Raw genomic sequence first — 57,671 nt, forward strand, 5'->3', positions numbered from 1 at the left:
CTGCCGCCCCCGGACCCCCGCTTCGGCCCGAAGGGCCTCGGGGGGGGGGGGGCGCGCGGCGGGGGGGGGGGGGGGGGGGGGGGGCGGGGGGGGGGGGGCGGGGGGGGGGGGGGGGCCCCCCGCGCGCGGCGGCCCCCCCCCCCCCGCGATCCGCGGCAGGCGATCGGCGGGGGCTGGGCAGTACAAGACCCCGGAACCGGCGCAGGGGTCCCGGGGCCCGATCGGAGGGCGGGCGAGATGACCGCCCGCCGCAGGCATCACACGCGCCGCAGTACCGCGACGACCTTGCCCAGGATGGTCGCGTCGTCGCCGGGGATCGGTTCGTAGGCCGCGTTGTGCGGGAGGAGCCACACATGGCCGTCTTCGCGCTTGAAGCGCTTGACCGTGGCCTCGCCGTCGAGCATGGCGGCGACGATGTCGCCGTTCTCTGCGACCGGCTGGCGGCGGACGGTGACCCAGTCGCCGTCGCAGATCGCGGCCTCGATCATGGAGTCACCGACGACCTTCAGCACGAACAGCTCGCCGTCACCCACCAGCTGCCGGGGCAGCGGGAACACGTCCTCGACCGACTCCTCCGCGAGGATCGGACCACCGGCGGCGATCCGGCCGACCAGTGGGACGTACGACGCGGCGGGCTTGCCGGCGGTGTCCGTGGGCTGCACGGTCATGGCCTGGTCGGAGCCGCGCACCTCGTACGCGCGCGGGCGGTGCGGGTCGCGGCGCAGGAAGCCCTTGCGTTCCAGTGCCATCAGCTGGTGCGCCACGGAGGACGTGCTCGACAGGCCGACGGCCTGGCCGATCTCCCGCATCGACGGCGGGTAGCCCCGCCGCTGCACCGAGTCCCGGATCACCTCGATCACCCGGCGCTGCCGGTCGGTCAGGCCCGAGCTGTCGGCCCGGATGCCTGGAGGTCGGCCCGGCAGGGAGCGCTTGTGTCCCTCGGGATTCACGGCTTCGTTCATGGCATGCACCGGGTCGAGTCGGCCCTGGGAGCGGTCCTGGGCGGTGATGGTGGCACTGTCTGCGGTCGTGGTCACGTCGGCCCCTCTCGATGGTCTCCCTGCTGGACAACGGTAGTTGCTTTCGAAAGGTTGCGCCAAACACACGTTCGAGTGAAAAAACGCGATTCGCCGCACGCGATCACATGTCTGGGTGTATGGCTCACGCGGTACCCGGCGGGCAAAAGGGCCCATTGTTGTACTCTTCACCGCCGGGCTGATGGCCTTGTGGGTGTGCCCAGTCTGCCATCCGGACCGCCGCCGACCGGGACCGACGTCCCCATCTGCGCCGGAGTCGCACGCGACCTCCGTGCGGCGCCCACGGTATCTCCGTATCCGCCGTAGCGGTACGTGTGCGACACGCGCAACCTGGCGATGTATCAGCCAATCACCACATCTAGTGGTTGGATTGCTACAGCAGCCCACAAGTTGTGTTCCCCCGGGTCTCTCGTGCTTCTGAGATCGCCTATGCTTGGGGCTGCTTCGAGGGGCTCATGTGGCCCGGCGAGGCCATTGAGTCTGCTGTGAGGAGGGTTGGAGATCATGCACTGCCCCTTCTGCAGGCACCCCGACAGCCGCGTGGTCGACAGTCGTACGACCGACGACGGCACGTCGATCCGCAGGCGCCGCCAGTGTCCGGACTGCTCCCGTCGTTTCACGACCGTGGAGACGTGCTCGCTCATGGTGGTCAAGCGGTCCGGAGTCACCGAGCCATTCAGCCGTACCAAGGTCATCAACGGCGTGCGCAAGGCATGCCAGGGGCGACCTGTCACCGAGGACGCACTCGCCCAGCTCGGCCAGCGGGTCGAGGAGGCGGTGCGGGCCACCGGAAGCGCCGAGCTGACCACCCACGACGTGGGGCTGGCCATACTCGGTCCGTTGCAGGAGCTCGACCTCGTCGCCTACCTGCGATTCGCCTCCGTCTACCGGGCGTTCGACTCGCTCGAGGACTTCGAGGCCGCGATCGCGGAGCTCAGGCAGGCGGCGCAGGACCCCGTCGCGGACGACGAAGACGCGGGAGCGGGGAGCCAGGAGGACGATCACGGGCCGGGCGGAACCACTCGGGCGCCCGCGCCCGTCCATATCGCCGGCTGACAGGCGGACCGGAACCGGGCGGAGGCCCCGGATCCGGTTGTCGGACGGCGATCCAGGACTTGTCGCGGGGGCGGCTCAGCGTGCCCGCGACGCGCAAACAGAACAGCGTGCCACGGGAACATCGTGGCATTTCAGGGCGTTTTTGCCCGTAGAGGGAGGCGGCATGACAGAGACGGCGAGCGGTCCGGCACGGAGTTCCCGCGCGAAGGGAACGAAGGCCACCAAGGGGCTGCGTATCGAGCGCATCCACACCACCCCCGGCGTACACCCGTACGACGAGGTGAGCTGGGAGCGCCGTGACGTCGTCATGACCAACTGGCGCGACGGCTCGATCAACTTCGAGCAGCGTGGCGTCGAGTTCCCCGACTTCTGGTCGGTGAACGCGGTCAACATCGTCACCAGCAAGTACTTCCGCGGTGCCGTCGGCACCCCGCAGCGCGAGACCGGCCTCAAGCAGCTGATCGACCGCATCGTGAAGACGTACCGGAAGGCCGGCGAGGACTACAAGTACTTCGCGACGCCCGCCGACGCCGAGATCTTCGAGCACGAGCTGGCGTACGCCCTCCTGCACCAGATCTTCAGCTTCAACAGCCCCGTGTGGTTCAACGTGGGCACCCCGCAGCCCCAGCAGGTCTCCGCCTGCTTCATCCTGTCCGTCGACGACTCCATGGAGTCGATCCTCGACTGGTACAAGGAAGAGGGCATGATCTTCAAGGGCGGCTCCGGCGCCGGCCTGAACCTCTCCCGGATCCGCTCCTCCAAGGAGCTGCTCTCCTCCGGCGGCAACGCCTCGGGACCGGTCTCCTTCATGCGCGGCGCGGACGCCTCCGCGGGCACCATCAAGTCCGGCGGTGCCACCCGCCGCGCCGCCAAGATGGTCATCCTCGACGTCGACCACCCCGACATCGAGGACTTCATCGAGACCAAGGTCAAGGAGGAGGAGAAGATCCGCGCCCTCCGTGACGCGGGCTTCGACATGGACCTGGGCGGCGACGACATCACGTCCGTCCAGTACCAGAACGCCAACAACTCGGTCCGTGTGAACGACGAGTTCATGAAGGCGGTCGAGCAGGGCGGCCAGTTTGGTCTGCGCGCCCGCATGACCGGTGAGGTCATCGAGGAGGTCGGCGCCAAGTCCCTCTTCCGCAAGATGGCCGAGGCCGCCTGGGCCTGCGCCGACCCGGGCATCCAGTACGACGACACGATCAACCACTGGCACACCTGCCCGGAGTCCGGCCGGATCAACGGCTCGAACCCCTGCAGCGAGTACATGCACCTGGACAACACGTCCTGCAACCTCGCCTCGCTGAACCTCATGAAGTTCCTCAAGGACGACGGCAAGGGCCACCAGTCCTTCGAGGTCGAGCGCTTCGCCCAGGTCGTCGAGCTGGTCATCACCGCGATGGACATCTCGATCTGCTTCGCGGACTTCCCGACCCAGAAGATCGGCGAGAACACCCGCGCCTTCCGCCAGCTCGGCATCGGCTACGCCAACCTCGGCGCCCTGCTGATGGCGACCGGCCACGCCTACGACTCCGACGGCGGCCGCGCCCTCGCCGGTGCCATCACCTCCCTGATGACCGGCACGGCGTACAAGCGCTCCTCGGAGCTCGCCGCGGTCGTCGGCCCGTACGACGGCTACGCCCGCAACGCCGACGCCCACAACCGCGTCATGAAGCAGCACGCCGACGCCAACACCACGGCCGTCCGCACGGACGACCTGGACACCCCGGTCTGGGCCGCCGCCACGGAGGCCTGGCAGGACGTGCTCCGCCTCGGTGAGAAGAACGGTTTCCGTAACTCCCAGGCGTCGGTCCTCGCCCCGACCGGCACCATCGGTCTCGCGATGTCCTGCGACACCACCGGCGTCGAGCCCGACCTCGCCCTGGTCAAGTTCAAGAAGCTGGTCGGCGGCGGCTCGATGCAGATCGTCAACGGCACGGTCCCGCAGGCCCTGCGCCGCCTGGGCTACCAGGAGGAGCAGATCGAGGCGATCGTCGCCCACATCGCCGAGAACGGCAATGTGATCGACGCCCCCGGCCTCAAGCAGGAGCACTACGAGGTCTTCGACTGCGCCATGGGCGAGCGGGCCATCTCCCCGATGGGCCACGTCCGCATGATGGCCGCGATCCAGCCCTGGATCTCCGGTGCCATCTCCAAGACGGTCAACATGCCGGAGACGGCGACCGTCGAGGAGGTCGAGGAGATCTACTACGAGGCCTGGAAGCTCGGCGTCAAGGCGCTCGCGATCTACCGCGACAACTGCAAGGTCGGCCAGCCCCTCTCCGCCAAGACCAAGGAGAAGGAGAAGGAGGAGGTCGCCGAGAAGGCCGAGGCGACCATCCGCGAGACCGTCGAGAAGGTCATCGAGTACCGCCCGGTCCGCAAGCGCCTTCCGAAGGGTCGTCCCGGCATCACCACGTCCTTCACCGTCGGCGGCGCCGAGGGTTACATGACGGCCAACTCCTACCCGGACGACGGCCTGGGCGAGGTCTTCCTGAAGATGTCCAAGCAGGGTTCGACCCTCGCGGGCATGATGGACGCCTTCTCCATCGCGGTCTCCGTCGGCCTCCAGTACGGCGTGCCGCTGGAGACGTACGTCTCGAAGTTCACCAACATGCGCTTCGAGCCGGCCGGTATGACGGACGACCCGGACGTGCGGATGGCGCAGTCGATCGTCGACTACATCTTCCGCCGCCTGGCGCTGGACTTCCTGCCCTTCGAGACGCGCTCCGCGCTCGGCATCCACTCCGCCGAGGAGCGTCAGCGCCACCTGGAGACGGGTTCGTACGAGGTCGCCGAGGACGAGGTCGACGTCGAGGGCCTGGCCCAGTCGGCGCCGCGCGCCCAGGAGCTGAAGGCCGTCACCATCCCGAAGCCCGAGGTGGTCAAGCCCGCCCCGAAGCAGGCCCACACCAGCGCCGAGCTGGTGGAGATGCAGCTGGGCATCCAGGCCGACGCCCCGCTCTGCTTCTCCTGCGGTACGAAGATGCAGCGGGCCGGTTCCTGCTACATCTGCGAGGGCTGCGGCTCGACCAGCGGCTGCAGCTGACGAGTCGGTGAAGTGAAGTAAGGGGCGCCGGTCCATGCCGGCGCCCCTTACCTTTGCGCGTGGTCGTGTTCGCCGTCAGGGGCGGCCGAGGCCGCCCATGGACCGGTGGAAGACGACCGGGTCGTCCTCGAAGCCGTGCAGGCCGGGGCGGAAGCTCCAGTCGCCGGACGCGTCGCGCACGAACTCCGCGATGGCGGCCGCCGTCGCCCCGAGGACCGAGCCGAAGTCGTCCTGGGCCAGCACGCTGTAGCCCTCCCGGACACGCAGCTCGGGGTTCAGGACATTCACGAACGTCCGGTGCGCGGAGCGCTGTTGGATGACGACTCCGACGACCACGCGCGTGTAGCGGCTGTCGAGACGGTCGAGTTCGAGCGTCATCACCTCGTCCCAGCCGAAGCCCTTGCCGTCCTGGCTGTCCCGGTTGAGAAAGATCGTGCCGTCGGGCGAGCGGCTGTCGAAGTGCACCAGATAGGCCGGAGTTCCGTACGGGTCGGCTCCCGTGAACGTCCCGGCGACGATGTCGAGATCGGTGGGCGGCTGTCCGGACGGGCTGGGATCCCACTTCACCGCGACCTCGACCTTCCGGATCGCCTTGCTGAAACCGCTCACCACGCGTCCCCTTCCCCCTAGAGGTCCACTGCCCCAACTGTTGGGTTGTCCACGCTCTTTGTCCATCGTGCCACGCGCGCGGGGGCGCATGCGCGGGTGATCTCGGCCGGAGCGTGACCGGCGCCATGCCCCATGGCCTTACGATGGCGCGGTGCTGGTCAAGTGGATTCGCTGCACCGTGGTGGACCGCCGGGGCTTCGAGCGGGCGCAGCGAAAATGGGCGGGGCTTCTGGGGGAGCCGGGATTTCGGGGACAGGGCGGGGGCTGGAGTCGGCAGCGGCCGGGAGTGGCGCACATCTTCGCCTTCTGGGAGAGCCGTGCCTTCTACGACTCCTTCATGGCGCGTTCGCACGACCGTCTGGCCGCGTCCCAGTCGGGCACCTACAAGGATCAGCAGGTCAAGCTGTTCGAGTACCGTTTCGACGTGAAGACCGGTTTCGAGCCGCGGTTCACGGACAGCGACCTGGTCCGGGTGGCGCTCTGCCGGGTGCACGAGGAGCGCGTCGAGCACTTCACGCTGATGCAGGAGAAGGTCTGGAACCCGGCAATGGCGGGCTCGCCCGGCATGATCCGCGGCATGTTCGCGGAGGCTCCCGAGCACGAGTTCATGATCCTCTCGATGTGGCGGTCGGCCGCCGAACACGGCAAGTACCGCACGGAGCGGGTGGAGCGGCTGGCGCTGCGGGCCCAGACGGAGGCCGACATCGCGGCGCTCACGGGGGACATCGTGGAGCTCGAACCGAGTTGGATCGTTTGAATATCCAACCCTTGGTTTGTGTGATGTGCGCTGTATGGGGCCCATCCGAGTGCTCGATTTTTCGTCACTCGATCTAGGGTTTTGGCATGGCACGACCACGGCGCATCGTCCTTGTCCGGCACGGCGAGTCAACCGGCAATGTCGACGACTCCGTGTATGAGCGGGAACCCGACCACTCGCTGGCCCTCACCGAGCGGGGCTGGCGGCAGGCGGAGGAGACCGGAAAGCGCATCCGGGAGATCTTCGGCCAGGAGCGCGTCAGCGTGTACGTCTCCCCGTACCGCCGTACGCACGAGACCCTCCGCGCCTTCCACCTCGACCCGGATCTCATACGCGTGCGCGAGGAGCCCCGGCTGCGCGAACAGGACTGGGGAAACTGGCAGGACCGCGACGACGTACGCCTGCAGAAGACGTACCGGGACGCCTACGGGCACTTCTTCTTCCGGTTCCCCCAGGGCGAGTCGGGAGCCGACGTCTACGACCGCGTCGGAGGCTTCCTGGAGAGCCTGTTCCGCAGCTTCGAGGCGCCGGACCATCCGCCCAACGTGCTCCTGGTGACCCACGGGCTGGCGATGCGGCTGTTCTGCATGCGCTGGTTCCACTGGACGGTCGCGGACTTCGAGTCGCTCTCCAACCCCGGGAACGCCGAGATGCGGATGCTCGTTCTCGGGGACGACGGCAAGTACACCCTCAACCAGCCCTTCGACCGCTGGCGGGACCCGGAGCCGAACTGGATGAGCGGCTAGGCTGGCCGCGATGACCTTCTCCCTCGACTCCTCGACCCCCGGGCGCCTGGACCGCGCCCTGGCCAGCCTGCGCGGACTCGCCGTCGGCGACGCGCTGGGCTCACAGTTCTTCGTACCGGTGAACTACCCGCTGCTGAAGCGGCGCGAGCTGCCACCGGCGCCCTGGCAGTGGACCGACGACACGGAGATGGCCGGCTCCGTCGTCGCCGTCCTCGCCGCCCACCGCCGCATCGACCAGGACGCGCTGGCCCGCTCCTTCGCCGCGCACCACGACTTCGACCGGGGCTACGGCCCCGCCGTCAACCGGCTGCTCCGCCTCGTCCGGGAGGGCGGCGACTGGCGCGAGCTGGCCGCCGGGCTCTTCAACGGGCAGGGGTCATGGGGCAACGGCGCCGCGATGCGCATCGCCCCCCTGGGCGCCTGGTACGCGGACGATCCGGAGCAGGCCACCCATCAGGCCGAGATCTCGGCCTATCCCACACACCAGCACCGCGAGGCGGTGGTCGGTGCCATGGCCGTCGCCGCGGCAGCGGCCCTGGCCGCCGCTCCCGGCGGGCCCCCGAGCCCCGGAGCGCTCCTCGACGGGGTCGTCTCCCTCGTCCCGAAGAGCGCCGTCGGCCAGGGCCTGCGACGCGCCCGCGACATGCTCGACTACGCCGACGCGGGCACCGTCGCGGCCGTCCTCGGCTGCGGACGGCGTACGACCGCCCATGACACCGTCCCCTTCGCCCTCTGGTCGGCCGCTCGCTCCCTCGGCGACTACGAGACCGCCTTCTGGACGACCGCCCAGGTGGGCGGCGACGTGGACACCACCTGCGCCATCGTGGGCGGCGTACTCGCGGGCGGCAGGGCGGGAGCGCCGCCGGCCGCGTGGCTGGAGCGTACGGAGGCGCTGCCGGAGTGGGTGCCGACGGGGACCGCTGTCGGCGGCTGACCCTCGGCGGGGAGGTCTACTGCGGCGCCGACCCGGCCCACCCGTCCTGAAGCGTGACGCTCCAGACCGCTCTCGAAACTCTCCGTGCCCGATGGGAACTCTCTGTGACCATCGGGCGTTTTCCTGGCATCCGCTCCGCGCTCCGTCGCTCCGTCCGAGTGCGGACGGTTTGGAGACGTGGAGTCGCTGGGGGGTGGGTGTCGGTGGTGCGGTTGGGATCGGCTCTTCTGAAGGTGATCGCGGTGCTGACGGCCGTGCTGTGCGTGGCCGGACCGCTGTCGCTGTCGTTCGCCCCTCGACGATGGCAGCGGCGACAGCGGTCCGGCCGTCACCGGCTCCGCGGGGATCCGGCCGGGTCAGCCCGCCCCGTGGCCGCCCGTGCCGGCGAGCGCTTCGAGGTCGCTCTTGCTGATCTTGATCACCAGCAGGGCGGTGAGCAGGCCGACCCCGGCCATCGCGGCGGCGGGCACGAACGCGGTCGCGATGCCGTGCGCGAGCACCTCGTGCCCCCAGGGCGCGGGCAGTTGGTGGGTCTTGGCGAACTCCGCCTTCTGCTCCGGCGAACCGTCGGCGAGGAACTTCGGCAGCTGCTTCTTCGCCTCGTCCTTGCTGGCCGAGCCGAAGACCGTGGTCAGGATGGACAGACCCAGCGCACCACCCACCTGCTGCATGGCGTTGAGCAGCCCGGACGCCGCGCCCGCCTCCTGTGGCGCGACCCCGGAGACCGCCGTACTGGTCACCGTCACGAAGTTCAGACCCATACCGAAGCCGAAGACCAGCATGGGCCCCAGCACGCCGCCGGCGTACGAGCTGTCGGGCTTGATGAAGGTCAGCCAGACCAGCGCGACGATCACGATCGCCGCTCCGGCGATCATGAACGGCTTGGGGCCCAGGGTGGGCAGGAACCGCTGCGACAGCCCGGCGCCGGCGGCGATCGCCACACTGATGGGCAGAAAGGCCAGCCCGGCCCTGATCGGGCTGTAGCTCAGCACGTTCTGCACGAACAGCACGATGTAGAAGAACATGCCGAACATCGCGGCGGCCAGGCTCAGCATGATCACATAGGTGCCGGAGCGGTTGCGGTCGGCGAACATCTTCAACGGGGTGATCGGTTCCCTGGCCCGGCGTTCGATGAAGACGAAGGCCAGCAGCAGGACCACCGAGGCGCCGAAGGAGCCGAGGGCCGGACCGTCGTGCCAGCCCTGCTCCGAGACGCGGATGAAGCCGTACACGAGGGACGCCATGCCCGCCGTCGAGGCCAGCGCCCCCGCGATGTCGAACCGCCCCGGCTGCCGCTCGGACTCGTTGATGTACAGCGGGGTCAGCACGGCGATCAGCAGGCCGATCGGCACGTTGACGAAGAACACCGACCGCCAGTCGAGCCAGTCGGTGAGCAGGCCGCCGGAGAGCAGGCCGAGGGCGCCACCGCCCGCGGAGACGGCGGCGAACACCCCGAACGCCCGGTTCCGCTCGGGTCCTTCGGGGAAGGTGGTCGTGATCAGTGCCAGCGAGGTCGGCGACGCGATCGCGCCTCCCACGCCCTGGACCGCGCGCGCGGCCAGCAGTTGCCAGGGTTCCTGTGCGAGACCGCCGAGGAACGAGGCCACGGTGAACAGCAGGATGCCGGTCAGGAAGACCCGGCGGCGGCCGAGGATGTCACCGGCCCGGGCGCCCAGGAGCAGCAGACCGCCGAAGGTGAGCGTGTAGGCGCTGACCACCCAGGTGAGGTCCGTGGTGCTGAAGTCGAGCGCCTCCTGGATATGAGGGAGGGCGATGTTCACAATCGTCGCGTCGAGTACGACCATGAGCTGACAGGCCGCGATGACGGTGAGCGCGATGCCGGGATGCCCCTCCCGGCGGGCCGCACCGGGTTTCTGATCCTGAGACAGTTGAGAGGTTGTCACTATGGGTCTCCCACCGAGGATTTAGTGAACGGTCGCGTTCACTGTCGCGTCAACCGTAGTGAGCCCTCAGTAGTGAACGCAAGCGTTCACTTAGCCGCGCATCGGATACCGTGCCCCTTGTCGGCGCAACCTGTGCGCCCCGTTCTGGAACGCCCGCCTCCTCTTGCTCGCTGGAGAGACTCAGATGGTGACCTCGCGCCCGACGGCCGGCCCGGTGCGGACGGCAACCCCCCGTCGTCGCGGCGCGGTTCTCGAACGCGCGATCCTGGACGCCGCCCTGGAGATGCTCAGTACCGTCGGCTGGAGCGGCCTCACCATGGAGGGTGTCGCCGCCGTCGCCCAGACCGGGAAGGCGGCGGTCTACCGCCGCTGGTCCTCCAAGGAGGATCTGGTCGCCGACGCGCTCCAGGCCGGTCTGCCCCGTTTGGAGGAGGCCCCCGACCTCGGGAACGTCCGCGACGACCTGCTCGCCCTGTGCCGGCAGGCCCGCGACGCGATGTTCTCGCGCCCCGGCTTCGCACTGCGCTCGGTGATTCACGAATGCGATCACATGCAGGTTGAACGCTTCCATGGAGTGATCTTCGAGGGGGTCGTCGGCCCGACCACCCGCCTGATGAGCCAGGTCGTCACGCGAGGAATAGAGCGGGGAGACGTGCGCGCCGACGCGGCCAACGGCTATGTCCTGGATGCCGTTCCGGCGATGATGATGTACCGCTCCAAGATTTCTGCAAGCGAATGGAGCGACGGGGACATCGCGGAGATGGTCGACCAGTTGATGCTTCCGCTGCTGTCCCCGCGCGGGGTCTGAGCCGCCGCCCGGGCGGGCCCCTGGTCCGTCGGTGAGACCGGGGTGTCGCCAGGGGATCTGCGCGGCGTACCCTAAGTGCGCCATGCCGTACGAACCACCTACTCACACCGTCGAGCGCTCCCTTCGCGCCACGACCGGAGCGAAGATAATTGCCGGTGTCGACGAGGTGGGGCGCGGCGCCTGGGCCGGGCCCGTCACCGTCTGTGCCGCGGTCACCGGTCTTCGCCGGCCGCCCGAGGGCCTCACCGACTCCAAGCTGCTGACTGTCAAGCGGCGTACGGAACTTGCCGAGGCGCTGCGGACGTGGGTCACGGCCTACGCCCTGGGCCATGCCTCGCCGGAGGAGATCGACGACCTCGGGATGACGGCCGCGCTGCGGCTCGCGGCGAGCCGCGCGCTGGAGGCCCTGCCGGTCCGGCCCGAGGCGGTCATCCTCGACGGGAAGCACGACTATCTCGGTGCCCCCTGGCGGGTGCGCACGGTCATCAAGGGTGACCGTTCGTGTGTGGCCGTCGCGGCGGCCTCGGTGATCGCCAAAGTTCAGCGCGACAAAATGATGGCCGAACTGGGTATCGACCATGCAGACTTCGGATTTGCGGACAACGCCGGGTACCCGTCGCCCGTGCACAAGGCCGCACTGGAGGAGCGGGGACCCACCCCGTACCACCGGTTGTCGTGGGCGTATCTTGATGCGCTGCCCCAGTGGCGGCACCTCAAGAAGGCCCGCAGCTGGGCAGAGGGAAGCACTTCGGAGATCGAGGGACAGCTCGGCTTCGATTTCTGACGTCCTAGTCGCACTGTTGTGCCACCCGGTTCACCTGACCTGCACCAACGTTTGATAAAAATCAGCTCATGCCTCTCATTCCCGAGGAGCCTCAGATTCACGAGAGTGCCCAGGGTCCCCGCGCCACTCCGGCCAGTGGCCGTACCGCGCCGACCCCTCGTCCCGTACCCGGCCCCCGCCCCGTGGCTCCGCCGCGTCCCGGTCGTCCCGGCCCTCTGCGGCCCACGCCGCCGGTGCAGCGCACGCCGCGTGAGGTGGCCAAGCCAGGCCCGTCCGGCCCGGCCGTGTCCGCCGCTGCAGCGGCGGCCCCGCAGATCCAGCTGATCCCGGCCACCGTCGAGAGCGCTCTCGACGCGGCCGAGGAGGCAGTGGACCTGCTTCTCGAGTCGGGCCGCGCCCCGGGTGAGGTGCTGGTGATCACCACCGGCGCGCAGCACCCGTGGGCCGACCACGAACTGTCCTTCGGCGAAGCCGCCTACTGGGCGCAGCACGACGCGGGCGACGACGTCTTCTACACGGACGCCGCCGCCGCCTCCCGTGCCGCGATCCGCCCCGTGGTCGTCGTCGCCGTCAACGGTGGCGCCGACACCGTCGCTGCCACCGCCCTGCCGCTGGCCCTCTCCCGGGCCGGTGCCCTGCTGATCGTCTGCGGCGACCCGCAGGGGATCAACTCGGTGCTGGGCGCGGGCGTCTGAGCCACCTCCGGCACCTCGGGGACTTCCCGGAGGTACCGAAGGAGCCGCGGCGGCGGTACTGGCACGGCGGCGACTTCGCCGTGCCCGCACGCCGGTGGCAGCCGCCGTCCGGCGCGGAGCGGCCGTGGGGCAGACCCTCGGCAGAAGGTCCGCGTACGTTCGGCGGCGGGGGATCCGGAACACGAGTACCGGGCCGGATCCGGCGGGTGACCGCACGACGGGCCGCCCTCCGCCGTGCCGCTTTGTCGTGCCGTGCGGCGGGAGACCCCGCCGGGCACCTCGCACGGCGGTTTCAGGGTGCCGTGCCCGGCGCTGAGCGCCCGGCCGGTGCCCCCCTCGCGGGGGCCGGGGTTCAGCGCGCGGCCGCGCGGCGCAGCACCTCGGAGACGGCGCCCCCGGTGCGCGGTGACAGCGGCGGGGCCTCCGACAGGGCGAAGGGTTCGGGAGGCGAGTCGGCGTTGGGACGTCGTCCGCCGCGCCCCTCGCCGAGCACCTGCCAGCCGTCGTGCGTCAGCGTGATGTACGCCCCGCAGCGCAGTCCGTGCAGTGTGCACGCGTCACGCAGCCCCCACATCCAGGCGCCGTCCTCCTCCGTCCAACGCGCGTCCCCCTCGCGGCAGTAGAGCAGTACGGCGGTCCGCACCGGGGTGCGGCGGCGCAGGTCGTGCGGGATCACCCGGCGCAGCTGGGCCAGCAGCGTGTTGCGGAACATCCAGCCGTCGGCAGGCGCCGAGCGCCGGCCGAAGGACGCGCTGGCGCACAGCCGTTCCTCAGGGTCGAGAACGGCCACCACGGCCGTGCCCGGCCGGGGCCGGTGGCGGGTGTGCAGCCCGCTGACGACCTCACGGGGGTTGCGCAGCAGCGGAATTCCGGCGTCGGCCCACTCCGCGGGCTCGAGCAGACGGCTGGCGGAAGCGGCGGACGCGGACGTCGACAACGATGCCGCCGAGGACGGAGCGAATCCGAAGGTCACGTTCCTCCCTTCGGCTACGCGCCCACACTGCGGGCGAGATCGGATTCGGGGGAGCGCGCACCGCAGTAAGGCCCAACCGGATCACGGCCGAGCCGCGCGGGGAGCGGACCCCAATTCTTCCTGTCGAACTGGAATGCGGCAACGAGCAAATGGGGCCACCGACTGTTATCTGGTGGTGCGTGGCTTATATCCCTACCCAGTGAGGCGATCCGGGACCCCTGGGACGTTCGCGTACGACACGTGCGTACGCCGCGCCCGGCGTACGCAGTCGAGGAGCGCCGGGACGATCAGCCCTGAACGGCCAGGACCAGCGGCAACACCCCCCGCGCCCCGGACCTCCGGAGCAGGCGCGCCGCGACCGCCAGCGTCCAGCCGGTCTCCGTGAAGTCGTCCACCAGCAGCACCGGTCCCTGCGCCTCGGCGAGGGTCGCGGCGAGGGTGGGCGGCACGGTCAGCGCACCGTCGAGGGCCTTCAGACGCTGGGCACTGTTGCTGCGCGACACCCGGGACGCCTCGCCCGTGTACTCCACGGAACCCAGCAGGGGCAGTCGGCCGATCTCCGCGATACGGGCACCCAGGGAGTGGATGAGCAGGGGCCTGGAGCGCGAGGCGACGGTGACGACACCCACCGGGCGTGGCTGCGCGTCGGCCGAGCCCGGGGCCCAGCCGCCGGGGCCCTTCGCCCAGTCGGCCAGTACCTCCACCACGGCACGGGCCACGTCGTCCGGCACGGGTGCGTCCGGGGTCTGGGGTGCGAGCAGCGGTCGTAGCCGATTGCCCCAGCCGATGTCCGACAACCGACCCAAAGCCCGCCCGGCCGATGCCTGTTCACCGGCCGGAATGCGTCCCTTGAGGTCGATGCCGATGGCCGGCAGGCCGGTCGGCCACATCCGGCGGGGCTCCACCTCGACGCCCGCCCGGCCGAGGTCGACCCGCGCGGCGTCCACCGCCGCCGAGGTGGTGTCCGCCGTGAAGCGCGGCCGTGTGCAGTTGTCGCAGCGGCCGCAGGGCTTCGCCCCCTCGTCGTCCAACTGGCGCTGCAGGAACTCCATCCGGCAGTCCGCCGTGGCCGTGTACTGGCGCATCGCCTCCTGCTCGGCCTCGCGCTGCCGCGCCACCCAGGCGTACCGCTCGGCGTCATACGCCCATGGCCGCCCGGTCGCGATCCAACCGCCCTTGACCCGCTGGACCGCGCCGTCCACGTCGAGGACCTTCAGCATGGTCTCCAGCCGGGAGCGGCGCAGCTCCACCAGCGGCTCCAGCGCGGGCAGCGACACGGGACCGCCGGCCCGGGACAGCACATCCAGTGTGCGGCGCACCAGGTCTTCCGACGGGAAGGCGAGCGAGGCGAAGTAGTTCCAGATCGCCTCGTCCTCCTTGCCCGGCAGCAGCAGGACCTCCGCGTGCTCGACACCGCGCCCGGCACGGCCCACCTGCTGGTAGTAGGCGATGGGGGAGGAGGGCGAGCCCAGGTGCACCACGAACCCGAGGTCGGGCTTGTCGAAGCCCATGCCGAGGGCCGACGTGGCGATCAGCGCCTTGACCCGGTTGCCGAGCAGGTCGTCCTCGGCCTGCTGCCGGTCGGCGTTCTCCGTCTTTCCCGTGTACGACGCCACGACGTGCCCGCGCTGCCGCAGGAAGGCCGTGACCTCCTCGGCGGCGGCCACGGTCAGCGTGTAGACGATGCCGGAACCCGGCAGTTCGTCCAGGTGGTCGGCGAGCCACGCCATACGGTGCGCGGCGTCCGGCAGCCGCAGCACGCTCAGGCTGAGACTCTCCCGGTCCAGCGGGCCACGCAGCACCAGCGCGTCCGAGGCGCCACCGGTGCCGAGCTGCTCGGCCACGTCGGCGGTCACGCGCGCGTTGGCCGTCGCAGTGGTCGCCAGCACCGGCACGCCCGGCGGCAGGTCGGCCAGCATGGTGCGCAGCCGCCGGTAGTCGGGCCGGAAGTCGTGGCCCCAGTCGGAGATGCAGTGGGCCTCGTCCACGACGAGCAGCCCGGTCGCCGCGGCGAGCTTGGGCAGGACCTGGTCACGGAAGTCGGGGTTGTTGAGGCGCTCCGGGGACACCAGGAGGACATCGACCTCGCCGGCCGCGATCTCCGCCTGGATCACGTCCCAGTCCTCGGTGTTGGAGGAGTTGATGGTGCGGGCGTGGATGCCGGCCCGGGCCGCGGCCTCCACCTGGTTGCGCATGAGCGCGAGCAGCGGGGAGACGATCACCGTCGGGCCGCTGCCCCCGGCGCGCAGCAGCGAGGTCGCCACGAAATACACCGCGGACTTGCCCCACCCCGTGCGCTGGACGACCAGGGCCCGGCGCCGGTCGGCGACCAGCGCCTCGATCGCCCGCCACTGGTCCTCGCGCAGCCGGGCCGTGCCGGTGTCGTCCCCGACCAGACGGGCGAGGACGGCGTCCGCCCGTGCCCGGAGTTCCGCGTTGCTCGTGTGCTCCATGCACTCCATACAACAGGACGGGACCGACAGCCGGGCGGGCTGTGGACGAGGGAGGACGGCTGAGGGCGGCTTTGGCGTGTCCCTGATTCGACTTATCCACAGGCCCAACCGGAATCACAAGATCCGCGAGATCGTCGGCGCATGACGAATCACAGCGAAACCACCGGACCCTCCGAAAACGGCGACTTCAAGGGAAGCGCGGCGGCCCCCGGCCGGTCCGTCCACGACACCCAGATCACCCTGCGCACCCCGGCCGAGCTGGCCGACGCGCTTCCCTACCTGCTCGGATACCGCCCCGAGGACAGCATGGTGCTGGTCGCCCTGCACGACCGGGGCGGCCGCGGCCGTTTCGGCGGACGGGCCCGGCTCGGCATCCCCGCGAACCCGGACGACTGGGAATCCGCGGCCCGCCAGCTCGCCCAGGGCCTGACCACCGGCGGCGAGCGCCGGGGAGCCCGGCCCGAACAGATGGTCGCCTACGTCTGCCAGGAGCCGGCGCCCGGCGAATCGGGCCGGGACGTCATGCGCCGGCTCGCCTCGCTCGCCCAGCTGCTGCGCACCGAGTGCGGCCGGCTCGACGTGCCCGTGATCGAGGCGCTCTGCGTCTCGGACGGCCGGTTCTGGTCGTACTGCTGCCCGACAGAAGAGTGCTGTCCGCCCGACGGCACCCCCATGGGCCTGCCCGGCACCTCCGTCCTCGCGGCCGCCGCCACCTACGCGGGGATCCAGGTGCGCGGCACCCTGCGCGAACTGCGGGCCAGGCTGCTGCCCTGGGAGACCGGCGCCGCTCCGGACCAGGAGATCGCCCTGGACCGGGCCGGAATGGCACTGGTGCCCCGGATCCTCGACGACACCTTCCGCGCGCACGTGGCCGAGGAGACCCTCGCCCTCGCCGAGCGGATCATCGGCCGGTACGCCGTCGCCCCACCGGAGTCCGGCATCCACCAAGAGGACCGGCGCGACGACGGCCTGCTCACCCATGAGGAGGCCGCAACACTGATCCTCGGCCTGCAGGACCGCACGACCCGCGACCGCGCGGCCGCCTGGATGGAGGGCGACGAGGCCGGACCGGCCCTGCGCCTGTGGCGCGCCCTGGCCCGTCGCTGCGTCGGCCCGTACGGCGAACACGCGGCCGCCCCCCTGACCCTGGCCGGCTGGGTCGCCTGGTCGGCCGGCGACGACCTGGAGGCGCGCGAGGCCCTGGCGATGGCCCTGGGCGCGGACCCCGACTACCTCTTCGCCCGCCTGTTGCACCAGGCCTGCAACGAAGGACTGGACCCCGAGGCGATCCGCCGCTGCCTGCGCACGGAACGCACGGGCCGCGCCGGGGCGAACCGCACATCGGCGAAGAGCGCGACGGCGGACGGCACAACGGCGGAAAGGGCAACGTCGGACCGTGCAACGTCGGACCGTGCGACGGCGGACACCGCGACGGCGGACGGCGCGGCGATGGACAGCCCGACTGCCGTCGGCGACACCGGTGGCCGGACCGATCCGGGCTCCGGGCGCACGCCACCCGCAGTATCCGGCCCCCGTCGCCGGCGCGGTCCACGCACCGGCGGCGGTGCCGACGGCCGACGGCCGCACCTGGAGGGCACCCGCCCGCGAAGGACCGACGGGGAACACACCCGCCCCAGTTCGTCCAGGCCGAGTGGCGGCACGCGGGCGCGTGCCGGGGAGAGCAGGGACGCACGAGATGGCCGAGCCGCGCGGGAGGGGACGCGATCCGGGAACGGCCGGGGCGAGGGGGACGAATGAACGAGGGCTCATCCTCGCGTGGTCGGCTGTGGACGGGCTACGGACGGGCATGGGCCCGCGCCGCGTGCCACTGGGCCCGGAGCCTTGTCGGACGGAAGCGGCGCGGTGCGTGTCCGCCTCCTGGCCCGTGGCTGACCGGCCTGTCGGACTCGGCCGTGCGAAGGCCCGGGCCGGCCCGGCCGCAGGACACCTCCCCGTATGGCCGTTCGGTCGGCTTCGGCGGGTCGGGGCGTGACCAGGAGGAGCCCGTCTCCGTTCACCTGAGTGGCGGAACGCCTGGACGGGCCGTGCCGCCACCCGTCCGCTGTCCCTCCGGGGCTGTCCGTCAGGCGCCCAGCACGACCCAGGCGCACAGAGCGCAAAAGAAGCCTTCCCATGCATCAGCCGAGTCCGCCCTCCACCGCCGACGACAACCGCCGACTCAGGGACGGCCCGCCCTGGCTCCCGCCCGCGGAGGCCGTCTCGGGACAGCCACGCAACCGAGCCCCACGGCCCAAGCCCGTACGACCGGCGCCCGGCACCCCGCCCCCGGGCCACCCCGGCGGGCTGCCGCCCACACACACCGCCCTGATCTGCGTCGCCTTGCCCGGCCTCGCCATCTCCGCCGAACACGGCCAGCTGAACGGCCGTGGTCTGGAGGGCTTCTACCGCGCGGGCCGGCGATTGCTCGCCCGCTGCCAGGTCCGGGTGGCCGGCCGCGAACCGCTCCCCGTGCAGGCCCGGATGACCGGGGCGGACTCCGCCCGCTTCGTCGGCACGCTCCGGGTCTCCCCGGCGGCGGGCCCCGATCCGGACGTGATCGTGGAACGCACCCGGCACGCCGACGGCACCGAGCGCATCACCCTGCGCAGTTCCGCACCCCACCTCTTGCGCCTGCCGCTGGAGGTGGCCCTCGGCACGGACCTCGCGGACCTCGGCGCCATCGCCTCCGGCACCACGGGCCCCGAACTCCCGGCCAGCGTCCACGACTCCGGCCTCCGCTGGGCCACCCCGACCGGCAACGCGGCGATCACCGCGGACCCGCCACCCGCGGACGCGCTGGCCTCCGCGGGCCTGCTGCGCTGGGAGTTCGACCTGCCACCGGGCGGAACGGCGAGCGTGGAGCTACGGGTACGCGCGGACGGCGCGGCTCCCCTGCGAGCCGTGGGACGCGCCGCCACCAGCCCCCTGGCGCCGGCCAGGGCCGCGGGCGACGACCCGAGGGTTCCGGCACTGCTCAGAACGAGCATCGACGACCTCCAGTCGCTGCTGCTCCGCGACCCGGCACACCCCTCCGACACCTATGTCGCGGGCGGGGCACCCTGGCGCTGCGGACTGGCCCCGGCCGAAGCCCTGGCCGCCGCCCGGATGACCCTGCCCCTGGGCACCCGGCTCGCCGCCGGCACCCTGCGCGCCCTGGCCCGCACCCAACTCCGCGGCCCGGGACCGCGGACCGGCATGATCCCCGGACCGCGCCGCGACGCCGGAGCACACCTGCCACCGGGCTGCACCGGTACGGAGGCCACCCTGCTCTTCCCCGCCCTGCTGGCGGAGGCCCGCCGCTGGGGGCTCCCGGAACAGGAGACACGGGAACTGCTCCCGGCCGCCGAGCGCTGCCTCAGCTGGCTGCGCACCACGGTGGGCGAGCACACCTACCTCTGCGATCCGCGGCCCGGCGGCCCCGCGCGCGCCGAGACCCAGGCCCACGCCCACCGGGCCGCGCTGCTCGGCGCGGACCTCCTCGACGCGTACGACCGGCCCGGCGGTGCCGCACTGCGGCAGTGGGCGGGGGAGCTGAGGACGGCGTTCCGGGCGGACTTCTGGGTCGAGGACCGGGGCGGCGGGCGTCCGGCGGCGGCTCTGACCCCGGACGGCCGCCCCCTGACCCACCTCGGCTCCACCGCCGTCCACCTGCTCGACACCGGTCTGCTCGGGGCGGGTGAACTGGCCGTCGGCCTGCTCGACAGGGCGCAGACCGGGCAGCTCTCCCGGCTGCTGGGCGGCCCGGCCATGGACTCCGGTTGGGGGCTGCGCGGGCTGGGGGCGAAGGAAGCGGGGCACAACCCGTTCGGCCACCGGGCCGGAGCCGTCCGGGTGCAGGAGACGGCACTCGCCGTCGCCGGGCTGGCCGCCGCGGGATACGAGAAGGAGGCCGGCGGGCTGCTGCGCGGCCTGCTGGCGGCGTCCGAGCACTTCGGTCACCGGCTCCCCGAGATGTTCGCCGGTGTGCAACGCTCCGACGGGAGCGCTCCCCTTCCGCACCCCGCGGCCTGCCGTCCGGCGGCCACGGCCGCCGCCTCCGGGGTCCTGCTCCTCACCGCGCTCGCGGGCATCCGCCCCGACGTCCCCGCCCGGACCGTCACCCTCCGTCCGGTCCACAGCGCGCCCCTCGGTGAACTGGGCCTCACCGGACTTCGGGTCGCCGGCGCGCCCTTCTCGGTGCGCGTCAGCCGGCTCGGCCTGGCCATGGTCGAGGAGGCGGCGGACGGTCTGCAGTTGGGGGCGTGACCGCGCGGCCCGAGGACAGGGATCCGGCGCGGCGCGGCGACCGGACGAAGGGGCGGCCGACTGTCGGAGGCCCACCGGCACGAGCCGCGGGGTGCATACCGGAGCGAAGTGGATCAGCCCTCGCAGCACGCAGGGATCAGCCCTCGAAGCGCGTGACGAAGGGAGTGTTTATCGTCAGGCAGACGACTATGATCACCGCATGCCCTACGACCCGTCAGCCTTTCCGCCCTTCGCCGTCACCGTGGACCTGGTCGTACTGACCGTGCGCCGCCATGCCCTGTGCGCGCTGGCGGTCCGCAGAGGCGAGGCGCCCTTCCAGGGGCGCTGGGCGCTGCCGGGCGGCTTCGTACGGGCCGACGAGGATCTTTCGCAGGCGGCGGCGCGAGAACTGGCGGAGGAGACCGGGCTGCGCGCCCACGACCCCGACGCCCCCGCCCAGGACGGCGGAGCCCACCTGGAGCAGCTGGCGACCTACGGCGACCCCAAGCGGGACCCCCGGATGCGCGTGGTCAGCGTCGCCCACCTCGCCCTCGCCCCCGACCTCCCCGCGCCGCGGGCGGGTGGCGACGCCAGCAACGCGCGCTGGGCCCCGGTCGAGGAACTGCTCGCGCAGGGCGGCTACGGCCGGGACGGCGAGCCGGTCGCGCCGCTCGCCTTCGACCACGCCCAGATTCTGTCCGACGGTGTGGAGCGGGCCCGCTCCAAGATCGAGTACTCCTCCCTGGCCACGGCGTTCTGCACGCCCGAGTTCACCGTCGGTGAACTGCGCCGGGTCTACGAGGCGGTGTGGGGTGTGGCGCTCGACCCGCGCAACTTCCACCGCAAGGTGACCGGGACCCCCGGCTTCCTCGTCCCGACCGGCGGTACGACCACCCGCCAGGGGGGCCGTCCGGCCCAGCTCTTCCGCGCCGGCGGGGCGACCCTGCTCAACCCGCCGATGCTGCGACCCGAGGTCTGAAGGTCCGACAGCGCGAACCCGGGCAAGGTTAAAACCCTCTATACCCGGAAAAACGGTCATTCCGCGCTATCTTCCCTAAGGTGATCGAGGCCTTCGGACTGACCAGCAATCCCCGCAAGGCGCACCCGCCCGCCGTCGACGATGTGACCTTCGATGCGCACGCGGGCCGCGTCACCGCACTCCTCGGCGAGGCGCGCGCGGGCAAGACCACGGTGCTCAGACTGATGCTCGAGCTCCAACCGGGCCGTGGACTCGCCTACTTCAGGGGCCGCCCCCTGCATCGCATCGCCCACCCCGCGCGTGAGATCGGCGTCCTCCTCGGCGACGTCCCCGGTCACCCGTCCCGCTCGGTCCGCGGCCATCTGCGCATGCTGTGCGCGGCCACCGGGGTCCCGGCCCGGCGCGCCGACGAGGTTCTCGAAGCCGTCGGCCTCGTCAGTCTCCGCGAGGAACGCCTGGGCACGCTGTCGCGCGGCGTGGACCGCAGGCTCGGCCTGGCCTGTGCCCTGCTTCCCGACCCGCACACCCTCATCCTGGACGAACCCGCGAACGACCTCCCCGCCCGTGAGGTCCACTGGCTGCACCGGATGCTCCGGGCGCACGCCGAGCAGGGCGGCACGGTGCTCTTCACCACCGCCGACCCCAAGGAAGCCGCCCGCGCCGCCGACCGGGTCGTCACCCTGCAGGGCGGCCGGCTCCTCGCGGACCAGGAGGCCACCGACTTCGCCCGCACCCGGCTGCGCCCGCGCGTGGCCGTCCGCAGCCCCTACGCCGCCCGGTTCGCCGACCTCCTCACCAAGGAGGCCCGCGCCGACCACCGCTCCGTGGAGGTCGTACGAGAAGGCGGCAACCGCCTCTCCGTGTACGGCAGCACGACCGCCGAGGTCGGCGACGCCGCGTTCCGCCACGGCATCCTCGTCCACCAACTCGCCGACGAGACCGGTGACATGGGGCCGGGAGCCGGGACGGAGCCGTTGCCGGACGAGGAGCCGGGGACGGTACGGCCGCAGCCGGACCACGGCGAGCCCGCCCTGGCGGCCGACGCGCGGCCGACGCGCGTGGAAGGAGAGACCGAGGCGGACGGTGGGCGGCCCACCCCCTCGCAGGGAACCGGGGAAGAGGCGCCTGCCGCCGGTCGGCCCGACGTGCTCCGCGCGGAGCGACGCCAAGGCGTGGCCGTGGCCCCGGTGACCCCTCAGCCGCGGGCGGAGTCGGGGTGGCCTCACTCGGTGGCCGCTCCGACCCCTGCCGACGTGACCGAACCGCTGCCCCTCGCCTCCGCCGCGGGGATCACCGGCAACCCGCCGCCGACGTCTCGGCCTTCGCCCCAGAACGCGGAGCACATCACCCACACGCGTCCCGCCGAGCCGGGCCCGGGCCCGGCGGCGGTCAGGCCGTCGAGCGCCCCTGCCTCCGCCCCCGCTACCTCGTCGGCCGCCGCCGAGTCCTCCGGCCACGCCATGTCCACCAGGACGGCGGCCGCCGTACCTGCTCAGCCACCGGCCGCCGCATCCGTCCAGCCGACGACCGTGGTCGTATCCGCATCGGCATCCGCATCCGCCCAGTCGTCCACGCGGCCCGCGACCGCCCATCCGTCGGCCCCCGCCGCCTCCCCTCAGCCGTCGTCCCGAGCGTCGGCCGCCGAAGCCTCCCACGCGCAGTCGTCACCCCGCGCCGTACCCGCCGAAGCCCCCACAACCCAGCCTCCCGTCAACTCCGTACCCGCCGAAAACCCCGCCGGCGAACGTCTCACCATCGAAGCCCTCACCGCCGAACCCCTCACCACCGAACGTCCCGCCGCTGAACTCCCCGTCCCCGAGCGCCCCACCACCGAGGCCCCCGCCAAGCAGCCTCGGCAGCAGCAGCAGCAGCCGACGCCGCAGTCGCAGCCGAAGTCGCAGCCCCGTAAGCCCACCACCGCAGTCGATGACGGGCCCGCCCCGTCCGCGGCCGGGCGCGGGCACCGCGCCGAAGCCGCCGTCCTGGACACCATGTCCCCCCTGCCGCCTCCCATCTCCGTCCGCTCGGCCCCCAGCCCGCTCCGTCCGCTGCGCTACGAACTGCGTCGGGCCGCCGGGATCGGGGCCGGCTTTCTCACGTGCGGTGCCGTACTGCTGGTGTCGGCGCTCACCGCCGTCCTGCTCGCCCGGCTCGGGCACACCCCGCAGGCGCGGCTGTTCGCGGCCTGGCCGCGGGAGCTGCCGCTGCCCCCGGCGGCGCTCGGCGCGGGGTTGCTCGGGGCGCTGTCCTTCGGGGACGAGTTCCGCCACCCCGCGCTGGCGGCGGACCGCGGCACCGTGCCCCGTCGGCTGGGGCTGCTCACCGCGAAACTGCTGGTCTCCGGAGCCACCGCGGTCCTGCTCTCGTTCCTCACCCTGGGCTGCGACGCCGAAGCGCTCTATCTCGTCTACGGACGGGAGCTCGCACAGGTTCCCGGCGACTGGATTCCGCTGACCGCGAGTTGGTTCGGGCTGATCGTCGGATGCGCCTGGGCCGGTGTGCTGGCGGCGGGAGTCTTCCGGTCCACCACGGCCGGACTGGCCGCGGTGCTCGCCGTGCCCGTGGTCGTCGTACCCGTCGTACACAAGGCGCTGGAGGGATCGAGTGTGCGGATGGCCGCCGGACTGCCGGTGCGGATGCGGGAGATGTTCCTGCTGCGGTGGCCCTTCGGAGGGGAGCGCTATCTGGTCGGAGCGGCCCGTGTGCTCGCCCAACCCGTGGGCGGGGCGCTGGCGTTGTCACTGACCGCGCTGCTCTGCGCGTACGTGTTCACCACCCTGCGAACCAGGCTCCGATGACCACGGACCGGGCGCTTCCGATCCTCAGGTGCCCACAACTCCCTGAAGAACGCCCATTTCTTTCCGATAAGGCGTCAATTGCGACGGGGTGAGCGATCACCCTTTCGTGTGCTTTTCACCAAAGACCTCAAGGGAGTTGGAGGCAACGCCGACAAAGGATCCGTGAGTACCCTTGCGCACACCATGATGACCGCCGCCCGCTCCGCAGACTCTGGTCTGGTCGGCCCGGGCGAACTCGACCGCTACCCCTACGCGGAGACCTCCGCCGTCGATCGTGTCGGCGTGCCCGCCTGGGAGGGCGCGGATCCGGAGCTGGGCCGTGTGGGACGGCGCGCCGCGGGCAGCCGCGGCCGCGGACTGCACGGTCAACTCGTCCAGCAGCTGGGTCAGATGATTGTCTCCGGCGACCTGGGCGCGGACCGCCCGCTGGTCCCCGAGGAGATCGGCCAGCGATTCGAGGTCTCCCGCACCGTCGTCCGTGAGTCCCTCCGGGTCTTGGAGGCCAAGGGCCTGGTCAGCGCCCGCCCGAATGTCGGCACGCGCGTGCGTCCCGTCAGTGACTGGAACCTTCTCGATCCGGACATCATCGAGTGGCGGGCCTTCGGGCCGCAGCGCGACGACCAGCGCCGTGAGCTCAGCGAGCTGCGCTGGACGATCGAGCCGCTCGCCGCCCGCCTCGCCGCCGGGCACGGCCGCGAGGACGTCCAGCAGCGCCTGTGTGACATGGTCGAGATCATGAGCCACGCGATGGCGCAGGGCGACGCGCTGACGTTCTCGCGCGCGGACGCCGAGTTCCACTCGCTGCTCATCCAGATCGCGGGCAACCGCATGCTGGAGCACCTCTCCGGCATCGTCTCGGCCGCCCTCCAGGTCTCCGGCGGCCCGGTCACCGGCTGTGAGCGGCCGAACGAGACCTCCCTGGCCCAGCACGCGCGGATCGTCGACGCGCTGGGCACCGGTGACGGCATGGCGGCCGAGTCGGCGATGCGCCAGCTGCTCACCATCCACCCCGAGGTCGAGCGCGTGGTGCCCGCCCCGCGCGAGCACTGACCGCGCCAGAGCGTGCGCTCGGTCAGTGCCGCGTTCTCGGGGCACCGCGGGCCCGGGACCCGCTTCCGCCGGACCCCGCCGGATCCCTCGGGGCTCCGGCGGGGTCCGGCGGCGCGGCGGTGGTGCGTGGCGGGGTGTCCGGGGCGGTCGTAGGACGTACCGAGGGCGGTGTCGTAGGACGTACCGAGGGCGGTCCGGACGGCCGCGGAGATCGCCGACGACAATCTCTGCCCGCATCTGACCGTTTTTGAGTGCTTACGCGGTGTGACTCGGGCCACGTAGATTGGGCGTAACGCTCTTGCGAACAACGCGATGACCTAAGAGGTGACAGTCGCGGAGGGAATACGGACGCCATTCATGGCGCTGTGCCTCTTCCCGGCCCCCGCCCGCGCCGTCGGCCCATCCCCAAGCCGGCGGTCGGCTCCAGTCCTTCCCGGACGGGGCCGGAAGCCGTTTTCCAACGTTCCGAGAGGTTGTTCGTGTCGGCCAGCACATCCCGTACGCTCCCGCCGGAGATCGCCGAGTCCGTCTCTGTCATGGCTCTCATTGAGCGGGGAAAGGCTGAGGGGCAGATCGCCGGCGACGATGTGCGTCGGGCCTTCGAAGCTGACCAGATTCCGGCCACTCAGTGGAAGAACGTACTGCGCAGCCTCAACCAGATCCTTGAGGAAGAGGGTGTGACGCTGATGGTCAGTGCCGCGGAGCCCAAGCGCACCCGAAAGAGCGTCGCAGCGAAGAGTCCGGCCAAGCGCACCGCCACCAAGACGGTCGCGGCCAAGACGGTGACCACCAGGAAGGCCACCGCGACGGCCGCCCCCGCCGTATCGCCCGCCGTGGCCGACGATCCGGCCGACGAGGCATCCGCCAAGAAGGCCGTCGCCAAGAAGGCCCCCGCCGCGAAGAAGGCGGTCGCGAAGAAGACCGCGACCGCTGCCAAGAAGACAGTGGCCAAGAAGACGGCCGCGAAGAAGGACGACGCCGAGATCATCGAGGAAGAGGTCCTCGAGGAGGCGAAGGCCGGCGGCGAGGAGCCCGAGGGCACCGAGAGCGCGGGCTTCGTCCTGTCCGACGAGGACGAGGACGACGCGCCGGCGCAGCAGGTCGCCGCCGCCGGTGCCACCGCCGACCCGGTCAAGGACTACCTCAAGCAGATCGGCAAGGTCCCGCTGCTCAACGCCGAGCAGGAGGTCGAGCTCGCCAAGCGCATCGAGGCCGGTCTGTTCGCCGAGGACAAGCTGGCCAACGCCGACAAGCTCGCCCCGAAGCTCAAGCGCGAGCTGGAGATCATCGCCGAGGACGGCCGCCGCGCCAAGAACCACCTCCTGGAGGCCAACCTCCGTCTGGTGGTCTCCCTGGCCAAGCGCTACACCGGCCGCGGCATGCTCTTCCTGGACCTCATCCAGGAGGGCAACCTCGGTCTGATCCGCGCGGTCGAGAAGTTCGACTACACCAAGGGCTACAAGTTCTCCACGTACGCCACCTGGTGGATCCGGCAGGCGATCACCCGCGCCATGGCCGACCAGGCCCGCACCATCCGTATCCCGGTGCACATGGTCGAGGTCATCAACAAGCTCGCGCGCGTGCAGCGCCAGATGCTCCAGGACCTGGGCCGCGAGCCCACCCCGGAGGAGCTGGCCAAGGAACTCGACATGACCCCCGAGAAGGTCATCGAGGTCCAGAAGTACGGCCGTGAGCCCATCTCCCTGCACACCCCGCTGGGCGAGGACGGCGACAGCGAGTTCGGTGACCTCATCGAGGACTCCGAGGCCGTCGTCCCGGCCGACGCCGTCAGCTTCACCCTCCTCCAGGAGCAGCTGCACTCCGTCCTGGACACCCTGTCCGAGCGCGAGGCCGGCGTCGTCTCCATGCGGTTCGGTCTCACCGACGGTCAGCCGAAGACCCTCGACGAGATCGGCAAGGTCTACGGGGTGACGCGTGAGCGCATCCGGCAGATCGAGTCCAAGACCATGTCGAAGCTGCGCCACCCCTCGCGCTCCCAGGTGCTGCGCGACTACCTCGACTAGGCCGCGGCGTACGCGTCGCCCGCCTGACATCGAAGGCCCGGTCCCCCCGCGGGGAGACCGGGCCTTCGTGCTGCGGGTCGCGGCCCGCTGGATGACTCTGGGTTTCCCGATACCACCCAGAGTGAGGAGGGTGCATGCGTCGTCCTGTTGCCCCGGCCCTGATCAGGCCGCTGATCCTGGCGGCCGTCGCCACTGCCATACCGCTGACCACCACGTCTTCCGCCGCCGCCGACAGCGTCGTCGTCGGTGGCTTTCCCGTCGATGTCTCGCAGACCCCCTGGACGGTCGCGCTGTCCAGTCGTGACCGGTTCGGGGGTACGCGGGCCGGTCAGTTCTGCGGGGGAGTGGCGATCGGCCGGACCACGGTGCTGACCGCCGCCCACTGCATGGCCGACGAGGTGATCGGGGGGCCGTCCGACCGGGTGCGCGACCTCAAGGTCATCGCGGGCCGCACGGATCTGCTCTCGACGCAGGGCCAGGAGATCCCCGTGACCGCCGTCCGCGTCAATCCGCGCTACGACGCCGCCGCGAACACCGGAGACTTCGCCGTCCTCACCCTCGCCCAGCCCGTGCCGGCCGAAGCGGTCGTGAAGATGGCCGCCAAGGGCGACACCGCCTACACGCCCGGCACCGCCGCGCTGGTCTCCGGTTGGGGCGACATCACGGGCGGCGGCGACTACTCGCGGCGGCTGTACGCGGCGAACGTCCGTGTGCTGCCCGACGCGATGTGCGAGCAGGCCTATCCCGGCGGCGGCGACGGCACCTACCGGGCCGACTCCATGGTGTGTGCCGGAGAGGCCCCGGGCGGCCCTGACGCCTGCCAGGGCGACAGCGGAGGACCCCTGGTCGCGAAGGGACGGCTGATCGGGCTCGTGTCGTGGGGCAGCGGCTGCGGACGCCCGGGCAGTCCCGGCGTCTACACACGCGTCTCGGAGGTCGTGCGGGCCCTGGGCCGGAGCGATGCCCCCAGTGGCGCACGCCGGCCTCACAAGGCCTCCTGAGGGCCGTTACGGGGATACGACGAAGGGCGGCCGCTCCCCCTGGAGGAGCGGCCGCCCTTCACCGACCTGCGCCGGTGCTGGCTCGTCGTGGATGCGAGAGGTCAGCGCTCATCTTCGGAGGCGGTGGCAGGAGCGGTCGTCAGCCGCTCCGTCTCGTCCTGTATCTCAGCGGCGATCTTCTTGAGTTCCGGCTCGAACTTGCGACCGTGGTGGGCGCAGAAGAGCAGTTCTCCGCCGCTGACCAGCACGACGCGCAGGTATGCCTGGGCGCCGCAGCGGTCGCAGCGATCGGCGGCCGTCAGGTGGCTCGCGGGGGTCAGAACAGTAGTCACGTCGCCTCTTCTCTAGCTCGACGAGCTGTCGTACCAGGGTCAACATCCAACCAGCCTGAAAACGTTCCCGCTCTGGGCTTGTCCTCGAAAAAAATCTTTCGAGGTGGCTGTCTGCTGCCGGTTGGCGGCGAATGTGCCGTATTGCGTCGTCTTCGGTGCTTACGGGTTCGCGCGGTTCATCGGTCTCATCCTCCCGGCCGGGTTGCCGGTTGTTTGTGAGGACGTGCCCGGAGCCTAAATGGTTCATGCCTCGAAGGGAACGTGATATGTACTTCACTCCATCGAGGGATCGAACACGCATACGACGCTGGACTAGGGTGAGTTCCCGACGAGGGTGGCGTTACAACGGCTCTACCAGGCCTCGGTACCCTCTGAGCGGCGACCGAAGCCGACCCCTTACCCCAAAGGGGCCCCATTGAAATTCAGCGAGGAGCGAACCGCGTGACCGCCGATACGTCCGTGCCGTCCACAGCGCTGCTGGCAGGAGCAGACCGGGACGGCTCCAACTACACCGCGCGGCACCTGCTCGTCCTTGAGGGCCTCGAAGCCGTGCGCAAGCGCCCTGGCATGTACATCGGATCGACCGACAGTCGCGGTCTGATGCACTGCCTGTGGGAGATCATCGACAACGCCGTGGACGAGGCCCTCGGGGGCTACTGCGACCACATCGACGTCATCCTCCACGACGACGGCTCCGTCGAGGTCCGGGACAACGGCCGTGGCATCCCGGTGGACGTCGAACCCAAGACCGGCCTGTCCGGCGTCGAGGTCGTCATGACCAAGCTGCACGCCGGCGGAAAGTTCGGCGGTGGCTCCTACGCGGCCTCCGGCGGTCTGCACGGCGTCGGCGCCTCCGTGGTCAACGCGCTCTCCGCGCGGCTCGACGTCGAGGTCGACCGCGGTGGCAGTGTGCACGCCATCAGCTTCCGCCGCGGTGTGCCGGGGGCCTTCACCGGCACCGGTCCGGACGGCAAGTTCGAGGCCGGGAGCGGGCTGCGCAAGACCAAGCGGGTGCCCAAGACCCGCACCGGCACGCGCGTGCGCTACTGGGCCGACCGCCAGATCTTCCTCAAGGACGCCAAGCTCTCCCTGGACACGCTCCACCAGCGTGCCCGCCAGACCGCCTTCCTGGTCCCGGGCCTGACCATCGTCGTCCGTGACGAGTACGGCCTGGGCGAGGGCGGCAGCAAGGGCGAGGAGTCGTTCCGCTTCGACGGCGGAATCAGCGAGTTCTGCGAGTACCTCGCCACCGACAAGCCGGTCTGCGACGTCCTCCGCTTCTCCGGGCAGGGCACCTTCAAGGAGACCGTGCCGGTCCTGGACGAGCACGGTCAGATGACCCCCACCGAGGTCACCCGCGAACTCGGCGTCGACGTCGCGATGCGCTGGGGCACCGGTTACGACGTGAACCTGAAGTCGTTCGTCAACATCATCGCCACGCCCAAGGGCGGCACCCATGTGGCCGGCTTCGAGCAGGCCGTCCGGGAGACCCTCAACGAGGTGCTGCGGGCCAAGAAGCTGCTGCGCGTCGCCGAGGACGACATCGTCAAGGACGACGCCCTGGAGGGGCTCACCGCCGTCGTCACCGTCCGGCTCGCCGAGCCGCAGTTCGAGGGCCAGACCAAGGAGGTCCTCGGCACTTCGGCGGCCCGCCGGATCGTGAACAACGTGATCTCCAAGGAGCTGAAGGCGTTCCTGACCTCCGCCAAGCGCGACGCGGCCGCCCAGGCCCGTGTGGTCATGGAGAAGGTGGTCGCCGCCGCGCGGACCCGCATCGCGGCCCGCCAGCACAAGGACGCGCAGCGCCGGAAGACGGCCCTGGAGTCCTCGTCCCTGCCGGCCAAGCTCGCCGACTGCCGCAGCGACGACGTCGAGCGCAGCGAGCTCTTCATCGTCGAGGGAGACTCCGCGCTCGGTACCGCGAAGCTGGCCCGGAACTCCGAGTTCCAGGCCCTGCTGCCGATCCGCGGCAAGATCCTCAACGTGCAGCGGTCCTCGGTGACGGACATGCTCAAGAACGCCGAGTGCGGTGCGATCATCCAGGTCATAGGGGCGGGCTCCGGCCGCACCTTCGACATCGACGCGGCCCGCTACGGCAAGATCATCATGATGACCGACGCCGACGTCGACGGCTCCCACATCCGCTGCCTGCTGCTGACGCTGTTCCAGCGCTACATGCGGCCCATGGTGGAGGCCGGCCGGGTCTTCGCCGCGGTGCCGCCGCTGCACCGCATCGAGATCGTCCAGCCCAAGAAGGGCCAGGACAAGTACGTGTACACGTACTCGGACCGGGAGCTGCGCGACAAGCTCATGGAGTTCCAGAGCAAGGGTGTCCGGTACAAGGACTCCATCCAGCGCTACAAGGGTCTCGGCGAGATGGACGCCGACCAGCTGGCCGAGACGACGATGGACCCGCGCCACCGCACCCTGCGCCGCATCAACCTCTCCGACCTGGAGGCGGCGGAACAGGTCTTCGACCTCCTGATGGGGAACGACGTGGCTCCCCGCAAGGAGTTCATCTCCGGCTCGGCGGCGACCCTGGACCGGTCGCGGATCGACGCGTAGCCGTCAAGCGGGACCCGGCCCAGGGTTGAGGCCGGACGGGTGTGGCGGGGAGCCCCGGCGGAAGCCGGGGCTCCCCGGCGTTCCGGGGCCGAGCCGCACTCACCGCACCCGGGACGGCGCTCGTCACCAGTGCCTCTCCACCCGCGGGTGGAGAGATGCCGCGTGCCGGAATCCACCCGCGATCCACCCCTGCTCCGATCTGCTGACCTGCGCCTTTCCGTAGCGTCGTAGGCGTCGGCGGCTCCCGCTCCCGACACCACCCCTTCCGCTCACGGAGGCACTGATGTCCGGGCTCGTCAACGCGCTGCTGATCGTGGCCGTCGTCGTCGTGGTGATCGTCCGCCAGTTCCGCGCCCGCCCGATCAACACGGGCCGGCGCTGGTGGCTGCTGCCCGTGGTCCTCGCGGTCGTCGCGCTGCGCGAACCGGCCGTACTCGATGCCCACCACCGCACCGCATCGGCCCTGCTGCTCGGCACCGAGATACTCGTGGGGCTGGTCATGGGCGCCGCCTGGGCCTGGACCACCCGGTTGTGGACCGAACCCGACGGCGTGGTGTGGACGAAGAGCACCAAGGCCAGCGGAATGGTCTGGATCGGCGGCCTGGCCGTGCGCGTCGGTCTCTTCGCCCTGGGAGCCCTGCTCGGCATCCATCAGGACAGCTCGGCCCTGATGCTCGGCCTGGCGGTCCTTCTCCTGGTCCGTTCCGGCATCCTCGCCTGGCGTGCCCAGTCGCTCCCCTCCGCCGCGTCCACGAGCGGCCCCGGCCGGGCGTACGGTGACGGCATGGCCCGGGTCACCAGGAAGGAAGGCGTGTGACCGAGAACGCCTGGACGCGCTGGCCCTCGCGCGAAGCGCTGAGCCGAGCGGGGACCTCCCGGCCCCGGCGCCTGCTCGCCTGGGCCGTCCGGCTGGTCGTCCTCGCCCTGCTGCTGTGGAGCGCCTTCCACCAGACGCACGTCCACGGCTGGGGCGTGGCGGCCGCCGTGGCCGGTGTCCTCGCGACCGCCGCGGCCTCCTGGGGCTTCTACCGGACCACCTACGCCCACCGGCTCGTGCCCTCCCTGGTCCTTGTCACCGTCCTGCTGGCCCTCGCGGTCGTGGCGCAGGTCGCGGGATTCCACGGACCGGCCCTGGTGATCTGGTGCGGCTGCGGCATCACCGCCCTGGAGCGACTGCCGGTCGCGATCGCGCTGCCCGTCGCCTCCGTGGGCCTGGCCTCGTACTCCGCGTTCAACAACGACGTATGGCTGACCACGGCGGCCACCGTGGTCGGCATGGCTCTCGCCGGTTACGTCATGAGACTCGACGCCGAGGCCCGGGGCCACGCACAGCGTCTGCTCGCCCAGGAGCGTGCCGCGAGAGCCGCCGAGGCCGAGTCGGCGGCGCTGGGGGAGCGGGCGCGGATCGCCCGGGAGATCCACGATGTGCTGGCGCACAGCCTCTCGGCCCAGATGGTGCACCTGGAGGCGGCGCGGCTGCTGATCGAGCGGGGCGCCGACCGGGAGCAGATCCTGGAACGGGTCGTCGCCGCCCGGGCCATGGCGAGGGACGGACTCGCCGAGACCCGGCAGGCCCTGTCCGCCCTGCGCGGCGAGCTGACCCCGCTGGAGGAGTTCCTCACGGAGATCGCGGGTTCGACCGACGGCGCCGAGGTCACCGTCACGGGTGAGCGCCGGGCCCTGCCCGCCGAGGCGTCGCAGACCGTCCGGCGCGTCGCCCAGGAAGCGCTGACGAACGTCCGCAAGCACGCCTACGGCGCCAAGGTGCGGGTACGGCTCGACTACAGCGAGCACGAAGTGACGCTGGACGTACGTGACTCGGGAGGCCGTCCTGGCGAACTCAGCGGAGCCGGCAGCGGATACGGTCTGCTGGGTATGCGGGAGCGGGCCGAACTGCTGGGCGGGTCGCTGGAGGCAGGGCGTGACGACGAGGGGTTCGCGGTGACGTTGAGGGTGCCCGTATGACGGAGGGGGAGAAGAAGCCGGCACGGGTGGTGGTCGCCGACGACCAGACAGTCGTCAGGGAGGGCATCGTGATGCTCCTCGGACTCCTTCCCGGCGTGGAGGTCGTCGGGGCCGCGGGGGACGGCGAGGAGGCGGTACGGCTGGTCGCCGAGCTGTCCCCGGACGTGGTGCTGATGGACCTGAGGATGCCGCGCTGCGACGGGGTGGAGGCGACCCGGCGGATCAGGTCCGAGTACCCGGGGACCCAGGTCGTGGTGCTCACCACGTTCGCGGACGACGAGTCGCTGTTCCCGGCGCTGCGGGCCGGTGCCCGTGGCTACCTCACCAAGGACGCGGGCGGCGACGAGATCGTGCGCGCCGTGGAGAGCGTGCTCTCCGGAGACGCCGGACTGTCGCCCAGCATCCAGCGCCGGCTGCTGGAGCGGCTGTCGCACCCCGAGCCGGCACCGGTGGCCGCCGAGGCGCCCGACGGGCTGACCGCGCGGGAGACCGAGGTCCTGGTGCTGATCGCCGAGGGGCTCACCAACCAGGAGATCGCCCGCAAGCTGCACGTCTCCACCGCGACGGTGAAGACACACATCAACAACCTGTTCGCCAAGACGGGCCTCAAGGACCGTGCGCAGGCGGTGCGTTATGCCTACGGCAAGGGACTGGTGCGGCCACCAGCGGACTGAGTCACCTGATGGGGTGAAGAGCCAGGGGAAGAAGAGTCGGGGATCTTCCCGATCTGTCCATCCTTGGGCATGCAGTCAAGCAACGGTCGTCACCGCGACGGCGGGGGCGGTCCCGAGAGTTCGGCCGGGAAGCACGAGGACCAGGGCGAGTACGGCACCGCCTCCCGGGAGGTCAGGTACGAGGACCCCTGGTACGACGCCCTGGCCTCCGGCTGGGGCGAGCTGGACGGCACCGCCGCGCCGCCTCCCGCCGTACCGGGCGCGCGAACGGAGCCGGAGGACGCGGCGGTTCGCGCCCGTGACGTCTATCTGGAGGTGCAGCGCAGCGCGGCCTTCCAGGAGGTGCGCAGCCGTTACCGGCGGTTCGTGGTGCCGGGCTTCGCCGTCTTCTTCACCTGGTACGTGGGGTACGTGGTGACCGCGACGACGGCGCCCGGGCTGATGGCGCGGCCCGTCGCAGGAGCGGTGAACGTGGCGATGATCGCGGGTCTCGGGCAGTTCCTCACCACCTTCCTGCTCACCTGGGCCTACGCCCGGCACGCGCGCCTGCGCAGGGACCGTGCCGCCCTGGAACTGCGCTGGGACACGCAGGAGCTGACGCGTGGGGTGCGGGGCGGTGAGTCATGACGGGCCAGCATCAGACCCTGGCGCTGCTGCTGTTCAGCGTGTTCGTCGCCGTGACGCTCGGCATCACGACATGGGTGAGCCGGAAGCGGCATGGTTCGGCGGAGGAGTTCTACGCCGGCGGGCGGCTCTTCTCCCCGATGGAGAATGGTTTTGCCATCTCGGGCGACTACATGTCGGCGGCCTCCTTCCTCGGCGTCACCGGACTCATCGCGCTCTTCGGCTACGACGGGCTGCTCTATGTGGTGGGCTTCCTGGTCGCGTGGCTGGTCGTGCTCTTCCTGGTGGCCGAACTGGTGCGCAACTGCGGTCGGTTCACGCTCGCCGACGTGATCGCCGCGCGGATGCGGGAGCGGCCGGTGCGGATCGCGGTGGGAACTTCCTCGGTCACCGTGTCCGTTCTCTATTTGGTGGCGCAAATGGTGGGCGCGGGCAGCCTGGTGGCGCTCCTGCTGGGGCGGACCAGCCAGGCCGCGCAGGCGTGGACGGTCATCGGGGTCGGCGCGCTGATGGTGATCTATGTGTCGTTGGGAGGGATGCGGGCCACCACCTGGATCCAGATCGTGAAGGCGGTCCTGCTGCTGAGCGGGACGGTCGTGCTGACCGTGCTGGTGCTGCTGCGCTTCCACGGCGACATCGACCGGCTGCTGCTCACGGCCGCCGAGCGCAGCGGCCACGGGCAGGCCTTCCTGGCGCCGGGACTCAAGTACGGCGGCGGCTGGAGCGCGCGGCTGGACTTCATCAGCCTGGGGCTGGCGCTGGTGCTGGGGACGGCGGGGCTGCCGCACATCCTGTCGCGCTTCTACACCGTGCCGACCGCGCGGGCGGCCCGGCGTTCGGTGGTCTGGTCGATCGGGCTGATCGGCGGCTTCTACCTGATGACGATCGTGCTCGGGTTCGGGGCGGCGGCCCTGGTCGGGCCGGACACGGTGCGCGCGTCCAACGCGTCGGGGAACACGGCGGTTCCGCTGCTCGCCCTCGACCTGGGCGGCGGCGCGGGCTCCACCGGGGGGACGGTGCTGTTCGCGGTCGTCGCGGCCGTCGCCTTCGCGACGATCCTCGCGGTGGTCGCCGGGATCACCCTCGCCTCCTCGGCCTCGGTCGCCCACGACCTGTATGCCTCACTGCGCCGCCCCCGCGCCAGGCCGCGCAGTGAGGTGGCGGTGGCGCGGACGGCGGCCGTCGGGATCGGTGTCGTCGCCATCGCCCTGGGGCTGCTGGCCCGGGATCTCAATACCGCCTTTCTGGTCGGCCTGGCCTTCGCGGTGGCCGCCTCCGCCAATCTGCCGGTGCTGCTGTACTCGCTGTTCTGGCGGGGCTTCACGACCCGCGGGGCCGTGTGGGCCGTATACGGCGGACTCGTCCCCGCCCTGGGCCTGGTCGTGCTCTCCCCGGTGGTCTCGGGAAGCCCGGGCTCGCTGTTCCCCGGGGTGGACTTCCAGTACTTCCCGTTGCAGAACCCAGGGATCGTGTCGATTCCGCTCGGCTTCCTCGCGGGCTGGCTCGGCACGGTCACCTCGGACGAGGTGCCGGACGAGGGCAGGCACGCGGAGACCGAGGTGCGGTCGCTGACCGGGGCGGGGGCCGTCTGAAGCGGTGCGGGCGCTATGGCGCCACCCAGGCGTACCGGTGCTCCGGGCGGCCCGTGTCGCCGTACTTCAGGGAGAGGCGGAGCCGGCCGGCCTGTTCCAGGTGGCGCAGGTAGCGCTGGGCGGTGGAGCGGCTCAGGCCGGTCTCGGCGGCCACCTCGTGGGCCGAGAGCGGGTGGTCCGCCCGGTGCAGGACCTCGCAGATGAGGTCGGTGGTGGGTTCGGAGTGGCCGCTGGGCAGCCCGGGCGCGGACGGCGGCGCCGAGGTGCGCAGGGCGCCGAAGATCCGGTCGACCTGCTCCTGGCCCGTCAGGCCCCGGCCGCCGACCCGGTCGACGGTGCGGCGCAGGGCCGCGTAGGAGTCCAGACGGGTGCGCAGCGCGGCGAAGGTGAACGGCTTGACCAGGTAGTGCAGGGCGCCCAGGCGCATCGCCTTCTGGACGGTGGTCACATCGCTGGCCGCCGTGATCATGATGACGTCGGTGCCGTGCCCCTGCTCCCGCATCCGGTGGACGAGTTCCAGGCCGGTCCGGTCCGGCAGATAGTGGTCCAGCAGGACCAGGTCGATGGTGCCGCGTTCCACGGCGGCCAGGGCCTGGGCGGCGCTGTGCGCGCGGGCGGCCACCCGGAAGCCGGGAACCTTGCCCACGTACTTGGCGTTTATCTCAGCGACGCGGAAGTCGTCGTCGACCACCAGGACGTCAATCATCAGGCCTCTCCTTCAAGGCCGGCGAGCGTTAAGCCCGTGTTTCGTCTGCGCAGTTGTAGCGCGAGCAAAAAGAGCACAACAGGTGCTTGCGAGCAAAAGAACGGCTTGCGCCCAGAAGACTGCTGTTGTGGCACGGGCCACACCTACCGTCCCGGCCCATGAGCGCAGAGACCAGCCCCGCCATCGAGCTACGGGGCGCGAGCAAGATCTTCAAGACCCCGTCGGGGGGTCTGCACACGGCTGTCCGCGACCTCGACCTCACCGTCGGGCGCGGCGAGTTCGTGGCCGTCGTAGGGCCGACGGGTTGCGGCAAGTCCACCACGCTGACCCTGGTCAGCGGGCTGGAGGAGCCCAGCGAGGGTGAGGTGCTGGTGGCCGGTGCGCCGGTGGCCGGCGTCGGCGACAAGGTCGGTTTCGTCTTCCAGCAGGACGCCACCTTCCCCTGGCGGACCGTGCTGTCCAATGTGATGGCCGGACCCCGCTTCCGGGGCGTGCCCAAGGCGGAGGCCAGGGACAAGGCCCGCGCCTGGCTGGCCAAGGTCGGTCTCGCCGCCTTCGAGGACCGTTACCCGCACCAGCTCTCCGGCGGCCAGCGCAAGCGCGTGGCGCTCGCCGCGACCTTCGTCAACGACCCCGAGATCCTGCTCATGGACGAGCCGTTCTCCGCGCTCGACGTGCAGACCCGGGCCCTGATGTCGGACGAACTCCTCGAACTGTGGGAGGGCACGGGCGCCTCGGTCGTCTTCGTCACCCACGACCTGGAGGAGTCCATCGCGCTGGCCGACAGGGTCGTCGTCATGACCGCCGGCCCCGCGACCGTGAAGCAGGTCTTCGAGATCGACCTGCCCCGCCCCCGCAAGGTCGAGTCGGTCCGTCTGGAGCCGCGGTTCATCGAGATCTACCGCGAGATCTGGGAGTCCCTCGGCGAAGAGGTCCGCATCACCCGTGAGAGGGGTGCCGCCCATGTCGCCTGACGTCCTCAGCGCACCGGTCGTCGACCCGGCCAAGACCCAGGACCGCGCCCAGTCGCGGGCCCAGGCCGCCCGCAGACGCAAGGTGATCGTGTTCGCCGTGCGCGTCCTGCTCCTGGTGGCCGTCCTCGGCCTGTGGGAGGTCCTGTCCCGGGCCGGTGTCATCGACCCGTTCAACTTCTCGATGCCCTCGAAGATCTGGGACCAGATCTGGACCTGGGTGACCCACGGCACCGCCCTCGGCTCCCTCGGCGAGCAGATCTGGTACACGCTCTACGAGGCCCTGCTCGGCTGGGTCATCGGTGTGATCGCCGGTGTCGTCTTCGGTATCGCCCTCGGCCGGATCGCGTTCCTCGCCGACGTCCTCGGTCCCTACATCAAGGTGCTCAACTCGATCCCCAGGATCGTGCTCGCCCCGATCTTCGTGATCTGGTTCGGGCTCGGCGCCTCCTCCAAGGTCGCCTCGGCCGTGGTGCTGGTGTTCTTCCCGGTGTTCTTCAACGCGTTCCAGGGCGCCCGCGAGGTCGACCGCAACCTCGTGGCCAACGCCCGGATCCTGGGCGCCAGCGACCGCCGGGTGACCCTCCAGGTCGTGATCCCGTCCGCCACCTCGTGGATCTTCACCAGCCTCCACGTCAGCTTCGGCTTCGCCCTCATCGGCGCCATCGTCGGCGAGTACATCGGCGCCACCAAGGGCATCGGCCTGCTCGTCGCGCAGTCGCAGGGCACCTTCAACGCGGCCGGTGTGTATGCCGCGATGGTCATCCTCGCCGTCGTCGCGCTCGCCGCCGAAGGGCTGCTCACCTTCGCGGAGCGCCGCATCTTCCGCTGGAAGCCGTCGGACTCCGACAGCTGATCCCGGCCCCTCCTCCTCTCCGCCCCGCACCGCCTTCTCACAAGGACGTGAACGTCATGCGCAAGTCCGCCAGATACGGCACCCTGGCCGCCGCCGGCCTGCTCGCCCTCTCCTCCCTCACCGCGTGCGCCAACGACGCGGCTGGCACGGCCTCCACCGGTTCCGGCAGCAAGAGCGACGGCAAGGGCACCAAGGTCAAGATCATGGTCGGTGGCCTGGACAAGGTCATCTACCTGCCGGCGATGCTCACCCAGCGGCTCGGCTACTTCGACGCCGAGGGCCTGAACGTGGAACTGCTGACCGAGCCGGCCGGCGTGCAGGCCGAGACGGCGCTCGTCGCCGGGCAGGTGCAGGGGACGGTCGGCTTCTACGACCACACGCTGGACCTCCAGACCAAGGGCAAGGCCGTGGAGTCCGTCGTGCAGTTCTCGCGGGCGCCCGGCGAGGTGGAGATCGTCTCCACCAAGGCGGCCGGTGACATCACCTCGCCCAAGGACTTCAAGGGCAAGAAGCTCGGCATCACCAGCCTCGGGTCGTCCACCGACTTCCTCACCAAGTACCTCGCCGTCAAGAACGGGGTGAAGGTCAACGAGTTCTCGCCGGTCGCCGTCGGCGCGGGCGCGACCTTCATCTCGGCGCTGCAGCAGGGTTCCATCGACGGAGGTATGACGACCGACCCGACCGTCGCGACCATCCTGGACAAGAAGGCGGGCAAGATCCTTCTGGACATGCGGACGCCGGAGGGCTCCCAGGAGGCGCTCGGCGGCCCGTACCCGTCGTCGAGCCTGTACATGCAGACGGACTGGGTCAATGGTCACAAGGAGACCGTCCAGAAGTTGGTCAATGCATTCGTCAAGACGCTCAAGTGGATGTCCACGCACAGCGCCGCCGAGATCGCGGCCAAGATGCCCGCCGACTACGCCCAGGGCGACAAGGCTCTCTACACGGAGTCCATCAAGAGCACGCTGCCGATGTTCACCGACGACGGTGTGATGCCCGAGAACGGTCCGGAGACCGTGGAGAAGGTGCTCAAGGCGTTCAACACGAACATCCAGAACGCCGACGTCGACCTGAGCAAGACGTACACGACGGAGTTCGTCGAGGCCGCCAAGTGACGGCCCGTTGAGAGGACTCAGCCGCGGGTCGCCCACACGTAACGGTGTTCGGGGCGGCCCGCGTCGCCGTACTTGAGGGTCAGCCGGGCCCGTCCGGTGCGCTCCAGGAGCTTCAGATAACGCTGGGCGGTCTGCCGGCTCACCCCGGTCCGCTCGGCGATCTCCTGGGCCGACAGCGGACCCTCGGCGTTCATCAGGCACTGCCGGACCAGCTCGGCGGTGGTGGGGGAGTGCCCTTTGGGCAGCTGCGGCTCGGACGGCGCGGACAGGGCGCCGAAGATGCGGTCCACCTCGGCCTGTTCGGCCTCGCCGCCGCCGTCCAGGGTGCGCCGCAGCTGAGCGTAGGCCTCCAGCTTGGCCCGCAGTCCCGCGAACGCGAACGGCTTCACCAGGTACTGCAGGGCGCCCTGGCGCATGGCCGCCTGCACGGTCGACACGTCCCGCGCCGCCGTCACCATGATCACGTCGGTCTGGTGGCCGCGCCGGCGCATCTCCTGGACCACCGCGAGGCCCGTGTCGTCGGGCAGGTAGTGGTCCATCAGGACCAGGTCGAGATGGGGCAGCGTCTCCAACTGGCGCAGCGCGTCGGCCGCGTTGTGGGCCTCGCCGGCCACCCGGAAGCCCGGCACCTTCTCGACGTAGGCGGCGTTGACCCGGGCGACCCGGGTGTCGTCGTCCACGACCAGGACCTGGATCATCGTGTCTCCTCGTCCGCCGGGGCGAGCGCCGCGTCCAGCTCCAGCTCCGGTTCGGTCAGCGCCTCGGGGAGTACGACCGTGAACTGCGCGCCCCCGCCCTCCGCCTCGCCCACGGTCGCGCTGCCGCCCTGCCGTTCGGCGAGCCGCCGCACCAGGGGGAGCCCGATGCCGCGCTTGCCGTGCGCGGGCGGCTTCTTGGTGGACCACCCCTCGGTGAAGACCACCTCCCGCTGCTGCGCCGGGATGCCGGGCCCGGTGTCGTGCACCCTGAGGACGATCGTGCGGCCCTCGGCGCACAACTCGACCTCCACGCGCGCGTGCGGCGTACCGGCGACCGCGTCCAGCGCGTTGTCCACGAGGTTGCCCACGACCGTGACCAGCCCCCGGGGATCGACCAGCCGGTCCGGGAGCCGGGTGCGGTCCGAGACCCACAGGGCGACCCCGCGCTCGGCGGCGACGGTGGCCTTGCCGACCAGCAGGGCGGCCAGCAGCGGATCCTGGATCTTCTCCGTGACCTGCTCGGCGGTGACCCGGTGGTCGCCGACCACCTCGCCGACGAACTCCACGGCGTCGTCGTACATCTCCAGCTCCAGCAGCCCGAGCAGGGTATGCATGCGGTTGGCGTGCTCGTGGTCCTGGGCGCGCAGGGCGTCGATGAGACCGCGCGTGGAGTCGAGTTCGCGGCCGAGCTGCTCCAGCTCGGTGCGGTCGCGCAGGGTGGCCACGGCGCCGCCGTCGTCGGTGGGCATGCGGTTGGCGACCAGGACCCGCTGGCCGCGCACAGTGAGCAGATCGGTGCCGACCACCCGGCCGGCCAGCACGTCGGTCGTACGGCCCTCGCCGAGCGCCTCGTCCGGGGGCAGGCCGACGGCCTCGTCGCCGATGCCGAGGAGCCGTCGCGCCTCGTCGTTCAGCAGGCGGATGCGGCCGCCGCGGTCCAGGGCGACGACACCCTCGCGGATGCCGTGCAGCATCGCCTCGCGCTCCGAGAGCAGCGCAGAGATATCGGAGAAGGCCAGGTCACGGGTCTGTCGCTGGACCCTGCGGGAGATCAGCCAGGCGGCCAGCGCGCCGACCGCTAGCGCGCCGCCGGCGTAGGCGAACAGCCCCGGGATCGCGCTCAGCAGCCGGGCCCGCACACTGTCGTAGGCGATACCGACCGAGACCGCCCCGATGATCCGGTGCTTCGCGTCGTACAGCGGCACCTTGCCCCGCGCGGAGCGGCCCAGCGTGCCGTTGTCGATCTGCATGACCTCCTTGCCGTCCAGTGCCTCCGTGGGGTCGGTCGAGACATGGCGGCCGATCTCCGAGGGCGTGGTGTGCGACCAGCGGAATCCGCCCCGGTCCATCACCACGATGTACTCGGCGTGGGTGGCCTTGCGGATCCGCTCGGCCTCCTTCTGCACCGGCCCGTTCACACTGGGCGGGGTGGTCAGGACGCCCTCGGCGATCTGCGGGTCCTGCGCCGTGGTCTGGGCGATGGCCAGCGCTCGGCGCATCGCCTCCTGGTCCAGCTGCTTGCTCAGCGGCGCCAGGAAGAGCCCGGTCGCGAGCACCGCGACCCCGGCGGCGATCGCCACCTGCATCAGCAGGACCTGCGAGAACACCTTCCGGGGCAGCCGGGGACGCAGACGGCGCGCGGGGGGCTTGGGGCTCATACCCACGACCGTACGTGCGCGGGGGCGCCGGGCCGTAGGGGTGTGGCGCGGATCTCTTGACCATTCCTTGGGGAAAGCGCCCCGGAGACCGGAAAACCCTCTCCGGGGCCGGGTCAGCTCGCCAGCGCCGTCGTCCTGCGCACTTCCCGCACCGACACCACGTCCATCCGGGCCGGCGACCCCAGCACCGACACCCCGCAGCTCTCCGGGCGGGGCGGCAGGGAGGCGCCCTGGTCCACGCCGACCCGCCAGCGGCGGCCGTCGGTGTGGGCGACGGTGACGTCCCAGTGCGGGGCCGCGCCCTCGGTCCGTACGACGCTCAGCACGCCCGCCGCGTACTCGCCCACCGCCTCGCGGACGGCCAGCTCGGCCGCCTGGCCGGGCCGTTCCCAGGCGGAGCACCCGCGGCACCCCTCCAGCACCACCCGGCCCTCCTGAGCGCCGTGCAGGACCTCCTTGACGGCATGGGCCTCGGCGCGGCCGTACGCGTAGCCGTACGGCAGGACGAGCACCGTCGGCGAGAAGCGATGACCACCCAGATGGGTGACCTCCCAGGTGCCCTGTACACCGGACGCCGCCAGCTCCGCGGCGAGCGGGCGGCCCAGCAGGGCGCAGCAGCGGTCCCGCTTGCCGTTGGTGCAGACGAGCGCGAGCGCGCTGCCCCGGTGCGGGCGGCCGCCGAGCGCGGCGCCGAACGAGCGGTGGTCGCCCGCGCCCAGCGCGGCGAAGTCCAGGCCGAGCAGCTGCCGGGGGTCGCGCGTGGTGGCGCCGTGCAGCCAGACGTTCCCGGGGACCGTGTGGGCCACGTACACCTGGCGTACCGCGGGGGTGCCGGGGTCGGCGTGCCGGCCGGGGCGGCGGATGAGCGCGACCCGTACGCCGGTCCCCTTGGCGGCGGTCTCCAGGGCGCGGCCCAGCGCGGGATCCAGATGGCTCGAAGTGAGCGCCTTGGCACCCCACGGGCCTGGCTGTTCCAGCAGCAGCCACGTCGTCGCGGTGGCGGCGGTGCCGGAAACGGGCTCGTCGAGCATCCGGGAGACGGTTGCGCACCTACTCACAGAGGTGAGCCTAACCTGACTTTGCCCGGGGCGACTTCCGGCCCCGCCCGTCCACCCCGCTCGCCCCGCCCGTTCACCCCGCCCGTTCACCCCGCCCGTTCGCCTAGCCCGTCCGTCCCGCCGACAGGGTCACTCCGGCAGGGGCTGCGGGGGCTTCGGGCCCACGTAGTGGCCGCTGGGGCGCATACGCAACGGGCGTTCGCCGTACTCCTCCAGGGCGTGCGCGATCCATCCCGCCGTCCGGGCGACGGCGAAGATCGTCTCGCCCGCGGTGGCCGGCATGCCGCAGGAGGCCGTGAACACGGCCAGCGCCAGATCCACGTTGGCGTGCAGCGGGGTGTGCCGGGCGGTCGTGGCGACGATGTCCCGGGCCGCGAGCAGGGCGGGCTCCGCACGCGGGAGATCCTCCAGGAGCGCGAACAGGACCCGCGCGCGGGGGTCCTCGCCCTGGTACAGGCGGTGGCCGAGGCCGGGGATACGGCGGCCCGCGCGGAGTTCGTCCGCGATCACCGTGACGGCGGTGCCCTGGTCGAGGACGTCGAGCAGCATCCGGTGGGCGAGGCCGCTGGAGGCGCCGTGCAAGGGGCCTTCGAGCACACCGAGCCCGGCCGACACGGCCGCGTACGCGTGGGCGCGTGCGGAGGCGGCGACCCGGACGGCGAGCGTGGAGGCCGCCAGGTCGTGGTCGACGAGCAGCGCGAGCGCCGTGTCCAGGACGCGCAGCGCGGCGTCCTCGGGGTCGATACCGGTCAGTCTGCGCCACAGGCGGTGGGCCAGCGGGCCGTCGTCCGCCCGGCTGCGGTGCCGCACCGGCAGCGCGGCGACGAGCGTGGGGATCAGCATCCGCGCGGTGCCGAGCACGGCCTCCTCGGACAGGTCGAAGCGCAACGGGTCCTCGGCCGCCGCGGCGATCGTCGCGACCCGCAGCCGGTCGGTGGGGGTGGTGTGTTCCGGCAGCGCGTCGACGGCACGGCGGGCGACGGCGACGGTGGCCTCCGGCGCGGTCAGGGCCACGCCCCGGTTCATCCGGCCCGTCCACAGCCACTCGGCCACCTCCTCGTAGGAGTGGCGCGTGGCCAGTTCGGTGGCGTCGACGCCCCGGTAGAAGTACCGGTCCTTGTCGATCAGCGTGATCCGGGTGCGCACCGACAGATCGCCGCCGGACCCCGGACTCCCCGCGGCCTCCCGCCTGTTGCGCCGGGCGAGTGCCTCCACCTCCCTGGCGTCGAAGGTGCTGGCGCGGCCGCCGGGCTCGCGCCTGCTGCTGAGCTGACCGCGGCTCACATAGGCGTACACGGTCTCGGGCTTCACACCGAGCAGTTCGGCGGTCTCCCTGGTGCTCAGCCGCTGGGCGGGGCTGCCGGGAGCGGGTTGTTGATCGCGCATGGCGCCACCGTAGTGGGCTTGGGGATGTATCGATGGTACGTTGATTCAATCAATATTGACAGATTGGAAGTCAATAATGGACAGTCAAGTCAAGTTCAGGGAGGAAAACGGAGGCACATCATGGCCGTCAACCGAACCGCGTCGACCCTTGTCGAGGTGCCGCGCGGGCTCGCCGGGGTCGTCGTCACGGACACCGAGGTCGGTGATGTCCGGGGCAGTCAGGGCTTCTACCACTACCGGCAGTACTCGGCCGTCGAACTCGCCCGCACCCGGGGCTTCGAGGACGTCTGGCACCTCCTGGTCCACGGCGAACTGCCGGACGCGGAGCGTGCCGCCGCCTTCGCCGCCGAGACCGCGGCGCTCCGGCGGCTGCCGGACGGGGTCCGGGCGGCCCTGCCCTCGGTGGCCGCGGCGAGCGGGGCGTCCGGTCCGCTCGCCGGGATGCGCACAGCCCTCTCGCTGCTCGGCGCCGCCCGGGAGTTCCGGCCGGTGTACGACATCGACGCGGACCGGCGGCGGGCCGACACGGTCGCCGCCTGCGCGGCCGTACCGACGCTCCTTGCGGCGCTGTACCGGCTCGGGCGGGGGCTCGACCCGGTGGAGCCGCGCGAGGACCTGTCGTACGCGGCCAACTACCTGTACATGTTGACCGGTTCGGAGCCGGACGCCCGGCGGGCGCGTGCGGTCGAGCAATACTTGATCTCGACCATTGACCATGGATTCAATGCATCAACATTCACGGCTCGGGTCATCGCGTCGACCGGCGCGGATGTCGCGGCCTGTCTCGTCGGGGCGGTCGGCGCGCTGTCCGGGCCGCTGCACGGGGGCGCGCCCAGCCGGGCGCTGGACACCCTGGACGCGATCGGGACGTCGGACCGGATCGACCCGTGGATCCGCGAAAGGGTCCTCGCCGGCGACCGTGTGATGGGCTTCGGACACGCGATCTACCGCACGGAGGACCCACGTTCCCGCATGCTGCGGGAGATCGCCGAGGGTTTCGGCGGTCCCCGGGTCGAGTTCGCCGTCGAGGTCGAACGCCACGTCGAACGCATCCTCGCCGAGCTGAAGCCCGGCCGTGAGCTCCACACCAACGTCGAGTTCTACGCGGGTGTGGTCATGGAACTGTGCGGCCTGCCCCGCGAGATGTTCACCCCGACGTTCGCTGCGGCCCGCGTGGTCGGCTGGAGCGCCAACATCCTGGAACAGGCGGCGGACTCGAAGATCATCCGCCCGGTGGCACGGTATGTGGGACCGGTGGCGCCGGTGGCGGTTCCCGCCGCCTGACCTGCCGGATCAGGCTCTGTCCGACCCGACCCGACCCGACGACCGGGCAGGCTGGGCATCAGGTATCAGGCATCAGGCGAGGGGCGGCCGCCTGCGTCGAGGTCCGCGATGGCCCGTTCGAAGAACCGGAACATCCGTCCCTCACTGCTGTCCGCCGGAAGCCGGCCCTTCCGGCCCTTGGTGGCCTCCCAGTACCGCCGGAAGGCGGGACTGCGCAGCATGCTGTGGGCGCCGACCAGGAGTTCCGTCTCCGAGAAGTCCCCCCAACTGTGCGCCAGGCGAAGTGGTTGAAGGTGAGGTTGGCGAAGAGCATTTGGCGGCCGACAGGCCCGGACTCGTCTGGGTAGGCGTTCCAGACCTCGGCCAGCGAGGGGTCGGACATGGCCATCTGGGTCAACTGCATGTGCAGACTGCGCAGGTCGGAGGCGGCGCTGCGGCGTAACTCGGCGCGGGAGGCCGAGAGTTCGTCACGCTGCAGGGCGAGTTCCTGTCGCTGCAGACGGAGTTCGCGCTGCTGGTAGAGCAGTGCGGTGACGAGCAGAAGCAGGGCCAGCCCGGCGAAGACGGCGCTGACCCCGCCGAAGTACGCCCCCAGGGCGCTGCGTTCCACCGCGGAGCGCCGGTCCGGGTTGAGGCGCTCGACGCCGTCTATGAGCCAGCCACTGGCGGCGACGGAGGCGATCCCGACGAGCACGATCCCTGTGATCCCGGCGCTCAGCCATGCCAGCAGCGACAGCGCTGAGTGCCGCACTCGATCAGCAGTCATCCATTCCTCCCTGTGTCGCGGGGATTCTGCCCGCCGACACGGGGAGGAAAGCGAGATGATCACTTCACGCGCTTGCCCGGATCGCCCGGTGAGCGCGCGGTGACCGGATGTCAGGGATGTCTTGCTTGGCGTGCATTAACGTTTCTCGCGAGATGATGACGATACGGCCGTCGTCACCGAGAACCCCCTCCAGAGGGAGCTCCGGGGTCAGCGGGATCGTGGCGTCCCTGCCGATGACCGCGAAATTCCCGTCGCCGAGCTCGAAGATGTCGGGGCAGCAGTCCCCGGAGAGGCTGCCGCGTTGTCGTGGAGAAGTCCCGAGGCGTCGAATGATCTGCATGTGCGTCCTTTCCTGTGTGTGGGATGCGTTCTCGGGCATGCCGAGGCAAAGCGCGTGACGAGAAGAAGAAGGGGACGCCCCTGCGCGCAAGGCGGCGACGAACGGCGTACGCGGCGGAGTGCGGCATCGCAGGGTGCGGCGGCATTGCGCTGAGGCCCGGGACCGGTCTGGTGCCGGGCCTGACGAAGCGTGCCGCCAAGCGAGGACCGGGTGTGTGCTGCTTGGAGGAGGGCCCCGGAAACGCGCGGATGGTGTGCGGTGGGACCGGTTGCGGAGTGAACCGGGAGGGGTTCAGTTCCGGGTGGAATCAGGCGTCGGGAATGTCGGCCTTGGCGCGGAGCAGGGTCTCACGGCTGATGATGACAATGTGTTCGTAGTCGGCCCGTGAGGCGTCGGCCGGCAGTTCGCCGTCCAGTTCGTCGGTGGCTTCTCGCCCGATGACGGCAAAGCTGCCGTCGCTGAGTTCGAAGATGTCGGGGCAGGTCTCGCCAGTCGCGCTGTGGCGTTCACGGGGAGATGCACCGATGCGGCGCACGATTTTCAACGGTGATCCCGGTCCTCTGGACAGTAGGGGATGAGGCAGGGGTCAGATTAGCTCTTTGCGTCTGGGGTGATATCCGAGAATCCCAGGTTGAACTCGACTTCACCGTAAAAGCCGCTGTTCACCGGCCCGGTCGACCCGAGTCCTCCGGGGGAGGAGGTTCGCCCACGACCCACCACTGCTCGGTGTCCGCTTCGACCAGATCCCGGACAATCTTGTCCATCATCCGGCCGACACGCGCCTCCTCCGACGCGGGGGCGAGGCTGTCGCGGTGGTGCCGGGTGGCCTCCCAGTACTCCCGGAAGAGCGCGCTCTGGCAGAGCACCCGAAGGTGGCCGTGCAGCTCCGGCCAGTTGACGGTCCCCGCGCGGTACATCTGCAGCACGTTGACATAGAGCGCGTTGGCGAAGAGGTACTGGCGTCGTACGCGGACCCGGTCCTGCGGGGCCACGTCGTCGAGGGTGACCGTGCTCATCACCGCGGCCAGCTCGGGATCGTCGATGGCCCTGCTGAGCAGTTGGAAGTGCAGGCGCTGCTGTTCGAGGCGCAGCTGCGTCTCCTGTTGCCTGCGCTGCTGCGCAAGAAGCAGGGCCAGCCCTCCGGCGGCCCAGGCGAGCCCCGCCGCGGTCGCGGCGGTCAGCGCTCGCGTCCCCCGGCTCTTTGTGGCCATGTCAACCCCCGTCTCAAGGCGGCCGTCCGCCGGTCGTCGGCGTGCGGGTCGACTGGAGGGAACCGGCGAGCAGTGGGCGGCGCTTGCCGTCTCCCAGGGTGCCGAGCCGATGTGGTCGGCGGGGAGGCGGAGAAGAGGCGCACAGAAGGAAGCGAGGGTCGCACGAACCGGCGCCTTGTCCAACGTCTGCCCCGTGCGTGCGGCTAACAACCGTTCACTTCGTGAGGGTTCGCGCCACTCGTATTCTTGGGTGGCATTCGATCCCCAGAGGTGCGCCGGCCCGCGAGCCGGTGTGCGCGTCCGTGTCAGAAAGGCCCTCCGTTGGAGCACCACCGCGGCCCCCGGCAGATCCCGGTCGTCGTCCTCGCCGGATTCCTGGGCTCCGGGAAGACCACGCTCCTCAACCACCTGCTGCACCGTGGTGGGGGCAGCCGGATCGGGGCGATCGTCAATGACTTCGGGGCCATCGAGATCGACGCGATGGCCGTGGCCGGCGCCCTCGGCGACTCGACCGTCTCGCTCGGCAACGGGTGCCTGTGCTGCGCCGTCGACGCCAGTGAGCTGGACGTGTACCTGGAGCGGCTCGCGAACCCGGCCACCGGGCTCGACGTCGTCGTCATCGAGGCCAGCGGTCTGGCCGAACCCGAGGAACTCGTCCGGATGCTGCTCGCCAGCGAGCATCCCGGCATCGTCTACGGCGGCCTCGTCGAGGTCGTCGACGCCGCCGAGTTCGACACCACGCGCGCGAAGCACCCCGAGATCGACCGGCACCTCGCCCTCGCCGACCTCGTCGTCGTGAACAAGCTCGACCGGGCCGGTGACCGCGACGGCGTGCTCGGGCTCGTGCGGTCGCTCGCCGACCCCGGGGCCGCCGTCGTACCGGCCACCTACGGCCGTATCGATCCCGAGTACCTGTTCGACTGCCGCCCCGGCGAGGAACGCCTCGGCCAGCTGTCCTTCGACGACCTGCACGACCATGGCGCCGAGGGCGCGCACGAGGGGCATCTGCACACCGCGTACGACAGCCTGTCCTTCGCCTGCGAACTGCCCCTGGACCCCCGTCGGCTGATGACCTTCCTCGACAGCCGGCCCGAGGGGCTCTACCGGATCAAGGGGTACGTCGACTTCGGGCCGTACGACACCGGGAACCGGTACGCCGTGCATGCCGTCGGGCGGTTTCTGCGCTTCTACCCGGAGGCCTGGGGGCGGGGCGAGGAGCGGCTCACGCAGCTCGTGCTGATCGGCTCCGGCATCGACGCGCCCGCCCTGCGCAAGGAGTTGGAGGCGTGCGCGAACGACGCCCCACACGCCGACGAGCACGGCATGTGGGGCGTCCTGAGGTACGTACAGGGCGACGACTACGACGAGGCCGAGACGGAGACCGAGGCCTAGACCGGGCCCGCCACCACCGACACCGTCTTCTGGAGCGACACGCCGGAGCCGTCGCGGCGCGGGTCGATCTCCGGGAGTTCGGCCGGGGTGCCGTTCTTCTGGGCCGCCTTCGCCGGGACCGGGCCCGCCCAGGCGAAGGACAGGCAGTCCTCGCCCTTGAGGAGGCGCTGGCAGCGGACACCGCCGGTGGCGCGGCCCTTGCGCGGGTACTGGTCGAACGGCGTCAGCTTGGCCGTCGTCTGGACCGAGTCGTCGAGCGTGCCGCGCGAGCCGGCCACCGTGAAGACCACCGCGTCGGCCGCCGGGTCCACGGCCGTGAACGAGATGACCTTCGCACCCTCCGTGAGCTTGATGCCCGCCATACCGCCCGCCGGGCGGCCCTGCGGACGCACCTGGGAGGCCTGGTAGCGCAGCAGTTGCGCGTCGTCGGTGATGAAGACGAGGTCCTCCTCGCCGGTGCGCAGCTCCACCGCGCCGACGATCCGGTCGCCCTCCTTGAGCGTGATGACCTCCAGCTCGTCCTTGTTGGACGGGTAGTCGGGGACCACACGCTTGACGACGCCCTGCTCGGTGCCGAGGGCGAGACCGGGCGAGGACTCGTCCAGCGTGGTGAGGCAGACCACCGACTCGCCGTCCTCCAGGGAGAGGAACTCCGAGAGGGGCGCGCCGCCCGCCAGGCTGGGGGCGGCCGCCGTGTCCGGGAGCTGCGGGAGGTCGACCACGTTGACGCGCAGCAGCCGGCCCGTCGAGGTCACCGCGCCCACCTCGCCGCGCGCGGTCGCGGGGACCGCCGAGACGATCACGTCGTGCTTGGCGCGCCGGGCGTCGGCGTCCTCCGGGAACGGCTCGCCGTTCGTCGTACGCGCCAGCAGGCCCGTCGAGGACAGCAGCACCCGGCACGGGTCGTCGGCCACCTGGAGCGGCACCACGGCCGCCGGAGCGCCGGAGGCCTCCAGCAGGACCGTCCGCCGCTGGGTGCCGAACTTCTTGGCGACCGCGGCCAGTTCGGCCGAGACCAGCTTGCGCAGCTCCGCGTCCGACTCCAGGATCCGGGTCAGCTCGGCGATCTCCGCGGTGAGCTTCTCCTTCTCCGACTCCAGCTCGATGCGGTCGTACTTGGTGAGGCGGCGAAGGGGGGTGTCCAGGATGTACTGGGTCTGGATCTCCGAGAGGGAGAAGCGCTCCATCAGACGCTGCTTGGCGTCCGCGCTGTTCTCGCTGGAGCGGATCAGACGGATGACCTCGTCGATGTCGACCAGGGCGGTGAGCAGGCCCTCGACCAGGTGGAGGCGGTCGCGGCGCTTGGTGCGGCGGAACTCGCTGCGCCGGCGGACCACCTCGAAGCGGTGGTCGAGGTAGACCTCCAGGAGCTCCTTGAGGCCCAGGGTGAGCGGCTGGCCGTCCACCAGGGCCACGTTGTTGATGCCGAAGGACTCCTCCATCGGCGTGAGCTTGTAGAGCTGCTCCAGGACCGCCTCCGGCACGAAGCCGTTCTTGATCTCGATGACCAGGCGCAGTCCGTGCTCGCGGTCGGTGAGGTCCTTGACGTCGGCGATGCCCTGCAGCTTCTTGGCGTTGACCAGGTCCTTGATCTTGCCGATGACCTTCTCGGGGCCGACCGTGAAGGGCAGTTCGGTGATGACCAGGCCCTTGCGGCGGGCCGTGACCGTCTCCACCGCCACGGTGGCCCGGATCTTGAAGGTGCCGCGGCCCGTCTCGTACGCGTCCCGGACGCCCTCCAGGCCGACGATCCGGCCGCCGGTGGGCAGGTCGGGGCCCGGCACGTGCTTCATCAGCGTGTCCAGGTCCGCGTTCGGATAGCGGATCAGATGGCGGGCGGCGGCGATCACCTCGCCGAGGTTGTGCGGCGGCATGTTGGTCGCCATGCCGACCGCGATGCCCGACGAGCCGTTCACCAGCAGGTTCGGGAAGGCGGCGGGCAGCGCCACCGGCTCCTGCTCCTGGCCGTCGTAGTTGGGCGAGAAGTCGACCGTGTCCTCGTCGATCGACTCGGTCATCAGGCTGGTCGCCTCGGCCATCCGGCACTCGGTGTACCGCATGGCGGCCGGCGGGTCGTCGTTGCCCAGGGAGCCGAAGTTGCCGTGGCCGTCGACCAGCGGGACGCGCATCGAGAACGGCTGCGCCATGCGCACCAGCGCGTCGTAGATCGACGCGTCGCCGTGCGGGTGCAACTTGCCCATCACTTCGCCGACCACGCGCGCGCACTTCACGTAGGCGCGGTCCGGGCGCACGCCCATCTCGTTCATCTGGTAGACGATCCGGCGGTGCACCGGCTTGAGGCCGTCGCGGGCGTCCGGCAGGGCGCGCGAGTAGATGACCGAGTACGCGTACTCGAGGTAGGAGCCGCGCATCTCGTCCACGACGTCGATGTCGAGGATTCTCTCCTCGAACGAGTCGTCGGGCGGCGGGGTCTTCGTGCTGCGGCGGGCCATCGCTGCCGGCTCCTTGCTCATGCGTGAACGGATCTGACGCGGACCATTGTGGACCGCGGTACTGACAACGCGGGCCAGGACCCGGTCTCCGCGGCCCGCCCCGGTGCCTCGGCGGCGTTCGGGAGCGGGTGGGACGCAGGCTACGCGATCCGCTCTGGGCGTACGTCGTGCGGGAACTTCGCCGGGTCCCCGCACGCTTGCATACAGTGGCAGGACCGGCAGAAAAACCGCGGTTCTACACCGCTTCCGCGAGCGAAGGGACGTACATGCCCATGGGTCACACGACCACGGCCGAGGCAGGCTCCGGAGGCCTGACAGCGACCGAACACCGCTTGGCCAACGGTCTGCGCGTGGTGCTCTCCGAGGACCACCTGACCCCGGTCGCCGCGGTCTGCCTCTGGTACGACGTCGGTTCCCGGCACGAAGTCAAGGGCCGTACCGGCCTGGCTCACCTTTTCGAGCACCTGATGTTCCAGGGCTCGGCCCAGGTGAAGGGCAACGGCCACTTCGAGCTCGTCCAGGGCGCCGGCGGCTCGCTCAACGGCACCACGAGCTTCGAGCGCACCAACTACTTCGAGACCATGCCCGCCCACCAGCTGGAACTCGCCCTCTGGCTGGAGGCCGACCGGATGGGCTCCCTGCTCGCCGCCCTGGACGACGAGTCGATGGAGAACCAGCGCGACGTCGTCAAGAACGAGCGCCGCCAGCGCTACGACAACGTGCCCTACGGCACGGCCTTCGAGAAGCTGACCGCCCTCGCCTACCCGGAGGGCCACCCCTACCACCACACGCCGATCGGCTCGATGGCCGACCTGGACGCGGCCACCCTGGAGGACGCCCGCGCGTTCTTCCGCACGTACTACGCGCCCAACAACGCCGTCCTGTCGGTCGTCGGCGACATCGACCCGCAGCAGACGCTCGCCTGGGTCGAGAAGTACTTCGGCTCCATCCCGGCGCACGACGGCAAGCCCACCCCGCGCGACGGCTCGCTGCCCGAGACCATGGGCGAGGAGCTGCGCGAGGTCGTCGTGGAGGAGGTCCCCTCGCGCGCGCTGATGGCCGCCTACCGGCTCCCGGAGGACGGCACGCGCGCGTCCGACGCGGCCGACCTGGCCCTCACCGTCCTCGGCGGCGGCGAGTCCTCCCGCCTGTACAACCGCCTGGTCCGGCGCGACCGTACGGCCGTCGCGGCCGGGTTCGGCCTGCTGCGGCTCGCCGGTGCGCCCTCCCTGGGCTGGCTGGACGTGAAGACCTCCGGTGACGTCGAGGTGCCGGTCATCGAGACCGCCATCGACGAGGAGCTCGCCCGGTTCGCCGCGGAGGGCCCCACGCCCGAGGAGATGGAGCGCGCCCAGGCCCAGTTGGAGCGCGAGTGGCTGGACCGGCTGGGCACCGTCGCGGGCCGCGCGGACGAACTGTGCCGGTTCGCCGTCCTGTTCGGCGACCCGCAGCTCGCCCTGAGCGCCGTCCAGCGCGTCCTGACGGTCACCCCCGAGGAGGTCCAGGAGGTCGCCAAGGCCCGCCTGCGTCCCGACAACCGCGCGGTGCTCGTCTACGAGCCGCTGTCCGAGGAGTCCGCGGAGCACACCGAGGAGGCGGGGCGCGGCGAGGACCCGGAGCAGGAAGCGACCGTAGCGGCCGGCAACGAGAACGAGGAGACGGCCAAGTGACCGAGCTCGCCAGCATGGACTTCCACCCGCAGCCCCAGCCGGGCGAGGCCAGGCCCTGGGCCTTCCCGGCCCCCGAGCGCGGCACCCTGGACAACGCCCTGACCGTGCTCCGCTGCCACCGCCCCGGCCAGCAGGTCGTCGCCGTCGAGGTGCTCCTGGAGGCGCCCCTGGACGCCGAACCGGCCGGCCTGGACGGCGTGGCCACGATCATGGCGCGCGCCTTCTCCGAGGGCACCGACAAGCACTCCGCCGAGGAGTACGCCGCCGAGCTGGAGCGGGCCGGCGCCACCCTCGACGCGCACGCCGACCACTCCGGCGTCCGGATCAGCCTGGAGGTCCCGGCCTCCCGCCTCGCCAAGGGCCTCGGGCTGCTCTCCGACGCCCTCAGGGCGCCCGCCTTCGCCGACAGCGAGGTCGAGCGGCTGGTCCGCAACCGCCTCGACGAGATCCCGCACGAGCTGGCCAACCCCAGCCGCCGCGCCGCCAAGGAGCTCTACAAGGAGCTCTTCCCGTCCACCGCGCGGATGTCCCGTCCGCGCCAGGGCACCGAGGACACCGTCGAGAAGATCGACGCGGCCGCCGTCCGCGCGTTCTACGACCGTCATGTGCGGCCCGCCACCGCCACCGCGGTCGTCGTCGGCGACCTCACCGGCATCGACCTGGACGAACTGCTCGGCGAGACCCTGGGCGCCTGGAGCGGCTCCACCGCGCAGCCCCGCCCCGTGCCGCCGGTCACCGCCGACGACAACGGCCGGGTCGTCATCGTGGACCGCCCCGGCGCCGTCCAGACCCAGCTGCTCATCGGCCGCGTCGGCCCCGACCGGCACGACCGGGTCTGGCCCGCCCAGGTGCTCGGCACCTACTGCCTGGGCGGCACCCTCACCTCCCGCCTGGACCGCGTCCTGCGCGAGGAGAAGGGCTACACCTACGGCGTCCGCTCCTTCGGCCAGGTCCTGCGCTCCGCCCCCGACGGCACCGGCGCCTCGATGCTCGCCATCAGCGGCTCCGTGGACACCCCGAACACCGGTCCCGCCCTCCAGGACCTGTGGACGGTGCTGCGCACCCTCGCCGCCGAGGGCCTGACGGACGCCGAGCGCGATGTGGCCGTGCAGAACCTCGTCGGCGTGGCGCCGCTCAAGTACGAGACGGCGGCGGCCGTCGCGGGCACCCTGGCCGACCAGGTCGATCAGCACCTGCCCGACGACTTCCAGGCCACGCTCTACCGGCAACTGGCCGCCACCGGCACCGTGGAGGCCACCGCGGCCGTCGTGAACGCCTTCCCGGTGGACCGTCTGGTGACCGTCCTCGTCGGTGACGCGGCACAGATCAAGGAGCCCGTCGAGGCCCTCGGGATCGGCACCGTCACGGTCGTCGCCGCCGAGTAGCCGGACGGCGGACACGCGCGCGTGCGAGGGCCCTGGTGACCGTGGTGTCACCAGGGCCCTTAAATGTCCGAATTGGGGCGGAGGTTGCCTGTCTGCCCTGTGGGATGCGCTACAAAAAACGTGATCCGTTTGGGCATTGAGAGCCCGCCCTCATAGGTTCTTCCGGGCTGTCCGTCAGGCAGTGCGCCGCGCCCGCGGCACCGGACAGCCATCGCCGAGTCCCCGTACGGCGCGAGCCAGGGGAGCCGGGGACCCACGTCGTCCCTGGGGTGAATCGGGCGCCCGCGCGAGCCGCGAGGGGGCCCGTAGGAGACCTTCCTGCTCCGAACCCGTCAGCTAACCCGGTAGGCGAGAGGGAAGGAAAGGACCAGCCTCTACATGGCGTTCATGTGCGCCTCCGGGAAGCACCGTCGTCCCGGCCGGGTGAAGCGCACCACCGCGCAGGCCGCCGGTATCGCGGCTCTCACCACCACCGGTGTCATCGGCACCGTCTCCGCAGCCCCGGCGCTCGCCGCCGAGAACTCCGTCGAGCAGACCGGCCTCACCCCGGTCATCACGGTCAGCGACACGGTCGCCGACCAGATCGACGCCCAGGCCGCCGCGCAGCAGGCCGCCGCCGACCGCAAGGCCGCCGAGGAGGCCGCGCGCAAGAAGGCCGTCGCGGAGGTCAAGAAGGAGCGCGCGGCCAAGGCGCGCGCCGCGCGGGAGGCCGAGCGCAAGCGGCTCAACGCCTTCGTCGCGCCGATCTCCGACTCGTACGTCTCCACCGGCTACAAGACCGGCGGCTCCCTGTGGTCCTCGGGTGCCCACACCGGCATCGACTTCCACGCCGCCAGTGGCACGGTCGTGCACGCGGTCGGCACCGGCACGGTCGTCTCCACCGGCTGGGGCGGGGCCTACGGCAACCAGATCGTCATCAAGATGGCCGACGGCATGTACACCCAGTACGGCCACCTGTCGTCCATCGGCGTCTCGGTGGGCCAGAAGGTCACCCCGGGCCAGCAGATCGGTCTCTCCGGGTCCACGGGCAACACGACCGGCCCGCACCTCCACTTCGAGGCCCGCACGACCCCCGAGTACGGCTCGGACGTCGATCCGGTCGCCTACCTCCGCAAGCACGGCGTGAACGTCTGACGCGGACGGTGTGAGCACCGCGAGATCTTCCGAAGCCCCGGCTCCCGAGCCGGGGCTTTCGCCGTTTTCGCGCCCTTGCTGTCCAAAATATATCCATGGAATCCGGCCCCCCGTCGGAAATTCCCGCTCATTGCAATAGAGTCACGGAACGGGCGCCACTCGGCGGCGTTTCACGGGGATTAAGACGGAGGTCGGTCATGCGTATTCCGGCGCACTCGGTATGCACGGCGATCCGGGACGACATCGTCGCGGGTGTCTACGAGCGCGGCAGCCGGCTCACCGAGGAACTCCTGGCCCGCCGCTACGGCGTCTCGCGCGTCCCCGTCCGCGAGGCCCTGCGCACGCTGGAGGCCGAGGGCTTCGTGGTCACGCGCCGGCACGCGGGCGCGTGCGTCGCCGAACCGAGCGAGCAGGAGGCCGCCGACCTGCTGGAGATGCGCCTGCTGCTGGAGCCGCTGGGCGCCTCCCGGGCCGCCCAGCGCCGCACCGAGGCCCACCTGAAGGTGTTGCGCGGACTCGTCAGGCTGGGCCAGGAGCGGGCCCGGCGGGGCAGCAGCGAGGACCTGCGCTCGCTGGGCGGCTGGTTCCACGAGACGCTCGCCCAGGCCACCGGCAGCCACGCCCTGACCTCGACCCTCACCCAGCTGCGGCACAAGATCGCCTGGATGTACGCCGTCGACGCGCCCGCCAACCCCGTCGAGTCGTGGGCCGAGCACGGCGCCATCGTGGACGCGGTCACCCGCGGCGACGGCGAGCGCGCGCGGGCGATCACCGCGCTGCACACCGAGCGCTCGACGGCCGCGCACCGGCTGCGCTTTTCCGGCGGTACCGAACGGGCGAACGGTGTGAGGACTTCGCAACACCCCGTAAACATGTCGGGCCTGCGGCATTAACACGCGCGCCGTATACAAAGAGGTGTTATTCGGTGGAGGCGTATTTCCGCTGCCCGAATTCGCGCGCTCCGGGAATTCCGGTGGCGTGTCGTCGGCGTGCCCGCCGAAATGGCTGAGGGCAGGCTCCCGAATGAACCCGTGCGGACCCGCCGTAAAGTCACGGGCGCCTGTCATGAATTCCCGGCACATGCCGGGGTCTGCGTGGGAACGACGAGGCCGCGCCGCCCTCGCAGGGGTGGCGCGGCCTCGGCCGTGCGGGCGCTACGGCGCTCAGACGGTCTCGGGGAGCTCCTCGAGACCCTCGGCGACCAGCTTGGCCAGGCGGTCGAGGGCGGCGTCCGCGCCCTCGGCCTCGGAGGCGAGCACGATCTCCTCGCCGCCCTGGGCGCCCAGGCCCAGAACGGCCAGCATGGAGGCCGCGTTGACGGGGTTGCCCCCGGCCTTGGCGATCGTCACCGGGACGCCTGCGGCCGTGGCGGCTCGGACGAAGATGGAAGCGGGGCGGGCGTGGAGGCCCTCGGCCCAGCCGACGTTGACGCGGCGCTCAGCCATGTGATGCTGCCCTTCGGTTTTCAGGGTTGTCTAGACCAGTTTCCCATATCGTGAAGCAACCTCGGAGCGGGCATGGGCCCCCTCCGGGTGTGTCGTCGGACCGCGGCCTCGGTCCGACTTCCGTCCTGCACAGACTGCCTCGCGCCGTTGTCGTACGCGAGCCGTACGCTGGGGCCCATGCAGACCCCGGCGGACCCGCAGGACCGGCACGAGTACCCGTCCCACTGGGAGGCGGACGTGGTACTGCGCGACGGCGGCACCGCGCGCGTCCGGCCCATCACCGTCGACGACGCCGACCGGCTGGTCAGCTTCTACGAGCAGGTCTCGGACGAGTCGAAGTACTACCGCTTCTTCGCGCCGTACCCCAGGCTCTCCGCCAAGGACGTCCACCGCTTCACGCACCACGACTTTGTGGACAGGGTGGGACTCGCGGCCACCATCGGCGGCGAGTTCATCGCAACCGTACGCTATGACCGCATTGGCACCGACGGAATGCCCGCCTCCGCC

47 protein-coding genes, 1 pseudogene and 1 riboswitch (1 of these 49 running past the window's edge) are annotated in these 57,671 nt (G+C 71.1%); of the genes and pseudogenes, 31 read left to right on the top strand and 17 right to left on the bottom strand.

Features of this window, described 5'->3' with window-relative positions:
- Positions 1–257: 257 nt before the first annotated feature.
- The gene (gene lexA, locus ACGFZS_RS45865) at positions 258–1,037 is read right to left on the bottom strand and encodes a transcriptional repressor LexA (RefSeq protein ID WP_393654793.1); all 780 of its coding nucleotides are present in this window, start codon (positions 1,035–1,037) and stop codon (positions 258–260) included.
- 504 nt (positions 1,038–1,541) lie between these two features.
- Between lexA and nrdR the strand changes: the two genes are divergently transcribed.
- Both nrdR and ACGFZS_RS45875 read left to right on the top strand, forming a co-directional pair.
- Positions 1,542–2,093, top strand: coding sequence for a transcriptional regulator NrdR (gene nrdR, locus ACGFZS_RS45870; protein WP_393800186.1), 552 nt, complete (start codon positions 1,542–1,544; stop codon positions 2,091–2,093).
- Positions 2,094–2,256: 163 nt separating this feature from the next.
- Positions 2,257–5,145, top strand: coding sequence for a vitamin B12-dependent ribonucleotide reductase (locus ACGFZS_RS45875; protein WP_393800187.1), 2,889 nt, complete (start codon positions 2,257–2,259; stop codon positions 5,143–5,145).
- Positions 5,146–5,220: 75 nt separating this feature from the next.
- Here ACGFZS_RS45875 and ACGFZS_RS45880 read toward each other — a convergent pair whose 3' ends face one another.
- Complete coding sequence (locus ACGFZS_RS45880; RefSeq protein ID WP_393800188.1) at positions 5,221–5,754, bottom strand: TerD family protein; 534 nt, start codon at positions 5,752–5,754, stop codon at positions 5,221–5,223.
- 151 nt (positions 5,755–5,905) lie between these two features.
- Here ACGFZS_RS45880 and ACGFZS_RS45885 point away from each other — a divergent pair, with 151 nt between their 5' ends.
- The 3 genes from ACGFZS_RS45885 to ACGFZS_RS45895 all read left to right on the top strand — a co-directional run bounded on the left by ACGFZS_RS45885 (position 5,906) and on the right by ACGFZS_RS45895 (position 8,191).
- Positions 5,906–6,511, top strand: a complete 606-nt coding sequence (locus ACGFZS_RS45885; protein ID WP_355726427.1) for a YdbC family protein — start codon at positions 5,906–5,908, stop codon at positions 6,509–6,511.
- Positions 6,512–6,597: 86 nt separating this feature from the next.
- Entirely contained in the window at positions 6,598–7,257 is a 660-nt protein-coding gene (locus tag ACGFZS_RS45890; RefSeq protein ID WP_393800189.1) for a histidine phosphatase family protein, read from the top strand.
- 10 nt (positions 7,258–7,267) lie between these two features.
- On the top strand, positions 7,268–8,191 hold the full coding sequence (locus ACGFZS_RS45895; protein ID WP_393800190.1) for an ADP-ribosylglycohydrolase family protein: 924 nt from the start codon (positions 7,268–7,270) through the stop codon (positions 8,189–8,191).
- Positions 8,192–8,547: 356 nt separating this feature from the next.
- Here the strand turns inward: ACGFZS_RS45895 and ACGFZS_RS45900 are convergent, their stop codons facing one another.
- Positions 8,548–10,095, bottom strand: a complete 1,548-nt coding sequence (locus ACGFZS_RS45900; RefSeq protein WP_393800191.1) for an MFS transporter — start codon at positions 10,093–10,095, stop codon at positions 8,548–8,550.
- Positions 10,096–10,279: 184 nt separating this feature from the next.
- On the opposite strand from ACGFZS_RS45900, the gene ACGFZS_RS45905 reads away from it, so the two are divergent.
- The 3 genes from ACGFZS_RS45905 to ACGFZS_RS45915 all read left to right on the top strand — a co-directional run bounded on the left by ACGFZS_RS45905 (position 10,280) and on the right by ACGFZS_RS45915 (position 12,382).
- Positions 10,280–10,903 carry a TetR/AcrR family transcriptional regulator gene (locus tag ACGFZS_RS45905; protein WP_393800192.1) on the top strand — a complete coding sequence of 208 codons (624 nt, stop codon included), beginning with the start codon at positions 10,280–10,282 and terminating at the stop codon, positions 10,901–10,903.
- Positions 10,904–10,985: 82 nt separating this feature from the next.
- Positions 10,986–11,687: a ribonuclease HII gene (locus tag ACGFZS_RS45910; RefSeq protein ID WP_365686247.1), complete on the top strand. Its 702-nt coding sequence runs from the start codon at positions 10,986–10,988 to the stop codon at positions 11,685–11,687.
- A gap of 68 nt (positions 11,688–11,755) precedes the next feature.
- Positions 11,756–12,382, top strand: coding sequence for a hypothetical protein (locus tag ACGFZS_RS45915; protein WP_393800193.1), 627 nt, complete (start codon positions 11,756–11,758; stop codon positions 12,380–12,382).
- Between the two features lie 352 nt (positions 12,383–12,734).
- On the opposite strand, the gene ACGFZS_RS45920 is transcribed toward ACGFZS_RS45915, so the two are convergent.
- Together ACGFZS_RS45920 and ACGFZS_RS45925 are read right to left on the bottom strand one after the other, a co-directional pair.
- The gene (locus ACGFZS_RS45920; RefSeq protein WP_355726446.1) at positions 12,735–13,355 is read right to left on the bottom strand and encodes a hypothetical protein; all 621 of its coding nucleotides are present in this window, start codon (positions 13,353–13,355) and stop codon (positions 12,735–12,737) included.
- 287 nt (positions 13,356–13,642) lie between these two features.
- Positions 13,643–15,808, bottom strand: a complete 2,166-nt coding sequence (locus tag ACGFZS_RS45925; RefSeq protein WP_393800194.1) for a RecQ family ATP-dependent DNA helicase — start codon at positions 15,806–15,808, stop codon at positions 13,643–13,645.
- Positions 15,809–15,949: 141 nt separating this feature from the next.
- Here ACGFZS_RS45925 and ACGFZS_RS45930 point away from each other — a divergent pair, with 141 nt between their 5' ends.
- From ACGFZS_RS45930 to ACGFZS_RS45960, 7 genes are all read left to right on the top strand, one after another.
- Entirely contained in the window at positions 15,950–17,566 is a 1,617-nt protein-coding gene (locus tag ACGFZS_RS45930; RefSeq protein WP_393800195.1) for a DUF4192 domain-containing protein, read from the top strand.
- Between the two features lie 375 nt (positions 17,567–17,941).
- Positions 17,942–20,053: a glycogen debranching N-terminal domain-containing protein gene (locus ACGFZS_RS45935; protein WP_393800196.1), complete on the top strand. Its 2,112-nt coding sequence runs from the start codon at positions 17,942–17,944 to the stop codon at positions 20,051–20,053.
- A gap of 199 nt (positions 20,054–20,252) precedes the next feature.
- On the top strand, positions 20,253–21,011 hold the full coding sequence (locus ACGFZS_RS45940; protein WP_355726456.1) for an NUDIX hydrolase: 759 nt from the start codon (positions 20,253–20,255) through the stop codon (positions 21,009–21,011).
- A gap of 80 nt (positions 21,012–21,091) precedes the next feature.
- Complete coding sequence (locus tag ACGFZS_RS45945; protein WP_393800197.1) at positions 21,092–23,809, top strand: ATP-binding cassette domain-containing protein; 2,718 nt, start codon at positions 21,092–21,094, stop codon at positions 23,807–23,809.
- Positions 23,810–23,971: 162 nt separating this feature from the next.
- Positions 23,972–24,859 (top strand): FadR/GntR family transcriptional regulator, encoded by an 888-nt coding sequence (locus ACGFZS_RS45950; protein ID WP_393654768.1) that lies wholly within the window; start codon positions 23,972–23,974, stop codon positions 24,857–24,859.
- Positions 24,860–25,338: 479 nt separating this feature from the next.
- Positions 25,339–26,883 (top strand): RNA polymerase sigma factor, encoded by a 1,545-nt coding sequence (locus ACGFZS_RS45955; protein ID WP_355726465.1) that lies wholly within the window; start codon positions 25,339–25,341, stop codon positions 26,881–26,883.
- Positions 26,884–27,017: 134 nt separating this feature from the next.
- Positions 27,018–27,884 carry a serine protease gene (locus ACGFZS_RS45960; RefSeq protein WP_393800198.1) on the top strand — a complete coding sequence of 289 codons (867 nt, stop codon included), beginning with the start codon at positions 27,018–27,020 and terminating at the stop codon, positions 27,882–27,884.
- A gap of 101 nt (positions 27,885–27,985) precedes the next feature.
- Here ACGFZS_RS45960 and ACGFZS_RS45965 read toward each other — a convergent pair whose 3' ends face one another.
- Positions 27,986–28,216 carry a hypothetical protein gene (locus ACGFZS_RS45965; RefSeq protein WP_393800199.1) on the bottom strand — a complete coding sequence of 77 codons (231 nt, stop codon included), beginning with the start codon at positions 28,214–28,216 and terminating at the stop codon, positions 27,986–27,988.
- 441 nt (positions 28,217–28,657) lie between these two features.
- Between ACGFZS_RS45965 and ACGFZS_RS45970 the strand changes: the two genes are divergently transcribed.
- The 6 genes from ACGFZS_RS45970 (at position 28,658) to ACGFZS_RS45995 (ending at position 35,636) form a co-directional block, all read left to right on the top strand.
- A complete protein-coding gene (locus ACGFZS_RS45970; RefSeq protein ID WP_393654762.1) occupies positions 28,658–30,781 on the top strand; it encodes a type IIA DNA topoisomerase subunit B in 2,124 nt (707 codons plus the stop codon).
- 283 nt (positions 30,782–31,064) lie between these two features.
- Complete coding sequence (locus ACGFZS_RS45975) at positions 31,065–31,598, top strand: DUF1453 domain-containing protein (RefSeq protein ID WP_393654760.1); 534 nt, start codon at positions 31,065–31,067, stop codon at positions 31,596–31,598.
- Positions 31,595–32,746, top strand: a complete 1,152-nt coding sequence (locus tag ACGFZS_RS45980) for a sensor histidine kinase (protein WP_393800200.1) — start codon at positions 31,595–31,597, stop codon at positions 32,744–32,746. The genes ACGFZS_RS45975 and ACGFZS_RS45980 overlap by 4 nt, the downstream gene beginning before the upstream one ends.
- On the top strand, positions 32,743–33,420 hold the full coding sequence (locus ACGFZS_RS45985) for a response regulator (RefSeq protein WP_393800201.1): 678 nt from the start codon (positions 32,743–32,745) through the stop codon (positions 33,418–33,420). The genes ACGFZS_RS45980 and ACGFZS_RS45985 overlap by 4 nt, the downstream gene beginning before the upstream one ends.
- A 69-nt stretch (positions 33,421–33,489) precedes the next feature.
- A complete protein-coding gene (locus ACGFZS_RS45990; RefSeq protein WP_393800202.1) occupies positions 33,490–34,047 on the top strand; it encodes a DUF485 domain-containing protein in 558 nt (185 codons plus the stop codon).
- The gene (locus tag ACGFZS_RS45995; RefSeq protein WP_393800203.1) at positions 34,044–35,636 is read left to right on the top strand and encodes a cation acetate symporter; all 1,593 of its coding nucleotides are present in this window, start codon (positions 34,044–34,046) and stop codon (positions 35,634–35,636) included. The genes ACGFZS_RS45990 and ACGFZS_RS45995 overlap by 4 nt, the downstream gene beginning before the upstream one ends.
- 13 nt (positions 35,637–35,649) lie before the next feature.
- Here ACGFZS_RS45995 and ACGFZS_RS46000 read toward each other — a convergent pair whose 3' ends face one another.
- Positions 35,650–36,342: a response regulator gene (locus ACGFZS_RS46000; protein WP_393800204.1), complete on the bottom strand. Its 693-nt coding sequence runs from the start codon at positions 36,340–36,342 to the stop codon at positions 35,650–35,652.
- 158 nt (positions 36,343–36,500) lie between these two features.
- Here ACGFZS_RS46000 and ACGFZS_RS46005 point away from each other — a divergent pair, with 158 nt between their 5' ends.
- Genes ACGFZS_RS46005 through ACGFZS_RS46015 form a run of 3 tightly spaced genes read left to right on the top strand, consistent with a single transcriptional unit; the run spans position 36,501 to position 39,284 of the window.
- On the top strand, positions 36,501–37,316 hold the full coding sequence (locus tag ACGFZS_RS46005; RefSeq protein ID WP_393800205.1) for an ABC transporter ATP-binding protein: 816 nt from the start codon (positions 36,501–36,503) through the stop codon (positions 37,314–37,316).
- The gene (locus tag ACGFZS_RS46010; RefSeq protein WP_393800206.1) at positions 37,306–38,169 is read left to right on the top strand and encodes an ABC transporter permease; all 864 of its coding nucleotides are present in this window, start codon (positions 37,306–37,308) and stop codon (positions 38,167–38,169) included. Before ACGFZS_RS46005 ends, ACGFZS_RS46010 begins: the two co-directional genes overlap by 11 nt.
- Positions 38,170–38,225: 56 nt before the next feature.
- Entirely contained in the window at positions 38,226–39,284 is a 1,059-nt protein-coding gene (locus tag ACGFZS_RS46015; protein WP_393545633.1) for an ABC transporter substrate-binding protein, read from the top strand.
- Positions 39,285–39,301: 17 nt separating this feature from the next.
- Here ACGFZS_RS46015 and ACGFZS_RS46020 read toward each other — a convergent pair whose 3' ends face one another.
- From ACGFZS_RS46020 to ACGFZS_RS46035, 4 genes are all read right to left on the bottom strand, one after another.
- Complete coding sequence (locus tag ACGFZS_RS46020; RefSeq protein ID WP_355709910.1) at positions 39,302–39,982, bottom strand: response regulator; 681 nt, start codon at positions 39,980–39,982, stop codon at positions 39,302–39,304.
- Complete coding sequence (locus ACGFZS_RS46025; protein ID WP_393800207.1) at positions 39,979–41,640, bottom strand: ATP-binding protein; 1,662 nt, start codon at positions 41,638–41,640, stop codon at positions 39,979–39,981. Before ACGFZS_RS46025 ends, ACGFZS_RS46020 begins: the two co-directional genes overlap by 4 nt.
- A gap of 113 nt (positions 41,641–41,753) precedes the next feature.
- Positions 41,754–42,698 carry a sucrase ferredoxin gene (locus ACGFZS_RS46030; RefSeq protein WP_393800208.1) on the bottom strand — a complete coding sequence of 315 codons (945 nt, stop codon included), beginning with the start codon at positions 42,696–42,698 and terminating at the stop codon, positions 41,754–41,756.
- A gap of 129 nt (positions 42,699–42,827) precedes the next feature.
- A complete protein-coding gene (locus ACGFZS_RS46035; protein ID WP_393800209.1) occupies positions 42,828–44,084 on the bottom strand; it encodes a citrate/2-methylcitrate synthase in 1,257 nt (418 codons plus the stop codon).
- A 120-nt stretch (positions 44,085–44,204) separates the two neighbouring features.
- Between ACGFZS_RS46035 and ACGFZS_RS46040 the strand changes: the two genes are divergently transcribed.
- Entirely contained in the window at positions 44,205–45,368 is a 1,164-nt protein-coding gene (locus ACGFZS_RS46040) for a citrate synthase/methylcitrate synthase (protein ID WP_393800210.1), read from the top strand.
- 65 nt (positions 45,369–45,433) lie between these two features.
- On the opposite strand, the pseudogene ACGFZS_RS46045 reads toward ACGFZS_RS46040, so the two are convergent.
- The 4 genes and pseudogenes from ACGFZS_RS46045 to ACGFZS_RS46060 all read right to left on the bottom strand — a co-directional run bounded on the left by ACGFZS_RS46045 (position 45,434) and on the right by ACGFZS_RS46060 (position 47,685).
- A pseudogene (locus ACGFZS_RS46045) lies at positions 45,434–46,134 on the bottom strand (DUF6082 family protein).
- Positions 46,135–46,198: 64 nt separating this feature from the next.
- Positions 46,199–46,474, bottom strand: coding sequence for a hypothetical protein (locus tag ACGFZS_RS46050; protein WP_393800211.1), 276 nt, complete (start codon positions 46,472–46,474; stop codon positions 46,199–46,201).
- Positions 46,475–46,781: 307 nt separating this feature from the next.
- Positions 46,782–47,018 carry a hypothetical protein gene (locus ACGFZS_RS46055; protein WP_393654733.1) on the bottom strand — a complete coding sequence of 79 codons (237 nt, stop codon included), beginning with the start codon at positions 47,016–47,018 and terminating at the stop codon, positions 46,782–46,784.
- 118 nt (positions 47,019–47,136) lie between these two features.
- Positions 47,137–47,685 (bottom strand): DUF6082 family protein, encoded by a 549-nt coding sequence (locus ACGFZS_RS46060; protein ID WP_393800212.1) that lies wholly within the window; start codon positions 47,683–47,685, stop codon positions 47,137–47,139.
- A 321-nt stretch (positions 47,686–48,006) separates the two neighbouring features.
- Here ACGFZS_RS46060 and ACGFZS_RS46065 point away from each other — a divergent pair, with 321 nt between their 5' ends.
- Entirely contained in the window at positions 48,007–49,077 is a 1,071-nt protein-coding gene (locus ACGFZS_RS46065; protein WP_393800213.1) for a CobW family GTP-binding protein, read from the top strand.
- Here ACGFZS_RS46065 and ACGFZS_RS46070 read toward each other — a convergent pair.
- The gene (locus ACGFZS_RS46070; RefSeq protein WP_393800214.1) at positions 49,074–51,530 is read right to left on the bottom strand and encodes a DNA topoisomerase (ATP-hydrolyzing) subunit A; all 2,457 of its coding nucleotides are present in this window, start codon (positions 51,528–51,530) and stop codon (positions 49,074–49,076) included. The genes ACGFZS_RS46065 and ACGFZS_RS46070 overlap by 4 nt on opposite strands.
- A gap of 266 nt (positions 51,531–51,796) precedes the next feature.
- Between ACGFZS_RS46070 and ACGFZS_RS46075 the strand changes: the two genes are divergently transcribed.
- The 4 genes from ACGFZS_RS46075 to ACGFZS_RS46090 all read left to right on the top strand — a co-directional run bounded on the left by ACGFZS_RS46075 (position 51,797) and on the right by ACGFZS_RS46090 (position 56,612).
- Positions 51,797–53,200: a pitrilysin family protein gene (locus tag ACGFZS_RS46075; RefSeq protein ID WP_365686170.1), complete on the top strand. Its 1,404-nt coding sequence runs from the start codon at positions 51,797–51,799 to the stop codon at positions 53,198–53,200.
- A complete protein-coding gene (locus tag ACGFZS_RS46080) occupies positions 53,197–54,585 on the top strand; it encodes a M16 family metallopeptidase (protein WP_393800215.1) in 1,389 nt (462 codons plus the stop codon). Before ACGFZS_RS46075 ends, ACGFZS_RS46080 begins: the two co-directional genes overlap by 4 nt.
- 202 nt (positions 54,586–54,787) lie before the next feature.
- A riboswitch (cyclic di-AMP (ydaO/yuaA leader) is annotated at positions 54,788–54,951 on the top strand.
- 12 nt (positions 54,952–54,963) lie between these two features.
- Positions 54,964–55,719: a M23 family metallopeptidase gene (locus tag ACGFZS_RS46085; protein WP_355709934.1), complete on the top strand. Its 756-nt coding sequence runs from the start codon at positions 54,964–54,966 to the stop codon at positions 55,717–55,719.
- A 197-nt stretch (positions 55,720–55,916) separates the two neighbouring features.
- A complete protein-coding gene (locus ACGFZS_RS46090; protein WP_355709935.1) occupies positions 55,917–56,612 on the top strand; it encodes a GntR family transcriptional regulator in 696 nt (231 codons plus the stop codon).
- A gap of 270 nt (positions 56,613–56,882) precedes the next feature.
- Here the strand turns inward: ACGFZS_RS46090 and ACGFZS_RS46095 are convergent, their stop codons facing one another.
- Positions 56,883–57,164 (bottom strand): HPr family phosphocarrier protein, encoded by a 282-nt coding sequence (locus ACGFZS_RS46095; RefSeq protein WP_073492738.1) that lies wholly within the window; start codon positions 57,162–57,164, stop codon positions 56,883–56,885.
- Positions 57,165–57,341: 177 nt separating this feature from the next.
- Here ACGFZS_RS46095 and ACGFZS_RS46100 point away from each other — a divergent pair, with 177 nt between their 5' ends.
- Positions 57,342–57,671: the 5' portion of a GNAT family N-acetyltransferase gene (locus tag ACGFZS_RS46100; protein WP_393800216.1), read on the top strand. 2,547 nt of this gene lie beyond the right edge of the window; the window shows 330 of its 2,877 coding nt (coding positions 1–330); the start codon lies at positions 57,342–57,344; its stop codon lies beyond the right edge, outside the window.

This window comes from Streptomyces sp. NPDC048288 (genome assembly GCF_043201555.1).
In the GTDB taxonomy this organism is placed as follows: Bacteria; Actinomycetota; Actinomycetes; order Streptomycetales; family Streptomycetaceae; genus Streptomyces.

Coding starts and splice junctions, on each gene's coding strand:
- ACGFZS_RS45995 (WP_393800203.1), top strand. CDS start 34,044: ATGACGGGCCAGCATCAGACCCTGGCGCTGCTGCTGTTCAGCGTGTTC.
- ACGFZS_RS45890 (WP_393800189.1), top strand. CDS start 6,598: ATGGCACGACCACGGCGCATCGTCCTTGTCCGGCACGGCGAGTCAACC.
- ACGFZS_RS46040 (WP_393800210.1), top strand. CDS start 44,205: ATGGCCGTCAACCGAACCGCGTCGACCCTTGTCGAGGTGCCGCGCGGG.
- ACGFZS_RS45930 (WP_393800195.1), top strand. CDS start 15,950: ATGACGAATCACAGCGAAACCACCGGACCCTCCGAAAACGGCGACTTC.
- ACGFZS_RS46010 (WP_393800206.1), top strand. CDS start 37,306: ATGTCGCCTGACGTCCTCAGCGCACCGGTCGTCGACCCGGCCAAGACC.
- ACGFZS_RS45915 (WP_393800193.1), top strand. CDS start 11,756: ATGCCTCTCATTCCCGAGGAGCCTCAGATTCACGAGAGTGCCCAGGGT.
- ACGFZS_RS45875 (WP_393800187.1), top strand. CDS start 2,257: ATGACAGAGACGGCGAGCGGTCCGGCACGGAGTTCCCGCGCGAAGGGA.
- ACGFZS_RS45905 (WP_393800192.1), top strand. CDS start 10,280: ATGGTGACCTCGCGCCCGACGGCCGGCCCGGTGCGGACGGCAACCCCC.
- ACGFZS_RS45935 (WP_393800196.1), top strand. CDS start 17,942: ATGCATCAGCCGAGTCCGCCCTCCACCGCCGACGACAACCGCCGACTC.
- ACGFZS_RS45925 (WP_393800194.1), bottom strand. CDS start 15,808: ATGGAGCACACGAGCAACGCGGAACTCCGGGCACGGGCGGACGCCGTC.
- ACGFZS_RS46050 (WP_393800211.1), bottom strand. CDS start 46,474: ATGCAGATCATTCGACGCCTCGGGACTTCTCCACGACAACGCGGCAGC.
- ACGFZS_RS45985 (WP_393800201.1), top strand. CDS start 32,743: ATGACGGAGGGGGAGAAGAAGCCGGCACGGGTGGTGGTCGCCGACGAC.
- ACGFZS_RS45960 (WP_393800198.1), top strand. CDS start 27,018: ATGCGTCGTCCTGTTGCCCCGGCCCTGATCAGGCCGCTGATCCTGGCG.
- ACGFZS_RS46015 (WP_393545633.1), top strand. CDS start 38,226: ATGCGCAAGTCCGCCAGATACGGCACCCTGGCCGCCGCCGGCCTGCTC.
- ACGFZS_RS46095 (WP_073492738.1), bottom strand. CDS start 57,164: ATGGCTGAGCGCCGCGTCAACGTCGGCTGGGCCGAGGGCCTCCACGCC.
- ACGFZS_RS46070 (WP_393800214.1), bottom strand. CDS start 51,530: ATGGCCCGCCGCAGCACGAAGACCCCGCCGCCCGACGACTCGTTCGAG.
- ACGFZS_RS46020 (WP_355709910.1), bottom strand. CDS start 39,982: ATGATCCAGGTCCTGGTCGTGGACGACGACACCCGGGTCGCCCGGGTC.
- ACGFZS_RS46005 (WP_393800205.1), top strand. CDS start 36,501: ATGAGCGCAGAGACCAGCCCCGCCATCGAGCTACGGGGCGCGAGCAAG.
- ACGFZS_RS46060 (WP_393800212.1), bottom strand. CDS start 47,685: ATGGCCACAAAGAGCCGGGGGACGCGAGCGCTGACCGCCGCGACCGCG.
- ACGFZS_RS45895 (WP_393800190.1), top strand. CDS start 7,268: ATGACCTTCTCCCTCGACTCCTCGACCCCCGGGCGCCTGGACCGCGCC.
- ACGFZS_RS46035 (WP_393800209.1), bottom strand. CDS start 44,084: ATGCGCGATCAACAACCCGCTCCCGGCAGCCCCGCCCAGCGGCTGAGC.
- nrdR (WP_393800186.1), top strand. CDS start 1,542: ATGCACTGCCCCTTCTGCAGGCACCCCGACAGCCGCGTGGTCGACAGT.
- ACGFZS_RS46075 (WP_365686170.1), top strand. CDS start 51,797: ATGCCCATGGGTCACACGACCACGGCCGAGGCAGGCTCCGGAGGCCTG.
- ACGFZS_RS45975 (WP_393654760.1), top strand. CDS start 31,065: ATGTCCGGGCTCGTCAACGCGCTGCTGATCGTGGCCGTCGTCGTCGTG.
- ACGFZS_RS46025 (WP_393800207.1), bottom strand. CDS start 41,640: ATGAGCCCCAAGCCCCCCGCGCGCCGTCTGCGTCCCCGGCTGCCCCGG.
- ACGFZS_RS45990 (WP_393800202.1), top strand. CDS start 33,490: ATGCAGTCAAGCAACGGTCGTCACCGCGACGGCGGGGGCGGTCCCGAG.
- ACGFZS_RS45940 (WP_355726456.1), top strand. CDS start 20,253: ATGCCCTACGACCCGTCAGCCTTTCCGCCCTTCGCCGTCACCGTGGAC.
- ACGFZS_RS45910 (WP_365686247.1), top strand. CDS start 10,986: ATGCCGTACGAACCACCTACTCACACCGTCGAGCGCTCCCTTCGCGCC.
- ACGFZS_RS46090 (WP_355709935.1), top strand. CDS start 55,917: ATGCGTATTCCGGCGCACTCGGTATGCACGGCGATCCGGGACGACATC.
- ACGFZS_RS46085 (WP_355709934.1), top strand. CDS start 54,964: ATGGCGTTCATGTGCGCCTCCGGGAAGCACCGTCGTCCCGGCCGGGTG.
- ACGFZS_RS46000 (WP_393800204.1), bottom strand. CDS start 36,342: ATGATTGACGTCCTGGTGGTCGACGACGACTTCCGCGTCGCTGAGATA.